At 63.4% G+C, this 57671-nt stretch carries 55 protein-coding genes, 1 tRNA gene and 1 pseudogene (1 of these 57 only partly in view); 25 read left to right on the top strand and 32 right to left on the bottom strand.

Features of this window, described 5'->3' with window-relative positions:
* Positions 1–266: 266 nt before the first annotated feature.
* Both C3E77_RS14190 and C3E77_RS14195 read right to left on the bottom strand, forming a co-directional pair.
* Entirely contained in the window at positions 267–1196 is a 930-nt protein-coding gene (locus C3E77_RS14190; RefSeq protein WP_108392520.1) for an aldose 1-epimerase family protein, read from the bottom strand.
* Positions 1197–1460: 264 nt separating this feature from the next.
* Positions 1461–2369 carry an alpha/beta hydrolase gene (locus C3E77_RS14195; protein ID WP_108392522.1) on the bottom strand — a complete coding sequence of 303 codons (909 nt, stop codon included), beginning with the start codon at positions 2367–2369 and terminating at the stop codon, positions 1461–1463.
* 384 nt (positions 2370–2753) lie between these two features.
* On the opposite strand from C3E77_RS14195, the gene C3E77_RS14200 reads away from it, so the two are divergent.
* The gene (locus C3E77_RS14200) at positions 2754–2993 is read left to right on the top strand and encodes a hypothetical protein (protein WP_108392524.1); all 240 of its coding nucleotides are present in this window, start codon (positions 2754–2756) and stop codon (positions 2991–2993) included.
* 12 nt (positions 2994–3005) lie between these two features.
* On the opposite strand, the gene C3E77_RS15690 is transcribed toward C3E77_RS14200, so the two are convergent.
* The 3 genes and pseudogenes from C3E77_RS15690 to C3E77_RS14215 all read right to left on the bottom strand — a co-directional run bounded on the left by C3E77_RS15690 (position 3006) and on the right by C3E77_RS14215 (position 5565).
* The gene (locus C3E77_RS15690) at positions 3006–3386 is read right to left on the bottom strand and encodes an SHOCT domain-containing protein (protein ID WP_108393404.1); all 381 of its coding nucleotides are present in this window, start codon (positions 3384–3386) and stop codon (positions 3006–3008) included.
* A 174-nt stretch (positions 3387–3560) separates the two neighbouring features.
* Positions 3561–3653: pseudogene (locus C3E77_RS15815) on the bottom strand (DUF2510 domain-containing protein); the annotation flags it as partial.
* A gap of 526 nt (positions 3654–4179) precedes the next feature.
* Complete coding sequence (locus tag C3E77_RS14215) at positions 4180–5565, bottom strand: DNA-methyltransferase (RefSeq protein WP_162925027.1); 1386 nt, start codon at positions 5563–5565, stop codon at positions 4180–4182.
* A 169-nt stretch (positions 5566–5734) separates the two neighbouring features.
* On the opposite strand from C3E77_RS14215, the gene C3E77_RS14220 reads away from it, so the two are divergent.
* From C3E77_RS14220 to C3E77_RS14235, 5 genes are all read left to right on the top strand, one after another.
* Positions 5735–7474 (top strand): DGQHR domain-containing protein, encoded by a 1740-nt coding sequence (locus tag C3E77_RS14220; protein WP_162925028.1) that lies wholly within the window; start codon positions 5735–5737, stop codon positions 7472–7474.
* 266 nt (positions 7475–7740) lie between these two features.
* Positions 7741–8061, top strand: coding sequence for a nucleotide pyrophosphohydrolase (locus C3E77_RS14225; RefSeq protein WP_108392530.1), 321 nt, complete (start codon positions 7741–7743; stop codon positions 8059–8061).
* Positions 8048–9844, top strand: a complete 1797-nt coding sequence (locus C3E77_RS14230; RefSeq protein WP_108392532.1) for a DUF2075 domain-containing protein — start codon at positions 8048–8050, stop codon at positions 9842–9844. Before C3E77_RS14225 ends, C3E77_RS14230 begins: the two co-directional genes overlap by 14 nt.
* 542 nt (positions 9845–10386) lie before the next feature.
* A complete protein-coding gene (locus C3E77_RS15475) occupies positions 10387–10707 on the top strand; it encodes a hypothetical protein (RefSeq protein ID WP_162925029.1) in 321 nt (106 codons plus the stop codon).
* Positions 10708–10949: 242 nt separating this feature from the next.
* Positions 10950–12122 carry a DNA-methyltransferase gene (locus tag C3E77_RS14235; protein ID WP_234031224.1) on the top strand — a complete coding sequence of 391 codons (1173 nt, stop codon included), beginning with the start codon at positions 10950–10952 and terminating at the stop codon, positions 12120–12122.
* Here C3E77_RS14235 and C3E77_RS14240 read toward each other — a convergent pair.
* From C3E77_RS14240 to C3E77_RS15480, 3 genes are all read right to left on the bottom strand, one after another.
* Positions 12112–13362, bottom strand: a complete 1251-nt coding sequence (locus C3E77_RS14240) for a 5-methylcytosine restriction system specificity protein McrC (RefSeq protein ID WP_162925030.1) — start codon at positions 13360–13362, stop codon at positions 12112–12114. The genes C3E77_RS14235 and C3E77_RS14240 overlap by 11 nt on opposite strands.
* Positions 13363–13481: 119 nt before the next feature.
* The gene (locus C3E77_RS14245) at positions 13482–14465 is read right to left on the bottom strand and encodes an AAA family ATPase (RefSeq protein ID WP_108392536.1); all 984 of its coding nucleotides are present in this window, start codon (positions 14463–14465) and stop codon (positions 13482–13484) included.
* A complete protein-coding gene (locus C3E77_RS15480; protein WP_162925031.1) occupies positions 14465–15082 on the bottom strand; it encodes a hypothetical protein in 618 nt (205 codons plus the stop codon). The genes C3E77_RS14245 and C3E77_RS15480 overlap by 1 nt, the downstream gene beginning before the upstream one ends.
* 219 nt (positions 15083–15301) lie before the next feature.
* On the opposite strand from C3E77_RS15480, the gene C3E77_RS14255 reads away from it, so the two are divergent.
* A complete protein-coding gene (locus tag C3E77_RS14255) occupies positions 15302–15904 on the top strand; it encodes a hypothetical protein (RefSeq protein WP_108392540.1) in 603 nt (200 codons plus the stop codon).
* 77 nt (positions 15905–15981) lie between these two features.
* Here C3E77_RS14255 and C3E77_RS14260 read toward each other — a convergent pair whose 3' ends face one another.
* The 14 genes from C3E77_RS14260 to C3E77_RS14325 form a co-directional block, all read right to left on the bottom strand.
* Positions 15982–17820, bottom strand: a complete 1839-nt coding sequence (locus C3E77_RS14260; RefSeq protein WP_108392542.1) for an alpha/beta hydrolase family protein — start codon at positions 17818–17820, stop codon at positions 15982–15984.
* 182 nt (positions 17821–18002) lie between these two features.
* A complete protein-coding gene (locus C3E77_RS14265; protein ID WP_108392544.1) occupies positions 18003–19208 on the bottom strand; it encodes an MFS transporter in 1206 nt (401 codons plus the stop codon).
* Between the two features lie 75 nt (positions 19209–19283).
* The gene (locus tag C3E77_RS14270; RefSeq protein ID WP_198412161.1) at positions 19284–20474 is read right to left on the bottom strand and encodes a DUF993 family protein; all 1191 of its coding nucleotides are present in this window, start codon (positions 20472–20474) and stop codon (positions 19284–19286) included.
* A gap of 55 nt (positions 20475–20529) precedes the next feature.
* Positions 20530–21768: a CaiB/BaiF CoA transferase family protein gene (locus tag C3E77_RS14275; protein ID WP_108392548.1), complete on the bottom strand. Its 1239-nt coding sequence runs from the start codon at positions 21766–21768 to the stop codon at positions 20530–20532.
* A gap of 4 nt (positions 21769–21772) precedes the next feature.
* Positions 21773–23407: an acyl CoA:acetate/3-ketoacid CoA transferase gene (locus C3E77_RS14280; protein ID WP_108392550.1), complete on the bottom strand. Its 1635-nt coding sequence runs from the start codon at positions 23405–23407 to the stop codon at positions 21773–21775.
* Positions 23404–24177 carry an enoyl-CoA hydratase/isomerase family protein gene (locus tag C3E77_RS14285; protein WP_108392552.1) on the bottom strand — a complete coding sequence of 258 codons (774 nt, stop codon included), beginning with the start codon at positions 24175–24177 and terminating at the stop codon, positions 23404–23406. Before C3E77_RS14285 ends, C3E77_RS14280 begins: the two co-directional genes overlap by 4 nt.
* The gene (locus tag C3E77_RS14290) at positions 24174–24968 is read right to left on the bottom strand and encodes an SDR family NAD(P)-dependent oxidoreductase (protein WP_257790999.1); all 795 of its coding nucleotides are present in this window, start codon (positions 24966–24968) and stop codon (positions 24174–24176) included. The genes C3E77_RS14285 and C3E77_RS14290 overlap by 4 nt, the downstream gene beginning before the upstream one ends.
* On the bottom strand, positions 24965–25798 hold the full coding sequence (locus C3E77_RS14295) for an ABC transporter ATP-binding protein (RefSeq protein ID WP_234031225.1): 834 nt from the start codon (positions 25796–25798) through the stop codon (positions 24965–24967). The genes C3E77_RS14290 and C3E77_RS14295 overlap by 4 nt, the downstream gene beginning before the upstream one ends.
* Positions 25795–26310: a MaoC/PaaZ C-terminal domain-containing protein gene (locus C3E77_RS14300; protein ID WP_108392556.1), complete on the bottom strand. Its 516-nt coding sequence runs from the start codon at positions 26308–26310 to the stop codon at positions 25795–25797. Before C3E77_RS14300 ends, C3E77_RS14295 begins: the two co-directional genes overlap by 4 nt.
* A 46-nt stretch (positions 26311–26356) precedes the next feature.
* Positions 26357–27400, bottom strand: coding sequence for an ABC transporter substrate-binding protein (locus tag C3E77_RS14305; RefSeq protein WP_108392558.1), 1044 nt, complete (start codon positions 27398–27400; stop codon positions 26357–26359).
* Positions 27401–27456: 56 nt separating this feature from the next.
* Positions 27457–28344 (bottom strand): ABC transporter permease, encoded by an 888-nt coding sequence (locus C3E77_RS14310; protein WP_108392560.1) that lies wholly within the window; start codon positions 28342–28344, stop codon positions 27457–27459.
* Positions 28345–28480: 136 nt separating this feature from the next.
* The gene (locus C3E77_RS14315; RefSeq protein ID WP_108392562.1) at positions 28481–29944 is read right to left on the bottom strand and encodes a four-carbon acid sugar kinase family protein; all 1464 of its coding nucleotides are present in this window, start codon (positions 29942–29944) and stop codon (positions 28481–28483) included.
* The gene (locus C3E77_RS14320) at positions 29941–30714 is read right to left on the bottom strand and encodes an SDR family NAD(P)-dependent oxidoreductase (RefSeq protein WP_108392564.1); all 774 of its coding nucleotides are present in this window, start codon (positions 30712–30714) and stop codon (positions 29941–29943) included. Before C3E77_RS14320 ends, C3E77_RS14315 begins: the two co-directional genes overlap by 4 nt.
* 168 nt (positions 30715–30882) lie before the next feature.
* Positions 30883–31650 (bottom strand): FadR/GntR family transcriptional regulator, encoded by a 768-nt coding sequence (locus tag C3E77_RS14325; RefSeq protein WP_234031226.1) that lies wholly within the window; start codon positions 31648–31650, stop codon positions 30883–30885.
* Positions 31651–31907: 257 nt separating this feature from the next.
* Between C3E77_RS14325 and C3E77_RS14330 the strand changes: the two genes are divergently transcribed.
* The 5 genes from C3E77_RS14330 to C3E77_RS14350 all read left to right on the top strand — a co-directional run bounded on the left by C3E77_RS14330 (position 31908) and on the right by C3E77_RS14350 (position 35417).
* Complete coding sequence (locus C3E77_RS14330; protein ID WP_108392568.1) at positions 31908–32279, top strand: hypothetical protein; 372 nt, start codon at positions 31908–31910, stop codon at positions 32277–32279.
* 21 nt (positions 32280–32300) lie between these two features.
* Positions 32301–33275 (top strand): NYN domain-containing protein, encoded by a 975-nt coding sequence (locus C3E77_RS14335; protein ID WP_108392570.1) that lies wholly within the window; start codon positions 32301–32303, stop codon positions 33273–33275.
* Between the two features lie 138 nt (positions 33276–33413).
* A tRNA-Met gene (locus C3E77_RS14340) sits at positions 33414–33488 on the top strand.
* A 122-nt stretch (positions 33489–33610) separates the two neighbouring features.
* Positions 33611–34525: a class A beta-lactamase gene (gene bla / locus C3E77_RS14345; RefSeq protein ID WP_108392572.1), complete on the top strand. Its 915-nt coding sequence runs from the start codon at positions 33611–33613 to the stop codon at positions 34523–34525.
* 55 nt (positions 34526–34580) lie between these two features.
* Positions 34581–35417 carry a hypothetical protein gene (locus tag C3E77_RS14350; RefSeq protein ID WP_108392574.1) on the top strand — a complete coding sequence of 279 codons (837 nt, stop codon included), beginning with the start codon at positions 34581–34583 and terminating at the stop codon, positions 35415–35417.
* 4 nt (positions 35418–35421) lie between these two features.
* On the opposite strand, the gene C3E77_RS14355 is transcribed toward C3E77_RS14350, so the two are convergent.
* Complete coding sequence (locus C3E77_RS14355) at positions 35422–36342, bottom strand: cation diffusion facilitator family transporter (protein WP_108392576.1); 921 nt, start codon at positions 36340–36342, stop codon at positions 35422–35424.
* Positions 36343–36534: 192 nt separating this feature from the next.
* Between C3E77_RS14355 and C3E77_RS14360 the strand changes: the two genes are divergently transcribed.
* Together C3E77_RS14360 and C3E77_RS14365 are read left to right on the top strand one after the other, a co-directional pair.
* The gene (locus tag C3E77_RS14360) at positions 36535–37446 is read left to right on the top strand and encodes a DUF4190 domain-containing protein (RefSeq protein ID WP_108392578.1); all 912 of its coding nucleotides are present in this window, start codon (positions 36535–36537) and stop codon (positions 37444–37446) included.
* 87 nt (positions 37447–37533) lie between these two features.
* Positions 37534–38322, top strand: coding sequence for a GNAT family N-acetyltransferase (locus tag C3E77_RS14365; RefSeq protein WP_162925033.1), 789 nt, complete (start codon positions 37534–37536; stop codon positions 38320–38322).
* A 189-nt stretch (positions 38323–38511) separates the two neighbouring features.
* Here C3E77_RS14365 and C3E77_RS14370 read toward each other — a convergent pair whose 3' ends face one another.
* Positions 38512–39354 (bottom strand): SDR family NAD(P)-dependent oxidoreductase, encoded by an 843-nt coding sequence (locus C3E77_RS14370; protein WP_108393410.1) that lies wholly within the window; start codon positions 39352–39354, stop codon positions 38512–38514.
* Positions 39355–39468: 114 nt separating this feature from the next.
* On the opposite strand from C3E77_RS14370, the gene C3E77_RS14375 reads away from it, so the two are divergent.
* Positions 39469–39936, top strand: coding sequence for a MarR family winged helix-turn-helix transcriptional regulator (locus C3E77_RS14375; protein ID WP_108392582.1), 468 nt, complete (start codon positions 39469–39471; stop codon positions 39934–39936).
* Between the two features lie 46 nt (positions 39937–39982).
* Here C3E77_RS14375 and C3E77_RS14380 read toward each other — a convergent pair whose 3' ends face one another.
* Positions 39983–41242 (bottom strand): MFS transporter, encoded by a 1260-nt coding sequence (locus tag C3E77_RS14380; RefSeq protein WP_108392584.1) that lies wholly within the window; start codon positions 41240–41242, stop codon positions 39983–39985.
* Between the two features lie 39 nt (positions 41243–41281).
* Positions 41282–41710 carry an organic hydroperoxide resistance protein gene (locus tag C3E77_RS14385; RefSeq protein ID WP_108392586.1) on the bottom strand — a complete coding sequence of 143 codons (429 nt, stop codon included), beginning with the start codon at positions 41708–41710 and terminating at the stop codon, positions 41282–41284.
* 204 nt (positions 41711–41914) lie between these two features.
* Here C3E77_RS14385 and C3E77_RS14390 point away from each other — a divergent pair, with 204 nt between their 5' ends.
* The 3 genes from C3E77_RS14390 (at position 41915) to C3E77_RS14400 (ending at position 44145) form a co-directional block, all read left to right on the top strand.
* Positions 41915–42490: an LURP-one-related family protein gene (locus C3E77_RS14390; protein ID WP_108392588.1), complete on the top strand. Its 576-nt coding sequence runs from the start codon at positions 41915–41917 to the stop codon at positions 42488–42490.
* A gap of 68 nt (positions 42491–42558) precedes the next feature.
* On the top strand, positions 42559–43170 hold the full coding sequence (locus tag C3E77_RS14395; protein WP_162925034.1) for a DUF308 domain-containing protein: 612 nt from the start codon (positions 42559–42561) through the stop codon (positions 43168–43170).
* Between the two features lie 51 nt (positions 43171–43221).
* Positions 43222–44145 carry a DUF308 domain-containing protein gene (locus C3E77_RS14400; RefSeq protein ID WP_108392592.1) on the top strand — a complete coding sequence of 308 codons (924 nt, stop codon included), beginning with the start codon at positions 43222–43224 and terminating at the stop codon, positions 44143–44145.
* Positions 44146–44147: 2 nt separating this feature from the next.
* Here C3E77_RS14400 and C3E77_RS14405 read toward each other — a convergent pair whose 3' ends face one another.
* The gene (locus C3E77_RS14405; RefSeq protein ID WP_108393412.1) at positions 44148–45071 is read right to left on the bottom strand and encodes a DMT family transporter; all 924 of its coding nucleotides are present in this window, start codon (positions 45069–45071) and stop codon (positions 44148–44150) included.
* Between the two features lie 192 nt (positions 45072–45263).
* On the opposite strand from C3E77_RS14405, the gene C3E77_RS14410 reads away from it, so the two are divergent.
* Positions 45264–46178, top strand: coding sequence for a nuclease-related domain-containing protein (locus tag C3E77_RS14410; RefSeq protein WP_108393414.1), 915 nt, complete (start codon positions 45264–45266; stop codon positions 46176–46178).
* A gap of 58 nt (positions 46179–46236) precedes the next feature.
* On the opposite strand, the gene C3E77_RS14415 is transcribed toward C3E77_RS14410, so the two are convergent.
* Both C3E77_RS14415 and C3E77_RS14420 read right to left on the bottom strand, forming a co-directional pair.
* A complete protein-coding gene (locus C3E77_RS14415; RefSeq protein ID WP_108392594.1) occupies positions 46237–46770 on the bottom strand; it encodes an adenylyl-sulfate kinase in 534 nt (177 codons plus the stop codon).
* Between the two features lie 25 nt (positions 46771–46795).
* Entirely contained in the window at positions 46796–47674 is an 879-nt protein-coding gene (locus C3E77_RS14420; protein WP_108392596.1) for an alpha/beta fold hydrolase, read from the bottom strand.
* 91 nt (positions 47675–47765) lie between these two features.
* Between C3E77_RS14420 and C3E77_RS14425 the strand changes: the two genes are divergently transcribed.
* The 3 genes from C3E77_RS14425 to C3E77_RS14435 all read left to right on the top strand — a co-directional run bounded on the left by C3E77_RS14425 (position 47766) and on the right by C3E77_RS14435 (position 51112).
* Positions 47766–49658 carry an AfsR/SARP family transcriptional regulator gene (locus C3E77_RS14425; RefSeq protein ID WP_108392598.1) on the top strand — a complete coding sequence of 631 codons (1893 nt, stop codon included), beginning with the start codon at positions 47766–47768 and terminating at the stop codon, positions 49656–49658.
* A gap of 70 nt (positions 49659–49728) precedes the next feature.
* The gene (locus C3E77_RS14430) at positions 49729–50547 is read left to right on the top strand and encodes an alpha/beta fold hydrolase (protein WP_108392600.1); all 819 of its coding nucleotides are present in this window, start codon (positions 49729–49731) and stop codon (positions 50545–50547) included.
* The gene (locus C3E77_RS14435; protein ID WP_108392602.1) at positions 50540–51112 is read left to right on the top strand and encodes a TetR/AcrR family transcriptional regulator; all 573 of its coding nucleotides are present in this window, start codon (positions 50540–50542) and stop codon (positions 51110–51112) included. The genes C3E77_RS14430 and C3E77_RS14435 overlap by 8 nt, the downstream gene beginning before the upstream one ends.
* 76 nt (positions 51113–51188) lie before the next feature.
* On the opposite strand, the gene C3E77_RS14440 is transcribed toward C3E77_RS14435, so the two are convergent.
* The gene (locus C3E77_RS14440) at positions 51189–52166 is read right to left on the bottom strand and encodes an NAD(P)H-quinone oxidoreductase (RefSeq protein ID WP_108393416.1); all 978 of its coding nucleotides are present in this window, start codon (positions 52164–52166) and stop codon (positions 51189–51191) included.
* A gap of 264 nt (positions 52167–52430) precedes the next feature.
* On the opposite strand from C3E77_RS14440, the gene C3E77_RS14445 reads away from it, so the two are divergent.
* Positions 52431–55142, top strand: a complete 2712-nt coding sequence (locus C3E77_RS14445) for a cation-translocating P-type ATPase (protein WP_108392604.1) — start codon at positions 52431–52433, stop codon at positions 55140–55142.
* A gap of 148 nt (positions 55143–55290) precedes the next feature.
* Entirely contained in the window at positions 55291–55461 is a 171-nt protein-coding gene (locus tag C3E77_RS14450; RefSeq protein ID WP_162925035.1) for a hypothetical protein, read from the top strand.
* Between the two features lie 3 nt (positions 55462–55464).
* Here the strand turns inward: C3E77_RS14450 and C3E77_RS14455 are convergent, their stop codons facing one another.
* A complete protein-coding gene (locus C3E77_RS14455; protein ID WP_108392608.1) occupies positions 55465–56472 on the bottom strand; it encodes a glycosyltransferase family 2 protein in 1008 nt (335 codons plus the stop codon).
* A gap of 81 nt (positions 56473–56553) precedes the next feature.
* Here C3E77_RS14455 and C3E77_RS14460 point away from each other — a divergent pair, with 81 nt between their 5' ends.
* Entirely contained in the window at positions 56554–57111 is a 558-nt protein-coding gene (locus tag C3E77_RS14460; protein WP_162925036.1) for a hypothetical protein, read from the top strand.
* A gap of 150 nt (positions 57112–57261) precedes the next feature.
* On the opposite strand, the gene C3E77_RS14465 is transcribed toward C3E77_RS14460, so the two are convergent.
* On the bottom strand, positions 57262–57671 hold the 3' portion of the coding sequence (locus C3E77_RS14465) for a hypothetical protein (protein WP_108392612.1). Its footprint extends 304 nt past the window's final position; 410 of the gene's 714 nt are visible here — the last part of the coding sequence; the start codon falls outside the window, past its right edge; the stop codon is at positions 57262–57264.

Consider the following 57671-nt stretch of genomic DNA (forward strand, 5'->3'; position numbering starts at 1 on the left):
GAAAGCTTTTCGCGAAGTGAATGCAGCATCAGGCTAGGACGAAAGGTCTGGTTTGTCCATGGAAATTGTTTTCACGCACGCCGGACGGCCCCGGGCCCGGAGCTTTCCGAGCGCGTCAGGCGCTGCTGCCGGGCCCCTGCCTCGAGCGCTACAGATCCATGTCCGCGCTGCAGAAGCATCTGTAGCGCACGACATGAATGTGGAGCGGTCGGCGAAGGACCGTCGGCTAACGGATGCCGCTGGCCGGCATCCGCAAAAACGCAAGACTAGATCGCGGCGATACTCCACGACGCGAAGGTGACGCCGCCGGGCTGAAGCACGAGGAGGTCCTCGCCGGAGTTGAACGCGTCAGGCGGGCAGGTCATCGGCTCGACCGCGAGGCCGATGCGGCTGGGCAGCCCGGTCTCCGGTTCCTGGTCGGCGGTGTGCACCTGGACCCACTTGCACGACGAGTCCCAGCGCATCTTCACGCCGGTGCCCGACGGTGCGGTGACGCGCACTTCCGCTGTGCGGTTTTCGTCGCGAATGATCGATGTGAACGCGTGGTCAATGAAGGTGTCGCCGATGACGCGGGGTTCACGGAAGTCGAAGATTCCGCCTGACTCGGTGGCGACATCCGCTTTGCCGATCGGGATGAGGCGGTCGTCGGTGACGGTGAGCACCTGTTCGGCGGGGAGGAGCAGGGTCCAGTCGTCGACGGTGCCCTCACCGGCGACGAGGTACGGGTGGGGGCCGGTGCCGAACGGGGCGGGTGCGTTGCCGGTGTTGCGAGCGGCGACGGTGGTGTGGAGGCCGTCGGCGTCGAGCATGAACTCGACGCGCACCTGGATGCGGAACGGGTAGCCGGTCTGCGCTTCGATGGTGGTGGCGAGCATGACGCGGTCGTCGGCCTCATCGAGGGCGATGAAGTCGTGCCAGACGACCAGTCCGTGCAGGGCGTGGTGACGCTCCGGTTCGCTGAGCGCGAGGAGGTAGTCGGTGCCTTCGAAGCTGTAGGTGCCGTCGACGACGCGGTTGGGCCATGGCGCGAGGGTGGCGCCCCGGTAGGCGGGGCGCACCTGGTCGGCGTCATAGGGAACGACGAGGTCGCGGCCGTTGTGCTTCAGTTCGCGCAGCGAGGCGCCGACGCTGGCGATGGTCGCGGTGTATGGGCCGCTGGTGAGCTCGAACTGCGTTCCGGAAAGAGGAAGGGTCATGGGTCAATTCTGCCGGGTGTTGGGGTTGCTCCGTGCCGTGCCGTTCGCGCGTGGTTCGGCGGCCGCTGCAGATCCATGCCCTGCTGGATCGGCGAGCACTGCAGATCCATGCCCACTGGTTTGGCGAGCGCTGCAGATCCATGCCCTGCGCGGCAGAAGCATCTGCAGCGCAACGCAGAAGATGCAGCGGTCGATTCTTCACCATGCGCCGCGACGTGCGCTACTCGCAAAACGGATGCCGTGGGTGGCGTGCGGGTCGGTTAATTAGGGCGCGGCAGTCGCTGATCGCAACCACGCCTGCGCGCGCTCGATCAATTCCCTCGCAACAGGTGTGTCGTTCGCCCAGTTCTCAAAGCCGTGCACGCCGCCCGGCACGACATCAGTGGTGACTGGCACGCCCGCAGCTCGAAGCGCGTCGGCGTATGCGCTGTCCTCGTCGGCGAACAGCTCGAGGTCTGTCCAGGTGAGGTACGCGGGCGGCAAACCCGTCAGGTCGAGGCGCCGCGCAGGAACTGAATACGGCGGGACCTCTGCCGAACCGGCCGGAGCACCGAGGTAGCCCGACCACGCCTCACGGTTCTGTCGGTTATTCCACACGAAATGCTCGCGAGCGTCGAGGTCACGGTGGGCGGCCGTGCGGTCGTCGAGCATGGGAGCGAACAGCCATTGCGCGCACGGCTGGGTTCTCCCGTCGTCGTGGATCCGTTGGGCGAGTGCCGCCGCGAGCCCGGCACCAGCGCTCTCCCCACCAACTGCTATCCGAGCGGACTCCACTCCAAGCCCTGTCGCATGCTGCAGGAACCAGCGCCATGCGGTCAGCACATCCTCGTGTGCGGCCGGGAACGGATGCTCCGGAGCGAAGCGGTAATTCGCTGACAAGATGACGATGCCCAACCGTTCCGCGGTGGACAGGCAGAGCGTTTCATCCTGCCTCGCGTCACCGAACAGCAGACCACCGCCGTGAATCCACAGAAGGCCCGCACCGCTCCGCGCGCCGACCGGCTCGTAGATCCGCAGTCGAACAGAGCCCGCCTTCGCGGCCCGCACGCGCACGGCTGATGACTTCGGGACGGGCATCCTCTTGACGAGGGGCCGGACCAGCCAGCGTGGGAGCGACACTTGCGCGCGCTTCATCGGTTTGCGCAGTTCGGGAAGGACGTGTTCGATCTCCATGGTGTGGGTCCTCCGCGACGCGCGCTGCTCGATCTGCCTGACTGCACCTTATCCGGACGAGGCATGGAGGCAGTGCACGGGTGCCGCCGTTCACCCGGCCTCGAGGTATCCGAGCAGATCCCGCGCTGGCAAGCGAAAACCGCGACCGCACGCCAGCCGCGTACCGCGGCGTAAAGCACTGCTCCGCCGAACGCGAGGGTGGGGAGAAGGGCGCTCGCCGAGTGATGTGATGCGATGCGATGCAACGCAACGCAACGCAACGCAACGCAACGCAACGCAACGCAATTCAGCGTAGGTGAGCTGATTCCAATTGCCGAACTAGTTGTGGCGATAGCATTCGATCCGAGCAGACATACGACCGAAGACTGACTAAGAGAGAGAAAAGTGCAATTCACCACTGATGGGCAGGCGTTTGATATCGATTCAGAGGATGTCGTGCAGCGACTCCGCGGCCACGAACCAGAACGGTTGCATCAGTACACCGTCACCATTGGCGGCCGAGTCTGGCCGGTCAAGCAGGCGTTCAGCGTTGCGACTGGGCTGCCGCACCACCGCTTCCGCTCGAACACCGCAAGGCGCCAGCTCACCAGGCTCGGCTTCAAGATCAACGAAGAGATCAATTAGTAGATAGACAATCTACATGCGGGCGAGCAGTTCAGCCTTCTTGGCGTCAAACTCAGCCGGAGTGAGAACCCCTGCGTCGCGCAGCTGACCAAGCTGAGTCAACTGTCCGAGCACGTCCGGGGCAGGCTGCTGAACCGCTGGGGCAGATTGCTGAACCGCTGGGGCAGATTGAAGAGGCCCGCGGAGGATGAGGTCGTTAAGGATTCCGCGGATCTGAGCCGCTTCAGCGTGAGAGACCCGGAAGTCGATGGTGTTGCCGGACGTGACAACCTGGACCACCGTGTTGAGCATGCCGTCGCGCTTCGTGGTGACCGAGGTGATGTTCTTGACCGGGATCATTTCGCTGCCGGTCTTGCCGTTCCTCACTCCAGTGGCGAGCGTCGAGAGCCCCATGGTTAAAACGCCGGCCGTCACTTTGCCCCCGGACACTCCGCGCGCCAAGTTCCACTCGATCCGGTCATTGAAAATGTGCACCCTCGCGTTCTTGCCAGCGATGTGGGACGTGAACTCGAATAGTGGTCCGTCCGCGGGTTGCGCGACAGCCTGCTGGGGTCGCGCGGACGGTTGGGTAGCCTGCGTATGCTCCGTCCACCCAACACCATCCCACCAACGCGACCCTGCGCCCTCGGGGTACCAACCGGCCGGCGGATTCATACTCATGCCGCCGACACTACCAACCCATTGGAGTCTTCGGCGGGCGCGACAGCGCCATGTCTCCGCCCCACCGCTGCAAAAATATGCGAGCAACTCGTCGGGACTGGGTCACCGGGCAGGACATCCGGGCGAGTGAGTCGCCAGTAAATGAGTTCAGGCGCTTATCTGCTGCTGCGCCTCGGTTCGCATCATTACAAAGGAACGTACTCTTCGACGTCCCGCCACGCCCGCGGATTTTCGAGGTCTTTAGGCACACAGCGGACGCGCTGGCACGGCGGATGACGCTCTGGTTCCTGGCACGTCGCGACGCGAGGTCAGTTGCCTACCTATCAAGGGCGCTGAACGCACAACGGGGTATGCACCCAGTAACTAACGACTGAGTATGCACCCAATTAACTAACTGATCTCCCGAGCGTCTCGCGCACCAGGCAAATCGTTGCATCAAATATGGCGTTCTCTCACCGCATAGCCCTCGAACACCGCCACAGCCGACGCCTTCTGCAATCAGGAAAGTCCTAACTGGTCACGCCTATCAGCTGCTCTCCTCGAGCGACTGACGTACATGAAGCGGCGAGATTACTGGAACGACCGTTGGGACTCCCGCTTCATGTATCCACCGTCCCACATCCGTGCCCGCAAGGGTGAAGTCTGCACTCCAGGCGCGGCCCTTCGTGTACACAGAAACATCGCCCTGCGGAAACTGAGCGGAAGCTTCGTCAACGGAGACAACTTCGCAGCGCACGTCAAGTCCATACTTCGACAGTGGCGCCCTGGCTGTCACCTCTGCAAGAATTTTCGACAGTCGAGCAGTTTCTAGTTCTGAGAGTTCATCCACAACAACTACGGAGCAACTTATCGTGCCGTAACCTGTGCGGGCGAACTCGTAATTCACGGACTCAACCACCATAAGGACGGCACGGACCTGGAGCGCGGTGAATCCTGATCGGAGAATCTGCCGCGCGAGCTCCTTCGGATACTTGAGCATCCTCAGTTCAAGAAGCCGCTGCGTCATCACGCTGACCGACTTAGCCTCCGAGCGTTCCCTCCGCAACGTGGGGGCACTCTTATGGAACAGCGAAACGTAGTCAGGGTTCAATTCGACGCCAAGACCACGGCGCCCCTCTTCGAGCGCGCCCGTCACGACCGACCCGCTACCCGCGAAGGGGTCGAATACTACGTCGCCTTCCTCTGAGGAAAGTGTCACCATTCGCCGGACCAGCTCGGGTGGGAATGGACAAGCATGCCGGAACGCTGAGTCATCCCAGCTGCCCTGAACCGGAATCGGTATTTCCCAAACGTTGTCCGGAGTCATTCCCCAAGGGTTGTGCCGCTCCGGATATTTGACCCACCATGACTTAAGACTCCCAGTATCACGAAGCCTGTCGACGTTGAATGTAAAGCTGTTCGATTTCACAAAAAAAAGAACGTACTCGAAACCGTTCCGGAGCTTTCCGTGATGTGACCAGGGTCGCGTTCTGTCCTTACGCCAGATGATTACTTCCCGCAGCGTCCAGCCGACCGATTTCGCCTGGGTAGCAAGGTCAAACGGCAATGGCACGAGCCGCGAGGGTTTGCCGTCACGGCGCCGCTCCATCAAACTGTCGGCAACGACCCACATGGAACCCGAATCAAGCGTCCACTGATGGACGCTCTCGAAAATCGACCTGCACGATTCGAGGTAGTCCTCGTAGGACTGACCAAACCCGATTTGATTGTCGCTGCCATAGTCAACCAAAGTTGCATACGGCGGAGACGTGATCGTGGTCTGAAGGAACGGCGCACCGTCACTCCCTGCCTCGTGTGCGGCACGCCGCAACCATGTCCCGATGTCTCGCGCATCACCCTGATGCACGGTCCAGAAATCAGGTTCGGCGGTCGCTGAGCTGTTCGCGCCCGGCACTGCGGCAGTGTCACTCACTCGTCTTCCTCCTCTGCCGACAATTCCCCGGCTTCCGCTTCACTCTAACGGGCACGGCCGACGTCACTTAGTCACCGCGCGCCAAAAGCGGATGACCATCGGCGGACCGCTATCCTGACGATTCGGAGCTAGCGGAAGTTGTCCGCTCGAATCAAGGGAGATATCGACGGTGGCAACTCTAAAGCCGAGGAAAAAAGCGAAGCGCAAACCGGTGGACCCAGCGGTACTCGAGCAACGCCGCTTTGCCCGGTCTATACGAACTCTGTTCAACAACATGGGTTTCACGTATATCCCCACTGAAGGCATGGAAGCGAAGTTCGGCAACAAAACCGGCGAACTCGACTCGGCCTTCCTGTTCGAGAACGTCCTTCTAATAGTCGAAGACACAACCACCTCGAAACCGTTCGAACATGCCAAAAATAAGCGACTTCTCGCTGAACAACTCCACGGGTCGAAGAGCGACTTCATAGAGTGGCTCCGCAGCACCTTCCCAGAACACGAAGAAGCACTCCGTGCGTACTCGCCAAAACGATTCCAGCTCTTCTTTCTCTATATCTCTAAGAAAGAAATGGATCTCGACGACGACGATCTTGCGCTCCTAAGGCCGATGAAAGTTGTATCCACTCGGGCGTTGAACTACTTCGACAAGCTTGCTAAAACCATCCGCCGTTCTGCAAAAACGGACTTATGGCGATTTCTCGAACTCAGCTCGAACGATATAGGGGCAACGAACGCGTCCAATGATGTGAAAACGATCGAGACAACGATTATCTCGCCTGATGACAGCACAGGATTTAGCAACGGCGTGAGGCTTGTGTCGTTCATGATTTCGGCCGACGTTCTACTTCGAAACGCATACGTGCTGCGCAAGGACAATTGGGGATATTCAACTGACCTTTATCAACGTCTGATAGACGTCGGCCGAATAAAGAAAATCCGTCAGTTTGTCGCCGACGACGACTCAGCGTTCCTGAACAACATCATCATTGGTCTTCCGGAGCACGTGACCTTTCAGACTGCCGACAAAGCCGTCGTCGACCTCGACGACGCACAGGACTATTCCTCGTATCGGATGACCATTCCTGACGAGTTCAACTCAATATGCATCATCGACGGCCAGCATAGGGTGTTCGCCCATTATGAGGGCACCGACGACCTCGAAAAGAAGGTAGCGGCTATCCGAAGCAAGGTTCATCTCTTGGCAACCGGTCTCGTATTTCCGCCAGGCATGAACGAACTCGAACGACTCAAGCTCCAGAGTGAGATCTTCTTGGACATTAACTCGAACAGCAAGCCTGTACCGGCCGACGTTCTACTCGCCATTCAGGCACTACAGGCGCCATACGCAGACGTGGCCGTTGCGCGCCGCGTGCTTGAGCTCCTAAATAAACGGTCCACTTTTCGTGGCATGTTCCAGCTGTCGCAGATGGATCAGGCGCCCATCAAGATTGCATCGATCGTCAAGTTCGCCCTCCGGTATTTGGTCGACATCAATTCCGAATCAGGGCTTTTCACGGAGTGGGTAAAAGAAGACGCCTCCCGAAAAACTCTGAAAGCAAAAGAAAGCCCGGAGCTACTTACTGATTACGTCAGATATTGCGCGACGACGCTCGATCAGTACTTTGGGGCTTTAAAAAGCCACCACGCCGCTGAGTGGCACGACCCTGACTCTAAAATAACGTCAACGACGGTAATCAACGCGATGATTATCGCGCTTCGTCGATCTCTACCTGCCATGGGGGTTCTCGCATATAGCGAGTATGCGGATCTGATGAAACCTTGGGTAGTCGACTTCTCCAAAGCGACATTTCCGTTCGCGTCGAGCCAATATGCACGATTTTCGCAGGAGGTGCTGCGGGAAATGTTCAGGCTCGTTGAGGACGACGGACGCTGGAATAGTGCGGCATAACTGCGCTAAACGGGAACGAGCCGAACCCACCCGGTGTCGAAAACACCACTTAACCTCGAACCTGCGCCATCGATATCCTTATCAAACCCGCAACGCTAACGGCAGCCCGTAAACGTCCGAATCGCCGCCGAGGAGGCAGTACTGATAGCCGAAGCTCCCTAGTCCTCCCCCCATCAGCGGGCTCCAGTCAGGGAACATTCGAGCAGGCGATGCACACGTCCTTCCTCGCCGTCCTCACTTGGACCGCGCACTGCTAGGTTGACGGGATGGTCGAAAAGTCAGTCCGCGACGAGATCGCAACGTTCATGGCCGAGCGCGACTGGGCTCAGTTCCACAGTCCCGAAAATCTCGCCAAGAGCATCGCCATTGAAGCTGGCGAGTTGCTTGAGTGCTTCCAATGGAATGCAGACGCTGATCCAGCCCGCATCCGTGAAGAGTTAGCTGACGTTCTCACGTACTGCATGCTTCTTGCCGACCGCATTGGCGCTGATCCCAGTCAGATCATCCTGGATAAACTCGCCATCACGCGCGCGAAATACCCGGTCGACAAAGCGCGGGGCCGAAGCACGAAATATGACGCCCTCTAGCATTGCTCGCCTCGATTTCACTAACGAGGCGGTCGCACAATGGGCACCGACCCACCCCCGGCACAGCAACTGGCCCGTCGTGTACGTGCTCGACGAATCAACTCGTGGTGCTTCCAAGGCGAACGACCGCCGACTCACCGACGTCTACGTCGGTGAGTCCAGAAATGCAGTAACGCGGATGCGGCAGCACTTCGATTCCCCCGACAAGCAACACCTCAACACCATTCGCGTGATCCTTGACGATCGCTTCAACAAGTCGGCCTGCCTCGACCTAGAGTCATCCCTCATCCGACTCCTCGCGGGCGACGGCGCCTATCGCGTACTGAACCGAAACGACGGAATTACCGAGGGTGATTATTACGACCGCGAGCTGTATCGAGAGACCTTCCGCGACGTCTTTGAGCAGCTTCGACGCGACGGGGTCTTCACCCGAAGTATCCCCGAGATCGAGAACAGCGACCTCTTCAAACTGTCCCCCTTCAAAGCACTGACTCCGGACCAGGCAATCGCAGTGGAGGACATCTTCGAGGGGCTCTTCAAAGACTTGAAGTCCGGTTCCAACAGCACGATCGTCATTCAGGGCGAGCCGGGCACCGGCAAGACCGTCGTCGCAATCTACATGCTGAAACTGCTCGTCGACATCGCCGGCACCGCACGCGCGGAGGATTTCGATAGTGACACGATGTTCGCTGATTTCTTCGTCCCAGAGAACCGCGAGCTTCTTACCGGCCTTCGGATCGGACTCGTTGTGCCGCAGCAGTCGCTGCGAGAGTCGATTAAAAAGGTCTTCCGGAAGACCCCGGGCCTGGACCCAGCGATGGTCATGACGGCGTTCGACGTCGGCAGCTCGGATGAGGACTTCGACCTCCTCATCGTCGACGAATCACACCGGCTCAACCAGCGCGCCAACCAGCCGTCCGGCGTTCAGAACAAGAACTTCTCCGACATCACCAAAAAGTTGTTCGAGGTCGATGACACGAGCAAGACACAGCTGGACTGGATCCGAGCCAAGAGCACACATCAGATCTACCTGCTTGACGCTGAACAGAGCGTCCGGCCCGCCGACATCCCATTTGAGGTGCTTCGCGCGCTCGCGGATGACGCGAAGAGCCGTCATCGTCACTACCCGTTGGCGACACAGATGCGGGTGCAGGCTGGAGCCGACTACGTTGCATACGTTCGGGGCATGCTTGCAGTGCCAGCCGTCGGGGACGCGCGTCGAGCGCCGGTCGCGGAGAAATTTGATGGTTACGACTTCCGAATGTTTGGCAGCGTTGCGGAAATGCGCGCGGAAGTTCTGCGGAAAGAAGAGGAGACGGGTTTGTCGCGTCTCCTTGCCGGGTTTGCTTGGCCTTGGAAGTCCAAGAACGACAAAACGGCGTTCGACATCGAGGTCGATGGACAGCAGTTCCGCTGGAACAGCACACAGAAGGACTGGATCGCATCCGCTAACAGCACCAACGAGGTCGGGTCGATTCACACGGTGCAGGGATACGACCTCAACTACGCAGGAGTAATCATCGGTCCCGATCTCCGATACGACACCGAGAAGCGCCGCCTGTACGTCGACCGGGATTCCTACTTCGACAAGAAGGGGAAGGAAAACAATGCGGTTCTCGGGAAGACCTACACCGACGACGACTTGCTTCGGTTCGTGCGCAACATTTATGCGGTCCTCCTGACCCGAGGCGTCCGGGGAACCTTCGTGTACGTGAGCGACCCCGCGCTTCGCGAATACCTGCGTAGTTACATCCCGGGGACAGCGGCGCCCGAATACCCCTAGGTAGCCCCGGCGCCCGCAACAATCCTGTCGACTTCTCGCACCTCAGACCAAGAGGGCTGCCGTCAAGAGCGTTCAGGTGCCGCTGGGATGCTATTCGTTGTCACAACGCGGAACTGGACGGCTTCCTCGTTGGAGGGGTGATCTTTGGGGGCAGCTGATTCAAGCTGGCGAACCGATACCGCTTGGGATTGCCGAGCGACACCTCATGCGCCAGCCTCCAGCTATGCGTCGGATAGGGGAGGGCGAGCTGACGCCGGACACGGATGCTCGCGTTGTGGATCCGAGCGGCCGACGGCCGCCTTGGTGGCGACCGGCTCGCTCAACTTGATGGCGGCGTGACCCGACTATCGCCGCCAATGGCATGGTTCCCCTTTGGAGACCGGGTCGGCACGGGCGCCCGTGCCGGCGTGCCTGCACACCGGCTCCACGGCAGCTGACCGGGTTGAGCCAATATCACCCATCACGAAGTCTCGCTTCGCGACCTCCTCGACTTCCGACACGCAAAGGCATGGAATGCCTTCCGCACGTAGGAGAATCGTGTGGTGAGCGATGCATTGTTTGTGTTCGGTGATCCGCAAGAACCGAGCCCACGTGGAGATAATCCACCCTTTCCGATGACGGACTCCCAACGAAAACTCATCCGAGCTGCATTTTCTCGGCTCGGAATAGCTGATGCCAAGACCCAATTATCAATGGTCAACGACCTGATCGGAGTTCCGATCAGAAGAGTCACCGATTTGACGGCACAATCGGCCAGCACACTTCTACCCCTACTAGCTGCGCGTGCGGACCGAAACGGTCGCCCATCCACCGGCAATGCCTGGGCCGACCGACCAGAAGATACCTGGCTCGACAAACTGTAGACCGCAAATCCCGGAGCGTCGGACCTTCCCGTCCGCGCCGGTCAGTGTCATCGTTTTCTCCTCTGCCAGCTTCGGAGGTATTTGTTTCCTACGAGACCGGTCTTGTACCAACCATCCCCGTCCCCAATCGATGCGCGCCGCAGCGACAGCAAATGTCGGACCCAGAGGGTTGAATAAGCTATCGCTAGTCCTCCGATTCGACGACCGGCGAAAGTTCGACTACCGTCAAAGGAACACACAGCATGATCAACAAAGAGGGAGCCAGCCAACAAATGGACGTAGCACAACCAGGTGCGTCTGACTCCGGCCGCACGAGAGCGACCCCGCTCGGAACCGCGAGCATCGGGTCGCTGGAGTCATGGGAAGTGGGCCTTGCTGCACCGAAAATCGACGTGGTCAACGGCGACGCACGCGATACGAAGTTGCCGAACAACCACGCCGATTTGATAGTGACATCGCCCCCGTACTGGAACAAGCGCGACTACGGCCACATCGACCAGATCGGTTTAGAGGCAACGCCCCAGGCATACGTATCTTCGATCATGGATTGCTTGGATGAGTGGAAGCGAGTCCTCAGGCCGAGCGGATCAATCTTTCTGAACGTCGGCGACACATACTATCGCCGTTCCTTGGTAGGGATTCCCTCACGAATTGAAGCGAAGGCTATCGATGCGGGATGGGCCGTGAGAAACAGAATCATCTGGGCGAAAGAGGGCGGCATGCCGGATCCCGCTCGCGATCGCCTCGCAAACCGTCACGAGTACATCATTCACCTCACTTACAAGCCGAACTATTACTACGATCTCGTGGGCTATTCGGCGGAGATGGGAAACGGCGCGAACCCGGGAGACGTTTGGACTATCAATCCTGAACGGAACATGGGGGCACACCTCGCCCCTTACCCTCAAGAACTCGTGCGGCGAGCCGTGCTTTTGGGTGCTCCACCGCAGGTGTGCGCAACTTGCGGAACCGCTCGACGCCGAGTCATCGAGCGCACGCGCTACCTAGATCCGAGCCGTCCGCAAGCCAAACGAGCGATGGAGCTTGCAGACGCAGCGGGACTTTCTGATGCCCACATTCGGGCAATCCAGGCGACCGGGGTATCCGACGTTGGCAAGGCCACAAAATTCCAAAGCGGTACTGGCCGCAATACTGCTGAGGTTCAGCGGTTGGCATTGGAGGCAAAGGAAGTTCTTGGCGGATACTTCCGCGAATTTACGTTCTCAAAAAAGCAGACGGTTGGATGGACTGACTGCGGACACGAGACCCCCGCGCGGGGTGTTGTATTGGACCCCTTCATGGGCACAGGAACCACTTTGAAAACAGCGGCATCGATGGGACGTGACGCCGTAGGAGTGGACCTGGTTCCACTCATGGACGCGCCAGATTCGGCGAAATGGACTTCTAAGACTTGAGCCCAAGAAGCGCAGACACCTGAGTGGCGAAAAGCTCATCTTCGATGTCTAGGTCGTCGGCCGAAAGATCGTATCGATAGTCAAAAACAGACACGTCGCCGATGCGTCCGAGGAGCTGTAGTCCACCTAAATTATCGAGTCCTTTTGGATGCACTAGTAGTACAGCGGACGTCCCGTAGCGAACTGCGTAGGTTACGGCCTGTTCTACTTCTGAACGAGACGGTAAATCCTTCATCAGAGTGTTCTTCAGTTCGGCAATGAGGGCGATCGAACCATCCGGGCGTTGAAAGACAATGTCAGGCGTGACGCGCGGGGGATTGGAAACGCCTTCGATCAACGGCGTATAGGAAACGCCGCCCACTTCTGTCCGAGGAATCGGACTCGAATAAAGGGGCAAATGCCCGTCGACATTGCCGTCAAGCACCGCGACGGGCCACCCGGCATCGGCCGCCTTGGATTGCAAGGTTGTACGCACATAGGTTTCGAACAGCTCTCCCATGTTAAGCAACATTGACGACAGAGCCAGGTCTCCGCTCTCATCGTCTAGGGAAACACCCCGGTCGGAGATGATCGCGACGGCAAGGCGGAGTGGTGTGCGATAGTAACTGCGAGTCATGGGCGGCGCTGTCAGACCGGCAACGATCGGGTCAGATAAAAAGGCCCGAGAGGGGTCAACAGAAACGTCCGCGAATAGTTGGAGGAGGCTAGAAAGTTGGCGCACGCGCGTCCGACTTCCCAAGAGCCCTTTCTGCGGGTCAACGTAGCGCCGATACAGTTTCACCAGTGCAGCTTTCAAGCATCGATTCAACGCATTATCGATGGTTCGTTCGTACCAGGAAAACGCTGCCGTATTGTTGATACCTCGGGCAGCGAATCTTCGAATGGTCGCTGGAATCTCCAAATGACCGCGCGGTCGACTCCCAAAGTCAGTCTCGCGACGGTAGACCCTGTAAAGACCGCTGTTGACGACCTCAAAACAATGTCGAATTAAAGCGTCCGCGTAAATATCGAGGAGCCAGTCGCCAATCGAAGCTGATGTGGCGTACGTGCGAAGCGCATCGATTGGGAGAGCTTGATGTCCACTTCGTTCGACCATTCGAGTGAGGTTCGAAATTGGGGTTCGCGGCGTGACGCGCAGCACCAGCTGGTCGTTGATGGGAAGGACACCCACGAAACCGCCGGCCCGCAACCTCAGCTCAGTGCCCTTGAAATCGATCGAGAAGGCGTTGAGATTTTGCACCGCGGGACTCATTCGGAGCGTCCCATCCGAATTCATAATCTCGCCGCGGTCGACGCGTACATGACCATATTCGTGACATTCTCGAAACCGTACCGGGGGGCGGCCCGTCCAGCCAGTCATCAGTCAGCGTCTTTTTCGGGCGGGTCCGCAGCGGAAGCAGACTGCTTCCCGTCCCAGCCCCCTGGGACGTCTATGAAAAGGTTTTTCCAGCCCGTTTCAACAGACTGCCGGTTTTGAGGGTCCAAGCGGAATGCTCGATCCACAGCGAATTGGAGTTGGTGTTCCCAGACGTCCCGCATCGCATCAATACCATCGACATTAACAAAGTAAGCGTGGCCAATAGCCGCAGAAGGATTGTCTCGCGCGAACTTGTTGACCATCGAGAACCACCCCATGACTCGGTTCCGGACTTGCTCCTCCAACCCGCTGTTCTCGAGCACCCTACCGAGAACGTTGCGGTCTGGATCCATCTTGATTTTTGCAAAGCGGCGCTCGAACGCAGCATCAACTTCATCGACACCACGGTCGACCGGGTTCATTGTTGCCAATATCTCTAGATTGTTCGGCACAGTTAAGGGGTTGCCGGATGCAAGAGTGACTTCGAGACCGCGCTTGCTTCGCTCCACATATGTGAGGGCTTCCCCAAAAACGCGAGCAGCATCGGCGCGGCTCAATTCGTCCACTACGAGAACGTAGGTGTTATCAGGGTCGGCCTGCGCGCGTCGGCACATCTTCAAGAAAGCCCCATCGCGACGCACGAATCCACTCGCAGTGGGGACGAAGCCTTCCATAAACTCGTCGTATTGGTAGGACGCGTGGAACTGCACGTATTGCACTCGGCCTTGGTCCCCGGCAATCGCTTCGGCGATTTGCGCGGCCACGTATGTCTTACCGGTCCCGGGGGGCCCGCTAAAGATCACACCCCCGAAGCTTGAAAGTAGATGCTTAACTTTCGCCAACAAAGGGTCTGCCGAAGAGAGTCGTGGGGCATCGGGCGCGTTGGACGCGTGTGTCGCGTGCACCGTGGCTTCGAATCCAATGTCGAGATCTTCAGCCGTCAGGAGACGGCGTCCGGGGATCAGGCGCAGAGCCGAATCTGTCATCACTTGTTAGCCTCAACGACTTCTGGCCCAAACCACTGAAAGGCAACCGCCGGTTCGCCAAGCTCAAAGAGAAGTGCGAACTCGTCGTCGTCATCGAATCTGAACCACTGGCGGAAGCCAAGGATGATGTCCGCCGCGACAGGAACAGAATCTGTGCGGTTGAAGCCATAGTTACGAAGGAAATAGGCGCCCATAGCGATTGCTGGCACTGGACGCCCGTAAAGGAGCACTTCGAGCGCCTGACCTGCGTGATCCGCTGGCAACCGATATTCCTTCCCTTCCACTAAGAAGCCGGCAGTATTGCGGATTGAGCTCGGAGCGAAGCTTCCCGCGAGGTTCTCGTTGAACCAGTAAGTGGAGCGATCGCTGTTAACATTCCACCGCAGTGGCCGATAGTTGGGCTTCTTTGGGGGCCCACCTGGCAATTCGATAAGTGGCCGGAGCTCCGACCAGCGTGGATCGAGTTTTTCTCCTGGACCGATCGACGCTCGGCGGTGCAGTTGTAGGTATGCCAAGAAATGCGGATGAATACGACGGCTGCTAAGTGCGTCTATCGACCACTTCACCGCATCGGTTGTGAGAAGGTAGGTCCCCGAGGTGTCAACTGCGTCATCCATTAGGGCTTACTATGCCAGATCGGGCGCACCGTTGCTGCCTACCGAGACGTCAATCGTTTTTTCGACCGGCAGGGTGCCCAATAGGTTGAGAAGCCGACCACACCGGCTGATAGTCAAGCTTCCGCAGAGGGTCAAGGGAACACTTCAGCGAAGTGTTTCGGGTCACTCGGTTTAAGCGATCAGGATAACGATCTACTTGTAACTCATTCAGTACAGGCAGTGCAGCTCGTCCATATGGCCACCGAACCGATGCTCGATCTGCGCGCGCCAGAGGGAAAGCTTCGTCGGCTACGACGTCATCCAGTCCCCCGCCCGCTCACCCTCGCCTACGGGCTAAGCGACTCCCCCATCGGCCCCGTCGCCTGGCTGATCGACCACTTCGAGCGCTACTCCACCACCCGCAACCCACCCCATGACCTGCTCACCAATGTGATGCTCTACTGGCTGCGCAACAGCATCCGTTCGTCGATCCGCTACTACAACGAGAGCATGGGCGGCTGGTCAGCGGCGAAGCAATTGTGGGGCGATGAGACCTCCGACGATCAGGCGACGGATGCAGCGCCCAGCGAAGCTGAATGGTCAGCGGAAGCCGGTGGCTGGTCGATGAAGATCGAGGTTCTGACCGCGATTGCGGTGTTCCCGGACGACATCACCGACCCGCCGAAGGGCCACGCGGAGCGGTTCTTCGATGCGCGCCGGTTCAGGAAGATGCCGGCCGGAGGACGCTTCGCGGCGCTCGAGGTGCCGGACCTGGTCGCGGCGGACATTCGGGAGTTTGTTTCGGAGCTCACTGTGACGGGGCATCCGTCCAGCCCCCGTTAGCGTGATCGAGCGGTTAGAGACGACGTTTCGAGGAGACGCTGTAACCCACCGCGCCGTCCTCAGGCGACCGCCGGATCTCAGAGCGCCGCTCCTGCCCGGCGATCGCGGATCCAGTCCGACTTGCTGCGTGTGGGTGCATCGACGCCCGGTTCGAGCCCGTTGTCGGTCAGGTACTTCATCGCACGCTCGATGGCGTCGATCTTCCGTTTCAGCTCTTTGAGCGCTGGGGCCGATTCATCGGAAAATTCGTCTAGCCGTTCGTGTTCGCGCCGAACCTCGATCTCCGTCACGGCCAGGACTCCCCACACATCCGGGTCCGGGTCGAGGTGCTGCCGTTGACGCAGAATCTCCGCGGCAAGCCTCCGGCCGACGACCGATTCGAGGGTCTCTGCGGAGGTTCCGGGGCTGGCGAGGCTGAATGCGATACCGCCACCGCCCGCAGTTACGAGCGTCCCGGCGGTGAGCAACCCGCCAATCATGCCGCCGGGCCCGAAACTCGCAAGCGCGCTGGTGATCACCGCGGCGCCTGCAAGCCCGGCGCCGGCGGCGAGCGCCAGCCCGCCCGTCGCCACCACTATTGCAGCCGCGCCCGCGCCTAGAGCTCCCCACTTCATCCAATTGGCTCCGAGGCCGCCGCCGAGTGCATCCTGCGCGCGTTTGGCTGCAGCGAACACATCGGTGCCGAACTTGCTGCCCAATCCCATCTCAGCGGTGAGACCTTCCATCGCTCGCTGTCGTTTTTCCCGCGGAACAACGATCTCGAACGGGCGAATAACGTTCTCTGCCGCGAGGACCGTCAAGAGAACCACTGCCTCGTCCTTCGAGACATGGCTGCTCGGAAGCGGTTCCGGTGCAACCGCGTGTGGGTCGGAGTGGTCGAAAGCGAGGCGCGCGATTGGAGACGGCAACCCGCGGCCCTCCCGCTCGTTCCGCACCCGGATGCCTTCGACTGCGGCCGCTTGCACCTTGCGGAGTGCACCGGCCCACCGATCCTGGAGGTCGCCAGCCAACTGCATCTTGGTGAGGTACGCGTACCTCAGGGCCAGCAAAGCGAGCTGTTCGGCCGCGTCGAGGGGAATGTCCATGCCGTGCTCGACGCCCACCAACGCCGTGGATTTGGATCCGAACAGCGCGAAGCCAATTGCCTCAACTACCGCCGCATCACCGAGATAGTCCTCAGCGTCATGCGCATGGAGCAGGGTGGTTCCCGTGGTGATTCGGAAATCGATCATCCAGGGGAATGCGGACGACACACCCCTGTGGGCGGCCACTGGGTCCAGAGCATTCCAGTAGTTCACCCACCACGCCAAATTGGCGGGCGGCTCTTTCAGCGTCTCTCGCAGTTTGTCGACATCGAAGCTCCCATGGGCCAGAGGGCTTCCAATGGTCACCATCCCGACGACGTCAAGGCCGACGGGAAGGCGTCGCACAAGGTCGGCGGCGATCACCGAGCCGAGGCTATGGCCGACGATGACGATCCGACCTGCCTCTGGGAGTTTTGAGAGGATGCGCTTCAGCACTTGCGCGCGGACGCGTTCGTTCTCGAGGTAGTTGCGCGCCTGCAGAAATTTGGAATGCCGCAGGGACAGACCGGTGATTACATCACCTCCGGGGGAGCCATTGCCGCGATTGTGCCGACCCAGCCGGGACTCGATCGCTCCCATGCGCCGCTCGAAGTCTCGGCGGTTCTGTTTCGCCGACTCACGCGGGGGCTGCTTGATTTTCAGGGGCGGCAGCGACTCGGCCTCATCCCAGTCCTTCAACGCGTGCGCGTACTTCGGCGCAATAACCCGGATGGACGTCAAATCGGGATAGCCGAGTCGGTCCAGAGTGTCTTGGAGGCGAACCATCCACCGATCGTCTTTGTCGCCTTCGCCCACACCGTGCAGAAAGAGCAGGATCGGATCGTTAGACATGCAGACTCCGTTCGTGGCCGCCAGTGGCCCTGAGATCGAGCGCCCTAGAGTTCCGGGCAAGGGACGCTATTGATCCCGGACCTATTGTGGCGGACGCGACTGGCCCCGCGTGAGCGCGCCACCCGCGATTAATGTTGGGCTGCGACGATCACCGTTGGGCACCCAAAGTCGCTGGCGGCGCCCTATGACTCGGTTACGGCCCGCGGCACCACCCGGTCAAGGACCAGTGCCGCGGCTATTGCCACGACACCAGTCGACGCGAGGAACAGGAGGGAGAAGGTCCAGCCACCGGTTGCAGTAAACCCGATTCCCACGACGGACGGGCCGAGCGCGCCCACCGCGTATCCGATAGCCTGCGCGAAGCCGCCGAGACGACTCGCCTCACCCTCATCGCGAGATAGCCGCATAACCAGGGTGATACACAACGGGAACAACACGGGTCCGAGACCAGCGATGATCACCCAGATCATCGTTCCCGTGGTGGGCGAGATTGCGAGCATCGTATTTCCGATGACCAACGACACCCCCGCTATTGCGGCGATCAGAGCTGGGCGACGCATCTTCATCGTCAGGCCTGGGACCAAAAGAGCAAACGGAAGAGCAAGCGCCGCGTACAGCGCCAGTGCGGCACCCGCATCGGCTTCGGAGAAACCGGCTGTGTCGATGAGGATCGCGGGCAGCCAGCCAAAGAGCGCGTAGGCATTGAGCGTTGAGACACCAAACGCCGCCGCGAGCGCCCACCCGGCCGCTCGTTGCGCACGGGTTGGTGCACTCACCGCGCCGGTTCGCAGCCGGAGAGGCCGGCGCCCACCGGACAGGGCAAGTGCAATCCACGGGATGACGGCAACCGCGTTCAGGATCGCCCAGGCCGCGAGCGACCATCGCCACGACCCAAGATCGGCCAAAGGCACCGCGGCAAGCGGCGGCACAAAGGTACTCACCGCAAGCACGGTGATGTAAACGGTGGATATCTGTGCGATTCGGAGCGGGAAATACCGCTTGACGATCGGCGGCAGAATGACGTTCCCCACCCCCATCCCGATGAAGATCGCGATGCTCGCCGTCAGAAACACAGCAAAATCAGGCGCAAGGGAACGCGTGGTGTGCCCGATGAGCATGATCGCCAGACAGCCCAACGCCGTCCCACGGAGCCCGAAGTAGCGAGTTATCCGCGACGTGATGAGACCACCAAACGCGAAGCACAGGGGTGGGATGGTGCTCAAGACGCTGTAGTCGGCCGCGGAAAGGTGCAGGTCCTCAGATATTCGATCCAGAACCGGAGCGGTCGCGGCCACCGCGGTCCGCAGCGTCAGCGCAAAGAAGACAACCCCGACGAAAGCCAGGAGTGCCGTGCGGTTTGCATCTCCGCGCGAGCCGTCAGGATCCACGCGTCACCATGGTCGGAACCACGCCACCGTTCGCGAGGGGGACGCGTCCGGTGGCGTGGAGCCTGGCCGCGGCGGTCACTCCACGCCGTTTACCGCGAGGAAGTTGCGCATGCGGTGCGCGGAAAGCTCAGGATCCGGGAAGAGCCCGAGCGCGTCGGTGCCGACGAAAAGGTCGGTGAGGTGTTGCAGGGAGCGCATGCCCTCGCGACCAGTCACCATCCGGTAGTGGTCCTGGTGCCCCGACAACCATGCGATGAACACAACACCCACCTTGTAACTCGCGGCCGGCTTTTCGAACATCTTCACCGCGAGCGGGATGGTGGAGTCGAGTTCGGCTTTGAAGGTGGCGCGGTCGCCGGAGTCAAGAGCCGCGAATCCCACCGAGGCGATAGGAGCGATCGGGTCCAGAACACCCAGCAGGCCGTGGCTATGGTGAAAGCCGGGGCCTTCCCCATCGCCCAACAGGAGGTCGGTGTATCCGTAGTCATCGCCCGTGAACACACGGATGGACTGGGGTACCTGGCGGCGGAAGTGCTGTTCGAGTTCGTCATCGAGAAGGCTGAACTTGATGCCTCGCAGCTTTGACTCGTTGTCGCGAGCCATGCGAAGAACAACCTCCATCGCGGCCGGAATGTCGGTGTGGCCCCAGTATCCCTCGAGAGTTGGGTCAAAGACGGTTCCGAGCCAGTGCACGATGACCGGGTTCTTCGCCTGGCTCAGGACCTGTCCGTAAACCCAGAGGTAGTCGTCCTCGTTGGACGCAGCAGCCACGAGAGCGTGGCTCGCGCGGATCACCGCGGACCCGCCTTGCGACTCAACGTGATCGAGTTGCTCCAGGTACGCATCAACAACAGCCTGTAGCGATGGGTTCGGGTCGGTCAGCTGGTCTGTGCCCGCTCCACTGACAATTTGCGCCCCGGCATCCTTCGCCGCCTGGGAACCCAGGGTGATCAGCTGCTTCGCCTGCGACCAGTCAAGGCCACCGGGCCCCCGCTCAGAGGTGTCCATGGCCTCCGCGACGCCGATGCCGTAGCTGAACAGGTGCTGCCGGAACCGAATGGTCGCGTCCCAGTCAACCGGGGGCTGAGCGCCGGGGGTGTATTCCTTGCGAATGTCAGCCGTCACGTGCGGGGCTGCGAACACCGAACGGGAGGTAAAGGGGGCAGGATGCTTCGGAAAATCACGGGCTTCGTGCATCGAGTGGGACACCAGCGTTCCGTCGGCGCGCGGGATGGTCAGTTGCGTGGCAGTCATTGCAGTAGTCATTTCTCGTCCTTGAAATTGATGTGTGTAGAGGTCTGGGGCGCTGGTTCGCGAGTGGTCACCAGACTCGCGGAGTTCGGGTGGCTTCCGATCCGATCACCCCACCTGACCGCAGCTGCGCAATCGCCTCCGGTGACAGCCCGAGCTCGGCCAGAACTTCGTCGGTGTGCTCACCTAAGGAAGGGGGCGCCATCCGGAGAGCACCTGGCGTATCCGAAAGCTTGACCGGGATACCGACGAACTTCATGTCCCCGAGGCCCGGCACGGATTTGGTGAGAACCATTTCGTTGTGGAGCACCTGCGGGTCCGCGAACACGTCGTCGTAGTCGTTCACCGGAGCAGTCAGAACGTCTTCAGCCTCAAACCGGGCCATCAGGTCGTCGCGGTCGAATGTGAGCGCGGCAGTGCGAATGATCTCCGTGGTCTCCGCGGTGTGTTCGCGGAGGCCCTCCGTCGTCTGAAAACGTTCGTCGTTGACCACGTCGTCCGGCAGTCCGAGAGCACGAGCCGCTCGCTTCCACGGCTCCGAAATGTAGAACTCGCCGATCAAAACGAACCACGAGCCGTCTTTGGTCTCGTAATAGCCGTACAGGGCAGTGTTGTGTGCGTGGGCGATTCCTGCTTCGGGGCGCGGATACTCCTGGCCCGTGTTGAGGTAGGTCGTCCCCTCCTGCAAGTGGCTGGCGATCGCCGCGTTCAGCAGGCACGAATCGACCACCTGACCACGACCGGTACGCTCACGCGCCGCCAGCGCGACCATCATTCCCTGCGCAAACTGCATCGACGCCAGGTAATCGATCATGAACGTACCGGATGGGGTGGGCGGCCCATCCGCGCTGCCCGTGAGAGCCATAAGGCCGCTGATAGCCTGCGCGGCAAGATCTTGTCCGCGCCGGTGAGCGTATGGCCCGGTCTGGCCGTAGCCCGAAGCGTAAGCAACAATGATGCGCGGATTCACGGCGCTGAGGTCGTCGTAGCCCAGGCCAAGCCTGTCCATAACCCCTGGCCGAAAGTTGCTCGCAACAATGTCTGCATCTTTGACGAGGTCGAGAATTAATCGGATGCCCTCGGGGTTCTTGACGTCGACGGAGAGGGACCGCTTGTTTCGGTTCGTCGCGGACCAGTGGGGGCTATAGCCGTCAATCGTTGGGCACTGTCCCCGGCCGATCTCGCCGCTGTCGATGCGTTCAATCTTGATGACGTCGGCGCCGAAATCTGCGAGCACCTGGGTGCCACTCGGACCTTGCTCGAGCTGAGTGAAGTCGAGAATCCGGATGCCGTCAAAAGCGGAGGTCATATGCTCACCGTGTTTCTGTGTTGGAGCGAGAAGGGGTGTGAGGGAGACGGGATGGGGCGGGCCTGAGGCGAATCCCCATCGGCTCAGGCTGGAATATCCTCGGGTCCATCGACTTCAGATTCGCCGCAACGGGCATCCGAAAATCAAGGAGATCGAGAATGTCCCGATAGAGGGAGATACCGGGCGCGACCTCCGTGAGAACGAGCCCACCGTCGCGGAGTTCGAAGACGGCCCGCTCGGTCACATAGACAGCCCGGCGACCCTCACGGCGCGCCTTCTCGGCTGAGAACGCGACCTCGTCGACGGCGTCGACGAACTTCACGTATCGGCCTTCACGCTCGATGACGACCTTGCCATCGTCAATACGAACGAGAAGACCGCCGCCGGTGAAGGTGCCGCAAAAGACCACTGTGTCGGCCTTCTGGGAGATATCGATGAATCCGCCTGGCCCGATCGGGACCGGCCCTACTCGAGCGACATTGACGTCGCCGGAGCGCCCGACCTCTGCGAAACCGAGCCCGGCAATGTCGAGACCGCCTCCGTCGTAGAAGTCGAACTGTGCAGACATGTCGATCAGTGCGGAAGGGTTCGTCGCAGTGCCACTGTCGAAGCCGATCCCCGGGAGCCCGCCGAAGAGCCCCTGCTCAACGGTCAGGGTGACCTCGTCAAGCACGCCTTCTTCCAGGGCGACATACGAGATCCCGTTTGCCGCGCCGACCCCGAGATTCACGACCGCGCCCGGGTGAAGTTCAGCGACGGCTCGCCGCGCGATGGTCTTGAGGTGGGTCAGCGGAAGCGGCTCCACGACAACGTCTGTGGCCGGCCCGGCGCCGGTGCGCGCAGGATCGAAAACGGTGACGGGCGTTTGCATCGGGTACGTGGTCTCGACGACATGATCGACGAGGACGCCTGGAACCCGTACGCGTGCGGCCGGGATTTCTCCGCGAGGCACGACGCGTTTGACTTCGGCGATGACGATGCCACCGGTGTTGCGGGCAGCCTGGGCGATGGCGAGGTTGTCACTCAGGGCTGCCTCTTCATCCATGCTGAGGTTGCCGTCCTCATCCGCAACCGAGGCCCGGATAATTGCAACGTCGATGGGGAAGGTCGGGTAGAAGAGCCATTCGCGGCCTCCGACGGTGACGAGTTCGCTCATCCCCTCCGTCGTGCACGCGTTCATTCGTCCCCACGAAAGGCGAGGGTCCACGAAAGTTTCCAGCCCGATGTCGGTGAAGAGTCCGGGGCGGCCCGCAGCAATTTCGCGGTACAACAGTGAAATCGTGCCGGCGGGAAGACCAATCGCTTCGACCTCGTTCGCCGCAATCATCCTTTGCTCAGCCGGGCTGAGAACGAAGTGCGAGCCAATGAACCGACGGGTGAGTCCCGGTTTCGCGAGATGGTCGATTCCGCGCCCCTGACGGTCGCCAAGTCCCATCACGTGGACAACGTCCAGCGCCAACGGAGATCCGGATTTCGCGAAACGCGCGCCGATTGCCTCGAGGATGCTTTCGGGCACCTGGAGCAGCGACCCGCTTCCGCCCACCGCGATCGTGCCGGCGGACGGAACGAGTTCGGCCGCTTGCTCAGGGCTCAGCCGGAGGGATTCCCGCCTGGAAGGCTGCGATGACGCGGCAATCATGCGCCGCTGAATTCGGGTCGTCGCTTCTCAAAGAAAGAGGCTGTTCCCTCACGCAGATCGCTGCTGCGAAATACTAGCTCCTGTGCGCGCACTCCCTGCGACAGGGCGGCATCGAGAGGGAGATCCACTGCCGCGTTGACCAGCTGCTTCGCAAGACGGTTCGACAACGGACCGCGTGCGGCGATCTCAGCGGCCAGCACACGTGCGGTCTCAAGCGCTGTCGCGGTTTCGCTCACCTGGTTGACCACTCCCCACCGTTCAGCGTCACGCGCGGAAAGGACGCGCCCCGTGACCAGAAGCTCCAGGGCCCGGGAAGGACCGATGAGCGTGGTGAGTCGCACCGCGCCCGAAGCCGCGAGGCCACCAATTCTCGTTTCCGTCAGCCCAAGCGTCGCCGTCGAATGAGCGACCCGGATGTCACAGGCAAGCGCCAGTTCCAGACCTCCGCCGAGGGCGGGGCCATCGATCGCCGCGATGGTGGGCATCGGCAGTGACGCCAGCAGCCGGAGGGCATGGTCTTCAGGAAGAATCTTCCGCTCGGCCGCGCGCTCGGCCACCGATGCGAACTCGGTCATGTCGCTTCCGGCGCAGAACGCCCTGCCGTCACCCCCGTGCACGATCAAGGCCAGGATGTCGTGACGTTGCGTGATCGTTGAGACCACGTCGAGCAGCTCTCCCAGCATCTCAGTTGTGACGAGGTTCAGTGGTGGGTTCGCGAGTTCGAGCTCCGCTACCGGTCCGTCGCATGTGAAGCGGAGAAACTTTGTCACAGCATCACATCCCCTCCACTGACGTGGATGCACTCCCCTGTGATGTACGAGGCGTCGGACGACGCGAGGAAGGACGTGGATGCGGCAACGTCCTCTGGCGTCCCCATCCGGCCCAGGGGCACCGCAGCGATTCGTGATTCGCGCGCACTGCCGGGCGCCACTCCCTTTAATGCAGAGATCTTCTCATCGGCAACAGCCCACAACGGCGTATCGATGACGCCGGGCGCGACGGCGTTCACGCGGATTCCGCGCGGAGCCAGCGTCACCGCGAAGGATCGAACGAGGCTCAGCACCGCGGCCTTTGACGCTGAATAGTGGGGGTAGTACGGAGAGCCAAGTCGCGCCTGGATCGATGCCATAGCGACGATCGCCGGGAACGAGGTCGGATCTGTGTTGATAGCCCTGGCGGCCATTTGCATGGAAAACAGCGTTCCCCGAGCGTTGACATCCAGCACCCTGTCCCACTCTTCCGCGCTGACATCAACCGCGTGTTGGAACGTCTGCACTCCTGCGTTACACACAAGGAGGTCAAACGGTGCACCGAATGCGTCCTCAACCTGAGACGGTATTTCGTCGACGCTCGACTTGTCCGCGACGTCTACCCGGGCAGCTGCCGCGCTCGCCCCTGCCGCATTCAGCTCATCGGCCAACGCTGCCGCACGGTCGTACTGCAGGTCAGCGATCAGCACCCGCGCGCCGTCGGCAACAAGTCGACGCACGATGCCTTCACCGATCCCCTGTGCGCCACCTGTCACTACGGCGATTCTGTCCTGGAGACGACGATCGGTCACGCCGCACCGTTTGTTGTCGGCAATGTGATGCCGTGCAGAACGCCCATGCGCTCGAAGTGCGCGTAAATGCGATCCACATACGCACCGAACTCTGGCGCGTCGCCAAGCACGATCGGCCGTGGTCGGGGGAGGTCAACCTTGATTTCCTCGACGACCTCGCCGGGGCTGGGGCTCATCACGAAGATCCTGTCCGACAACCCGACGGCTTCTTCGACGCTGTGGGTAATGAAAACAACGGTCGGTCGGCGGGCCAGCCACAACTGCTCAAGATCCGTTCGGACCTGAAGTCGGGTAAGAGCATCGAGCGCACCGAAAGGCTCGTCCATCAAAATGAGCGACGGGTCGTGCACGAGGGTGCGGATCAGTGAGACGCGCTGCCGCATTCCTCCGGAAAGCTGCCGCGGGTATTTACCCATCGCGTGCTCCAAACGAAGCTGAGCGAAGAGTTCCTTTGCGCGACCCTCGACCTTCTTCTTCGGCAACCCCCGGATGTCGGCCTGGAGCATGACATTCTGAAGCGCGGTCCGGAAGTCGAGCAGGAGATGATCCTGAAAAGCGATGCCGACGTCCGTGATCGGCTTCTCGACAGCCTTACCGCCGATTCGGATTTCTCCTGCGGACTTGTCGAGGAGTCCGGCAATCAGCAACATGAGTGTGCTCTTGCCGCACCCCGAAGGACCAACGATAGAGACAAACTCTCCTGCCTCGATTGATATGTCGATCTGCTTCAGAGCCTGAAACGGTTTCGCCGTCTCTGCACCAAAAATCTTCGTCACCCCGTCGATCTCTACCGGGGATCCAGCGTGCTGATTCATTGTTGCAGTTGTCATGATGCGTCCTTTCCGGATGCCGCCAAGGACGGCGCAGCCGCGACAGCGGCGAGGGGAGTTTTAGAAACTAAGAGAGCCTTCGTGCCCTGCTGGACAACCTCGCCGGCCTGGTTGACGACCTTCACTTCAAACGTCGCGATGGCCTGATCGGGCTTCGACCTGCTATCCCGGATCTCCTTGATCACGTAGTCAACGAAGATGGTGTCGCCGACGAAGATCGGTGCGACGAAACGCCAATCCCCAATACCAAGGAAGGCGATGGCAGTCTGCCTGAGCTCACCTGTGCGCGCCCACATGAGGCCGTGCGCATAGGCGAGCCCAAGCATCCCGTGGGCTACGCGCCGACCGAACTGGCTCGCCTCCGCATAAACATCGCTGGTGTGCAGCTCGGAGAAATCACCCGTGAGGCCGGCGAATCCAACCAGGTCGGCGTCGGTTATTGTGCGACCCGGACTCCGGAACGCCAGTCCCTCGTGCAAGTCGTCGTAGGTGTAGCCCTGCAGGTGTGCCATCGTCTTCCTTTAGTTATGTGTCGTCGTCAGTCGGCTGGCCGAAGGGTCAGCACGACCTCATGTCGGACTCGTCAGGCAGGTACTCATTGGTGTAGTACGTGGTCGGGTCGGTGCCGGCCGGCAACAGTTCAACCTCGCTGAGCATCTCCTGCGTCAGTTCCCACTGCGCGGCCTCGGCGCGCCCAACGACAACCGCGTCGCCGCTGCAGAAGAGGGGCGTGATGTTCTCGAGTTCCTGCGTCGCGAGGTCAGTGTCGACGGTCGAGAAGATCTCCTTCAGAGCCGCGACAGCAGTCTCGGGCTCATCCAGCGCCACGTCCCAGCCCTCAAGGCTTGCAGCGATGAAGGCCTTGACGATGTCCGGGTTCTCCTCCATGTAGTCGTTGCTCGCGAAGATCGAGGTGCTGACTGTGGGCACCCCGTTGTCGGCGAAGGTGAACGTGTCGAGTTCAGCCCCCTGCGCTTCCAGCTGGATTCGGTACGAGTCAATCGAACCAAGAATCGCGTCGACCTCGCCCTGCAGCAGCGCAGGAACCATCGACGTGTTAGGCATGTTGACCAGGTTGACGTCCGATTCGCTCAGACCGTTTGCCTTCAGGAACAAAGGGAGCATCGTGGTCTGTGAGGAGCCGGACGGCACTCCAACCTTGAGGCCCTTGAGGTCCTCAAGCGAGTCGACGCCTGTCTCCTTCAACGCTTCGACTTCGTTCGGGTTCGACTGATAGATCGTGGAGAGCACCTTCATCGGCGCACCTTGCGCAATGAGCTGGCTCACGGCGACAGCGTCGGCATACGCAATGTCAGCCTGGCCGCTTGAGACGAGCTGCGCAGTGTTTCCTGAACCGTTGCCTTCGACAAGAGTGACGTCGAGGCCGTATTCCTCGTAGATGCCTTCCGAAACGGCAGCGGCGAAGCCGGCGTTGGCGCCGCCTGCCGTCCAGTTCATTTGGAAAGTCACCGGGGTGAGTTCGGCGGGAGCTTTGCCGCCCCCTTCACCTTCGCTGGAGCCAGAAGCTGAACAACCGGTGAGCGCGAGGGTTATGACGGCGAGGGAGCCGACCCACGCGACGTTGCGTGATGAACGGAACATGATTTCCTTTCTTGTGCCCGGAGGGCGAGGTTGGGTGCTGCGGGTGTAGTTGGTGATCAGCCGAGCTTGGTGCGCTGCCATGGAGTCATGAGCCACTCAGCGAACTCGACGATGTAGTTGATGGCCACGCCGATGACAGTGAGTACGACGAGGACGGCGAAAATGAGTTCGGTGTCGAGGGTGCTGGTCCCGCGGAGCAGGACATACCCGAGCCCGTTGTTCGATCCGACGAATTCCGCGACGATGGCCGCGGTCGCTGCGATTGTCGCGGATGTCTTGATTCCCGAGAAGATGATCGGCAGTGCGGCCGGGAACCTGAGGTATCGGAACGTCTGGAAGGTGCTCGCTCCCATGGACTTCGTGAGGTACAGCAGCCGCTCATCGAGAATTTGGAAACCGCTGATGCTGGCGAGCAGCAGTGGGAAGAACGTCATCAGGACGGTGAGCAGAATCTTCGACTCGATGCCAAATCCCAGCCACACCAGGAACAGCGGAGCGACAGCGATCTTCGGCACCAGCTGAAGGAGCATGATCGGTGGGTAAAGCGCCTGCTTCGCCCACTTGGACAGAGCAATAAGCAGGCCGAGCGGGATAGCGAGAACGACGGTCAACGCGAAGCCCACGATGATCTCTGTCAGGGTGACCTGCGCGTTTTCCCAGAGCAACGCGGCATCATCGACGATCCTGACGAAGACGTCAAGCGGGGCAGGCAACAGGTACGGCGGGATCTTGAAGATGGGGATGATGAGGGCCCAGATAAGGACGATTGCCACGAAGGTCAGGGGCGGAACGGCCACCCACGCGGCCCTGCGAATCTTCTTCGACAACGGCGCCTGGAACCCTGGTGGTGGAATCTCCTCTGAGGCACCGCTCTTCACGAGATCCGCCGGGGCAATCGCGCCGGCCTCGGCCGCTTGCTGAACCGCGTTCTTTTTCGATGCCATCAAAGCCATTCGTCTGCCCTCTTCATTGCGGGACGCACAACGGTCATCGTGCGTAATCTGATCAAAACATTTGCATATAGTGCGCAATTTGCCAACTTGGCCGTGATGCGACTACTCGATCTGGATGAAACGCGCATCATGCCCTCGCTCCTTCGTCGGCGCTGAGCACCTTTATAACCGAAGCCAGGGCGTCGTCGTCCCCGACGTTTCCAGCGAAGACGACGAAGGGGATGCCGTCCGCCGGCCCTCCCACTGGCCGCCAGGCCGAGATGATTCCGGGCAGTAATGGACCCAGAACAATCGCTCGGGCAATCTCAAGGCCGTGCGCCGCCACATCCGAAGACGTAATGCCGCCCTTAGCGATGACATATCGGGGACGCCCCGCCTTCATGATTCCTTGCACGATTGCCACGATGGCCGCGGACACAGACCGCGCAATAGCGAGGCTGTCCTGGCCGGATTCAGTTCGCACAAGAACCCTGCTGGTGTGGACGACCACTTCGTGTTCCCGGAGTGCCGATGTCGCCGAGGAAATCGCCGCTGCTATTTCATCGGATCGGCGTTCCGGGTCGAGCAGCGCGCCGACATCGATTTGTACAACGCTGGCGTGACCGTCCTGAAGGAGCCGCTCGAGCTGGGAAGTTGTCTGGGCGACGTGTGAGCCTACGACCACCAATCCGTGGCTGGCCGGGGCCTCATTCCCGCCATACAACTCTGACGAAGAGAGCGGCGCTCGCTCAGCCTGCCCGATCCGAGCTCGTACGAATGGCGGTCCAACCCGATAGAGGAAGCGCTTCCCGCGCTCCTCAGCCAGTGCGAGACCCAGCGAAAGCGCGCGCAGGTCGCTTTCCACAACCGCGTCGGCAACGATGAGTGCCCGTTCAGAGGCGTTTTCGAGTTGGCTGGCGATGGCCTCCGCACCTGACCGCATAAGGCCGAGATCGAGCACGATGACCGAGTCGGCTGGTATCTGGCCGAGGGACTTCTCTTCGATATAGCCGGGCAGGTCTGACCGACTGAACCCGAACGTTGCATCCGACGCGAACTCCGTCTGAGCTACGGGGGTGAGTTCGTCGCTTCCGCTGCTTACATAGTGGACACCGTTGATCGTGACGCGGCCGGCATCAGGAAATGCCGGCACGACAACAATGCCGTCGGTGTGGGAACCGGCCTTCTCAAGTTCGTCCGCAATGACCGACGGCTCAAGAGGAAAGTGACCGCGCAAAGTCGAATCGCTCCGACTTACGAACGCGATTTCGCGTTCCCCGCGCGCTGCCAGCGCGTTGGCAACCACTTCGCGGTTGCGCGCTGCCGCTTCCAAAGGTCCGAGGCTCCGTGTGTTCGTCAGCACATAGACCGCGCGCGACTCAAGCGCGAATGCCCACCTGAAGTCGGCTTCTTCCCAACGAGTCAGAACCGGGAGCTGGGATACCGACTGCGTACCGGTCGGGTCGTCGTCGAGGACGACCAATACGCGCTCAGGCCTCCACGACGCGGCCACGGCCGCGGCAGACACGTCCGTCTCCGCCGGGAACGCGGAAAGCGCCACCGATCGGGACACGACCTGGTCGCTGGGACGGGATGCTGACTCGATAGTCATGAGATCTGGAGGCCGCCGTTGATGTCATACGTTGCAGCGGTGATGTATGAGGCGTCATCGCTGACGAGGAAATCGATAAGGGCTGCGACGTCGTCACGTGTTCCTACGCGACCGATGAGCGTGTCCGCTGACATTGCCGCTTTCCGCTCTTCCGTCAGCGTGCCCCCCATGATGTCTGTGTCAATCGGCCCGGGCGCGACGGCGTTGACGGTGATGTTGTGCTCGCCCATCTCACGAGCCAATGCGCGGGTGAAGCCAATGACCGCAGCCTTGGAGGCACTGTAGGCGACCTTTGAATAGGTGCCGCCGCCTCGCTGTGCTGAGATGGACGACGCGCTTACGATGCGGCCGTATTTGCGCTCAATCATTCCGCGAAGCACTCGCTGGCTCACGATGAATGTGCCGCGCGTGTTCACGGCGAACACCTGGTCCCAGGCCTCCACTGTCTCCTCCATGAATGGAGTAGGAGAACTGATTCCGGCGAGATTCACGAGCGCGCCGATCGCGGGCAACTGCTGCTCAACCTCGTCGATGGCAGCTGCAACCGAAGCCTCATCCGAAATGTCGACACCCACACCGAGCGCTTCCGCGCCGGTTGTCTCCGCTACCCAGGCGGCACTGGCAATGGCGGCAGCTTTATCGATGTCGAGGAGAGCGACGGACCAACCGCTCTTGGCCAGACGGGCAGCTGTTGCACGTCCGATACCGCGCTCTGATCCCGCTCCCGTGATAACGGCGGTGCGAGCTGTGGGGAACTGAGATTCAGTCATTGAATTCCTTCGATCGTCTCCAAACGAGAGTCGATCGAGGGATCCACGGCGATCTCGTTCCAAGGGCCTGTGGCCCCGATTTAGTCTGACATCAGATGTCTGATTTGACTATCAAAACACACCGGTCTTTCGCTGTCAACCATGGCGGGCGCCCGAGGGCGTGTGAAGCTATGAGCCTTCTGCGACGTGTTCTCGAGAACCAATGAATCGCTCATAGTCCTCGAAGGTCTGGTTGATGTGCGCCTCCATCACCTGCCGGGCTGAGGACGGTTCGCCGGTTTGAATCGCTTCCAATACGTACTCGTGATACTCGATCGCGTGGCGTTGCACTTCGCCGAACGCCGACGTTGCGCGGCGCATTGAATACAGCAGATCTCCAAGTTGCCCCATGATTGCCGGAACGAACGGGTTCCTGGAGGCAGAGAAGATCGCGTCGTGGAAGTCCAGATCCCACCGGGTAAACGATTCGACATCGTCGGCATCGTAGGCTCGCTTCATCCCATCGATCGCAGAGCGCATCCGACTGAGGTCGCTATCGGTTCGATTGGAAGCTGCCAACTCGGCGGACCCCGTCTCGACCATTCGACGAACCTCGAGAAGGCGGAGAGCGATTTCGTCCTCCCCCACCCCCCTGGCGGCGGCCCGCAGGATCGCACTCAGGCCGGTCCATTGGTCGAGCGGGTTCACGAAGGTCCCAAGTCCGCGTTTCACGGTCACGATGTTCTGGGCCCTGAGAACGTTGATTGCTTCGCGAGCCGTAAGGCGACTCACGCTCGACCGCTCGGCGATGCCTGCCTCAGGGGGCAGAGTGCTGCCGGGTGCAACTTCCCCACTAAGAATTCGGTCAAGAATGTCGTCCACCACGACGTCAACAAGTGATTTGCGCTGCAATTTGATCTCCGTTCCACCGCAACGCCCGCGGCGCCGATCCGACACTACTAGAAACATCTGATGTCTCCCAGTGCCAGACCGCTCGCGGTAAGCATCGGGACCGGAGCCAACAAAACCATCTCAAATGCGCGGCCGCATCGAGGACACACCACTGACTTGAGTTCTTCACCTAAGAGATTTCCGGGCACGACACCGCTATCGCGTACCAACTCCAAGAGAGAGTTGCCCTGAAGAGACGCGGGCCTTCTGCCGCCCCAAACTGGTGCTGCCGCTCCGGGCGCAGCGCTGACAGGCTGAGGCGGGTGAGCATCCCGAACCCTGATCCCTCTGCCCAGCAGCAGGTCATCGACCAGCCCGTGATGACGGAACAAGCGAACAAACCAGCGGTAATCGCCCTCGTGCTTGGCATCGTGACGGTGATTCTTGGGATGTGGATCCCCCTCTCGCCCTACGGGTTGATCATGATTCCCGTCGCGTTCCTGCCCGCTGTACTCGCCATCGTTTTCGGCCACGTCGGAAGTCGGAAGGCAATGCGCGTCGGCGTCGGCCGAGGCGCTGCGCGGATCGGGCTCACCACCGGCTATCTCATCATCGCCGTGTCGATCGGAACCGTGATCTGGTGGATGAGCGCGCTCCAGAACATGTCTGGGACCGCAGGGGCCATCGGCGTCTGAGGCGCGGACGACAACACGACCATGCCCAAGCCCTCCCGCGACCGCGTCGCCGTCTACATCGATTTCGACAACATCGTCATCTCCCGCTACAACCAGCTGCACGGCGACGGCCAGTTCAACAAGGACAAGGTGCGGTCGTTTCCTCCCACCTACGGCAAGCCCGACCCGGCGATCGCAGCCCGCATTCGTGAAGCCACCGTCGACGTCGCCGCGATCCTCGACTACGCCTCGTCGTTCGGAGCGATCGTGGTCAGCCGCGCCTACTCGGACTGGTCCGCCCCCGCCAATGCCGGCTACCAGAAGCAGCTCATCGGCCGTGCGGTCGACCTGACCCAGCTGTTTCCGACAACCCAGGCACTCAAGAACGGCGCCGATATTCGCCTCGCCGTTGATGTGATGGAGGATGTGTTCCGTCTCAAGGGACTCACCCACGTGGTGATCGTCGCCGGTGACTCCGACTACATTCCCCTTGCGCAGCGCTGCAAACGCCTCGACCGCTACGTCATCGGGATCGGAGTGTCCGGATCGACGAGCCAGTCACTCGCGGCCGCGTGCGACGAGTTCGCCGACTACGACACACTCCCGGGAGTTCAACCGCCCGCGCCGGCGGAGCTCGCGCCAACCACCACGGTGCCGCCCGCCGCAGCGCGCAAGACCACCACACCTCCGGCCAGCGCCTCGGCCTCGGGCACCACCTCAGTTCCGGCCGATTCACCCGTCGGCGCACGAAATGTTCAGAAGGCGGCTAGCGCTGCGCTCCGGCGGGCGATGGAACTGCTCGAGAAGAACGACCTCGAGTGGCAGCACGCGTCCGCGGTGAAAACCCAGATGAAGCGAATCGACCCCTCATTCCAGGAGAAGCAGCTCGGTCACAACCAGTTCTCCGACTTTCTCCGCTCGCGGTTGAACATCATCGAGATCGACAAGAGCAGCGCAACACCGGTGCGATTGAGGCTCCGGCCGGAATTCGCCACCTCCATAACGGATGCCGACTAGCGGCACCACGCGAGGCACTCACGAACGCGCTACGCGGCATCCATTCGTGATCTTGGCTGCTTGCATGACGACATCCGGCGTAAGACGGCGACACATCGATTGCACGCTGCAGGTCATCTCCGTACCGTGGCTGACTACCGCGGCGTACCCAAGTGGTCAAAGGGAACGGTCTCATAGCCCGTCAATTCGCAAGTTCGAATCTTGCCGTCGCGTCTGAGAAGAAGCTCGCGCCCGGCGCGCCAAAGCATGTGCGATCCGCGCATCGATAGGCCTGTCGCAGCCCCACTACGATGACTTGGGCACCCACGTTCGATGATCCACCCGAGAGAATTTTGATGCCCCACACGATTCGCCTCGCCGCCGCCGCATTCACCACCCTCGCCATGAGTGTCCTCGTCGGGTGCGCAGCCGAACCTGCCGCCACAGAAACACCATCGGCAACGGCAACCCCGGCTCCAACCGCACCCTCGGCAGACGCAGAGTTCGACGAGCTCGAGCAGAAGTTCGACGCCCGCCTCGGCGTCTACGCGCTCGACACCGGAACCGGCCTGGCGCTGGAGTACCGAAGCGACGAGCGGTTCGCCTACGCCTCGACCATCAAGGTGGTCGCGTCGGCCGTGCTGCTCGACCAGACCAGCGACGACGAACTCGACACCCTCGTCACCTACGACGAGTCCGACCTGCTCGACTACGCGCCCATCACCGAGCAGCACGTCGACACCGGAATGACGCTCCGCGAACTGGGTGACGCCGCCGTAAGATACAGCGACAACACGGCAGCGAACCTCATCTTCGAGCAGATCGGCGGGCCGGCCGGACTCGCGGCCGCGCTCACAGCGATGGGCGACGACGTCACCCAGGTGGATCGCATCGAACCGGACCTCAACGAAGCCACGCCCGGCGACCCGCGTGACACGACCACCCCTGAAGCGTTCGCGACCACGCTCGAGGCGCTCGTCCTCGGCGACGCCCTCGAAGCATCCGATCGAGAGCTCCTGACCGAATGGCTCGTGGGCAACACCACCGGCGACAAGCTGATTCGAGCGGGCGTGCCGACGGAGTGGACAGTCGGCGACAAGACCGGCTCTGCGGGCTACGGAACCCGCAACGATGTCGCGGTGATCTGGCCCAGGGAGGGCGATCCGATCGTGCTCACCGTTCTGTCGAGCCGCTCAGAAGCCGACGCCGACTACGACGACGCGCTGATCGCCGAGGCGACCGCGGTTGCGATCGAGGCGCTGCAGCGCTGAGGTTTTCGTTCAGCAATGCTCGTCTCAACGGCCGAGATACGACAGACTGCGCAGCATGACAACCCCGAGCCCCTACCGGGCCGCCGACCAGGCACCGCAAGGTCCCCCGCCGCGCGCCGCGCAAGTTCGGCGCACCAACCGGCTCGGCATCGCCGCCCTCGCGCTCGGCATCGCGTCGATCCCGTTCGCGTTCCTCCCGGTCCGGGACGCACACGCCCTCGGTGCCATCGGCCTCATCGTGGGCCTGATCGGCCTTGCCCAGGTCAGCAACCCACGCCGCCACTCGCTGCTGGGAACGGTGCTGTCCAGCCTGTCACTTCTCATCGCCTTCTTGATGGGGTCCGCCTACTCGTCAGGGTTCACCTATGGCGCGCGCGGCACGCCCTGGATCGGCGGCCTCCCGGGCCAGCCGACTACTGAGTACGTACCGCCACCCGACGTGCCCGTCGGAGGTCCGCGGCCGCTCGGCAGCGAGGTGGAGTTGACGGATGCCGACGGATCGTCGCTCTTTACGGCATCCATTACCGAGTCGGTTCTGAACGCGGACGACCTGGTTCTCGCGGTCGATGGCAACTCGCCGGCGCCCGCCGGCATGCAGTGGGCACTCGTCACAATCGACCTCACGTTGCTCGCCGTCTCCACGCTCCCGCCGGACAGCATCAATATCTTCTATGTCTCGGGAGGGAACGAGGTCTATCCCGCGTCCGACCCAGCCGCGATCGCACCGGGAATCGACCTGACGACCACCCAGTACGGTCTCGGTCTGGGCGAGAGCGGCACCGCGCAGGTCGCAATCGCAATTCCCGCGGATAGCTCCGGCGATGGTTACTGGTCGCTTCAATACGGCCAGGGCACCACCGGAGGTAACCTGTTCTACTTCGAAACCGAGTGATGGTCTATGGCGCTGCCGCAAACTCCAGCGACGGCTCATCGTCGACCGAGAGCGACAGGAAGGCCGTCTCGATCACGTCGTGCTCCTCGATCGACCGCTCGATCCGACGCAACCGTCCGGCGACTGACGACTCCGCCGCATCACCGGTCAGGTCCACCGCCGCGACGAGGTAGAGCCGCTCCGGCCCGACAAACTCGAGGTGCAGGTAAGTCACCCGCTCGATATCCGGCGAGTCGAGGAGCGCACGACCAGCCGTATTGCGGAGCGCCAGCGACGAATTCGCACCGACCAGGAACCGTCGGTTCCGATCTATCAGGATGATCGCGACCACTCCGAGAAGCACACCGATCAGGATCGACCCGATCGCGTCGAAGATCGCGTCACCCGTCACCTGGTGAACAATGATGCTCACCGCGGCGATCACCAGTCCGGTCAGGGCGGCAAAGTCCTCGAGAAAAACCCCGCGCAACGTCGCATTCGAACTCGTCAGCACGAACCGCACCGTCGGCATCCCGTTCTTTCGGGCGTCTCGCCTCGACTGCATCACCGACTGCGTGAACGACACTCCCTCGAGCACAAACGAGACAGCCAGCACAATGTAGGCGATCTCCGGGCTGTCGACCGGTTCAGGGTTCGTCAGCTCCGAGATACCGTGTGTTACCGAGACGACAGCGCCGGCAGTGAAAATCCCGACGGCCGCGAACAGCGACCAGACCCACGCTTCGCGTCCATACCCAAGCGGATGCGTGGCGTCTTTCTTCCGAGCCGACCTCCGGTCCGCGATCAGCAGGAAGATCTCGTTGCCGGCGTCTGCCCAGGAGTGTGCGGCTTCCGCGACCATGGACGCAGACCCGGTCAGAACAGCAGCAACCGTCTTCGCGACAGCGACGAGGATGTTCATGAGGAACGCGATGATGACGGTCACGGAGGAACTCCCCTCGGATGGTTGACGGAAGACTACGCCCGGCGTTCATCAGCGGTAGAGCCTGACGACGGGGTTGCGACATGCTCGCGCCAGGGACCGGACTCGCCCAGTGAGGGGTCCGAGCCGAGGAACAACGCCCGGTGGGCACCTCTCCCCTCGCCGATCGCGCCCGCGGTGGGGCAGACTCTCGGTATGACGAACCTCCCGCCGAGTCCGTACCATCCCGCGGATTCCGCGCCGCAGAACGCACCGCAGAACCCGCCGGCGTACGGCGCTGCACCGGATGCCGGGCAGGGGCAAAGCCCGTACGGATACCCCGAACCAGCAACGGGAGCGCCAGCACCCAATCGGGGCAAACCGGGACTCGCCGCCCTGGTGCTCGGAATCGCCTCGGTGGTGACCGCGTTCATCCCGATCGTCAACTTCCTGTCGTTCCTGCTCGGCATCGCCGGCATCATCTGCGGAATCGTCGGGCTCCGGCGCGCCCAACCCGAACGGCGCCAGGCCGTGTGGGGGACGGTGCTCTCGGCCGTGTCGATCGCCCTCGCGGTTCTCATGATCGTTGTGTACACGTTCGGGTTCATCGCCTATGTCGGCAGCGAACTGGACAAGTCGTACAACAACGATTCGAGCTCGAGCAGCGAGCCAACACCGCCGCCGGCCGAGTCACTCGCGCTCGGCACCCCGATCGAACTCATCGACCTCGCGGGTCAGCCGGCCTACGAGGCGACGCTGTCGGCATCCGTTCTCAACGCGAACGACCAGGTGCTCGCGGTCGCGAGCAACACCGAACCGCCCGCGGGGATGAAGTGGGCGATGGTGACCGTCGATGTGACAGCGCTGTCGAGCGTGCACGTCTCCCCCGCGATGGATATCGCTGTCGGGTACGTCACGTCGAACGGTTACGAATTCAGCCCGCTTGACCTGTATGCGCTCGCCCCCGAGCCGAGGATCGAGCTGCTCACTGACCTCGCCGAGGGCGAGAGCGGAACCGGGAACGTCGTGATCGCCATCCCGGACGACAATTCTCTGGGCGGATACTGGACGCTGTCGTACACCTACGACGACGCCGAAACCGATCCGTTCTACTTCGCGGTCGAGTAGCCCGCCCGGGCTTCACGGTGCGCCGTTTACAGGCCGCCGAAATAAAACGATGGCGGATGCCGCCACCCGCTGCCTATGATCGACCGGATGAATAATCCTCAATCGCCATCGGCCGCTCCGGTGACCGAACAGGACATCGGCAACCTCGCACCACAGCTCGCCAACTACCGCTCGTACTGGCTCGGCTGGGGTGCCGAAAGCACGCGCGACGACTCCGTCACCTGGACCCGCAGCGGCATTGCGCACCCGCGGCTCAACGCCGTGCTTCGCGTTCAGGACAGCGACCCCGAGTCCACCCTCGCCGCGGCCACGGAACACTTCGCCGGCGTGCCCTGGCTCTGGGAGCTCGGCGACGACACCGACCCGGCGATCGAGAAGCACCTGCAGGAGCGTGGCATCCGACAGGTCGGTACAACCCCGGTGATGGCCTTGGGGCTCGGCCGCTTCGCCCTCGGCGACATCCCCGCCGACCTCACGATCGAACCGGTCAGCCCGAACGGCGACCTGGGCGCATGGGTCGACGGGTACGCCGCCTCCATGGGTGTCTCTGCCACCGCACGCGAGAGCGCGATTGAAGCGGAAGGACTGAGGCCGTCCGACGGTTCGCTCGAACGTTTCATCGGCATCATCGACGGACGCATCGTCGGCACCGCCGAACTCCTGGTCAGCGACGGCGTCGCCGGCATCTACCTCGTGGCAACGGATGCCGCCTTCCGCGGCCGCGGAATCGCCACGGCCCTCACCGGATGGGCGCTAAACGTCGCACAGGAGAAGGGACTCCGGGTCGCGACCCTGCAGGCGAGCACCCTCGGGCAGCCGGTCTACGAACGCATGGGCTTCACGGTTATCAGCCACCTGCGTTCGTTCAAGGTGTGATCAGGAATGGTTCTCTTCGCCCTGGCGATTCCGTAAGCGCCGGACGGTCCTGAAGCGACTGATCCGAGAATTCGCGAGAGCCTGTTCGACCCGCTGCCCGCGTGCGGGGCGCACACCGCGGCATCCGTTCGCTGAATTCTGTAAACGGATGCCACGGCGGCGACCTGCTCGCGCCTGAGACGGCGCTGGTTAAACCGCGAAGTTCAGCTTGGGAACCGCCCGACCGGCGATCATCTCGGCCCGCGGAACGATTCCACCGTCGATGGCTTCAGGCTGCGGAGTGACCCAGTACTGGCCGTCAGCGACCTGCTCGAAAACGCGACGCGCGTGCTCCACAGCGGTGATGCCCTGGGTTTCGGCACGCTGCTGCAGGCCGTCGTTGAATGCCTGTGCCTCGGGGAGGGTGCCGCCATCCTTGGCCGAGACGAAGATGTCGCTCTTCACCGAATCGGGCATCACGACCGAGACCTGGATCGGCGCTTTCATCATCTGGAGTTCGTAGTGCAGCGACTCGGTCAGCGCCAGCGTGCCGAACTTGGTCACTGAGTATGGCGACATCAGCGGGCTCGGGAACAGCCCACCGATCGAAGAGACCTGGAGGATCCACCCGGGGGTACCCTGCGCGAGCATCCGCGGCACGAACGCGCGGAGAGCGTTGACGTAACCTCCGATATTGATCCGCAGCATGGCGTCCCAGCGCTCGGCCGGGATCTCCCAGGTCCACCCCATCGCCATGATGCCGGCGTTGTTGATCAGCATGTCGACGTTGCCGAATCGCTCAACCGCGCGCACGGCGAGAGCCTCGACTGATTCGTCGCTCGACACATCGGTGACAACCGCTTCGACCTCAACCCCGGTGGCGGTCAGCTCGTCGGCCAGCGCCAGAAGGCCCTTCTCCGAGATATCCGCGAGAACGAGACGCATCCCCAGGCTGGCGGCATGGCGAGCGAAACCCTCGCCGATTCCCGCAGACGCGCCAGTGATGACGGCGACCTTGCCGTTGAACGATTCTGCTTCTGGTGTCGAACTCATGAGAAACCTCTTTCCGGCCACAGAACCCTGCGGCGACATTTGTGACGATTGGGCGCCTCCCGAAGGAACGTGGCCCAGATGGTTGCCTGAGGCAACCATTATTAGACTGAGTCTATGAGCACAGACGACGAAACCGAATTACTGTCGTCGTTGATCGCGTTCATCACCGCCTGGACGTCGGTGCGGACCCAGGGCCGGATCGCGGCAGAGGTGGGCGTGGCCATTCCTGAGAGCGATGTTCGGGCGCTCTTCACGCTCGGAATGTTCGGAAAGCCGGTTCGTCCGGCCCAGCTCGCTGACGAACTTCAGATCACCCGGCCGACGATGAGCAAGATGATCGGCCGGCTGGAAGAATCAGGTCTCGTCACACGGTCGGCCTCAACGGATGACGCGCGCGGCACGCTCGTTTCACTCACGCGGGCAGGCTCGGACGCATACGCCCGCATCGCCGAAGCCGCGGAGTCATACGTGCATGCTGCGCTCGACGGTGTTCCGCCGGGAACGGCACAGACGATCAGCGGCGTGATGCGGCACCTGATCGACGAGCTCCCCGGCCAGACGGACACCGCGCGCGGTCGCTAATCGCCCGCGGACGCCGCTCCTCGGCGGAGTAGCCGACGGCCCCGGGTCACCCCGTCGCGCGACGCTTCTCCAGCGCACCCGCGAACAGGATCGCGACGATGCCGGCGGCCGGGGCAATAAGCAGCCCTGCCCTGAGGCTCTCGTTCTCGGCGATGAATCCGACGAACGGCGGCGAGAGCAGGAAGCCGATCCGTAACAGCCACGACACGATCGTGAGGGCCATGCCCGCACGGATGCCGGGGAGTTCGTCAGCGGCGTGCATCGCCGCGGGGATCAACGTGGCGGTCCCGAACCCAGCGGCGGCGAAACCGAGGATGGTGCCGGGCACACTCGGGAACGCGAGAGCCAGGCCCATGCCGACCGCGGTGATCAGCCCGCCGGTGCGGGCGACGGCGCGCTGACCGAACCTGTCCACCATCCCGTCGCCGATGATCCGTCCGATGAACTGCGCACCGACGAGTGCGATGAAGCCGAGCGGGGCAACCGCCGCGGCCGCACCGAGGGAGTCGGCGAGGTACAGAGTCGCCCAGGTGTTGCCCGCATCTTCGGCGACGGCCCCGGCCATTGCGACAAGAGTCAGCATGGCGAGCATGGCGACGGTGCGGCCAGAGACACCTCGGCGCCCGGCGGCCGGCGCAGCCGGCCTTTCGGCGGACCCTGCCTCGTCCAGCTCGTCGAGTTCGTCGTCGCGACCGGGGAGGCAGAACCGGCGTGCGGTGAGTGCGACGGCCGCGAACAACGCCGTGGAGATGCTGAGGTGAACGCCCACGGGGATGCCGAACGCAATAGCCGCTGCGGCCATGCACCCACCGAGTACCGCGCCGATCGACCAGATCGCGTGGAACGCATTGATGATCGAGCGGCCGTACCGACGCTGGACACGCAGTCCGTGAGCGTTCTGCGCGACGTCGGTGATGGCATCCGATGCCCCACCGACGAACAGCGCCAGGCCGAACAGAATGACCGTCGGCGACAGCCCGGCCAGCAGCAGGGCGATGCCGGTGAGAACCGTGCCCGCCACGGCGATTTGGGCGGAGCCGAGCCGGCGGATGAGCACGCCCGCTGCGAGACCGGCAGCGATCGCCCCGGCGGGGTACGCCGCGACGGCGATCCCGTAGGCGGCATTGTCGAGCCCGAGGGCCGCCTTGATTTCGGGATACCGCGGCAGGATGTTGGCGAAGAGCGCGCCGTTGGTGAGAAAGAGCGCTGACACAGCCCGCCGTGCACGGCGCGCAGCGACGCCGGGGTCGCGGCGAGCGTCAGGGTTGGGGTCGGGGTCGCGGCTCGCGTCGGTCGTGGATGTCATCGGCACGGTCGCAGCCCGCGCAGCGCCGGGCAGGCCCGGTCAGTCAACGGTGGCGTCGAGGGTGACGGGGATGTTGCCGCGGGTCGCGTTGGAGTAGGGGCAGATGGCGTGCGCCGCCTCGACGAGGGAGTCTGCCGTGGCCTGATCGACACCGCCGAGCTCGATGTGAAGCGCGGCCGAGAGGCTGAACCCGCCGCCGTCCGTGGGCTGCAGTCCCACTTCGGCGATAACTGCCGAGTCGGTGAACGTGATCTTCCGGGCCGCCGCTGCGGACTTCAGCGCGGAGTGGAAGCACGACGCCCAACCGGCGGCGAAGAGCTGCTCGGGGTTCGTTGCCCCGCCAGGTCCACCCATTTCGGCGGGGATGGCCAGGGTCACGTCGAGGAGTCCGTCGCTCGAGACCGTGTGCCCTCCGGCGCGGCCGTCTCCGGTCGAGGTAGCGACTGCGGTGTAGATGGGGTCTGCCATAGGGATGCTCTCCTTCGGTGGTTCAAGAGTGTGACCAGTATTCCGTATCCACCCGAGCGACTGATGCGCTGAGGCCGCCGGCCGCGATGATCCGCGCCGCTGCGGTCGCAGAGCTGCGGCCATCGATAGGATCTTCAGCGTCTGCACCTGCTCGGTGAGCTTATTCCCGAGCAGCCCCCTGCCTTACTGCCCCGAAGGACAACGATGACCACCTCCACGTTCCAGTACGCGCCCCGTTTTTTCGTCAAGCAGCGCCTCACCATGATGGTGAACCGCTACGAGATAGTGGAGGCCAACCCCGACGGGTCCGAGGGCCGGATCTTCGCGATCGCACAGCAGAAGCGGATGGCGATGAAGGAGCAGGTCACGTTCTACGCCGATGAGGCCAAGACGATGCCGCTGTTCGGCTTCAAGGCACGCCAGGCGATCGACGTTGCCGCGTCGTACGACGTCACCGCCGCTGACGGCACGATCATCGGATCGTTCCAGAAGGACTTCGCCCAGAGCCTCCTGCGGACGTCGTTCCACCTGCGCGGAGCGGGCATTGAGGCATACGGCCAGGAACGCAACCAGACCCTCGCGATCCTTCGCCGGTTCATCAACCTCCCGCTCGCGCTGCACTTCGACTTCATCGACCGCGCCACCGGCGCACCGGTCATGACGAGTGAGCGCCAGTTCAGCATGCGCGACAAGTACACGGTCACCGTTCCCGACCAGCGGGTCGACTTCCGTCTGGCCGCGGCGATGGCCGTTGGTCTTGACGCCCTGATGCAGCGCTAGCTTTCGTGCCGCTCTGCCGCAGCATCCGTTTTCTCCACAGAATCCGGATGATGCGGCAGACTCGACGCATGACGAACCTCCCGCCGAGTTCTGACGGTCCTGCGGACTCCGGTCCGCCCAGCCCCTATCGCGCCGCCGATTCTGTGCCGACCGACCCGACCGCGCCGGTGCGGTCAGCCGTGCCCGAGGACCCAGCCGGGTACCGGCCGTACGCGGGCGGGAGCTCAAACCAGCCGGCTCAGCAACCCGTATATCCCTCGTCCCCGCAACTGCCGCCGTACCCTCAGACATTCCAGCCCCAGCAGCCGCAGTTCAACCAGGCGCCGCAGCAACAGCAGCCGCACAACCAGGCGCACTACAGCTACCCCCAGCAGCAACCGAACCCGTACGGCCCGGCCCAGCCCGCGGCGTACACCAGCAACGGACCCGGCCTCACCTCGTTCATCATCGGCATCGCCGCCATGCTCATCGCGATCCTGCCCGGGATGACCTTCGGCGCGACCCTGCCCGGCGTGATCGGCATCGTCTTCGGAATCATCGGGTTGGTGTTGCCCGGGCGTCCGAGGCGGCAGGCGCTGTGGGGCCTTGTGCTCTCGGGGACGTCGATCATCCTCGGCATCATTCTGGCCTTCGTCTACGCGTTCGGTTCCGTTCTCACGTTCAACGGCTCCCCCTTCTAGGTAGGTCTTAGTACCCTCACTGCGGCGCTCTGCGAGGGTCACACTCGCGGTATGACAAATCCACCGCCGAGTCCGTACGGTTCCGCGGGCGAAGGAAACAACCAGCAACCGCCGTACCCGCCGCAGCCGCCGTACAACGCGTCGCAGTTTTACCCCCAGGATCAGCCGCACTATGGGTACGTCCCGGTAGGGGGCCAGGGATCACCGAAACCCGGAAACGGCCCGGGGCTTGCCTCGCTGATCATCGGCATCGTGTCGATCGGAGTGGCGTTCATCCCGTTCGCGAACTTCCTGTCGTTCCTGCTCGGCGTGACGGGCATCGTGCTCGGCATCATTGGCCTCGTGCTTGCCGACCGGCCACGCGGACAGGCGATCTGGGGAACAGTGCTCTCCTTTGTGTCACTGGTCTTGGCGGCGGTGATGATCGTCGCGTACACCTTCGGCTTCATCTTCGCCATCGGTGAGGCCGTCGACGAAACACCGCGCGCCCGCCCCGGGATCACGGCAACGCCCGAACCGCGTGCCACCGTAGAGTCGCTCACCCTCGGCTCCCCCGTCGAGTTCGTGGACACCGACGGTGAGACCGTTTATCTGGCGACAGTCACGGCATACGACCTCGACGCCACCGACCTCGTGCTCGCCGTCGAAGGCAACCCGGTACCGCCAGAGGGTATGAACTGGGCCATGGTTTCCGTCGCAGCGGCACCGCGCGCGCAGGCTGGTACCGACCCCGGCGAGGAGATAACCGTCGAGTACCTTGCTGCCGACGGCAACGAGGTCTACAGCGCCACCGACGACCTCAATGCCGCACCCGACCCGGACTTCACGGATTTCACCGACGTCGCCCTCAACGAGACGGTCGTTGGCAACATCGTGATCCCGATTCCGAGCGACGATCCCGGCGGGGGTCTGATCGCGCTGAGTTACTCCGGCGCTGAGGGCACCGACGGGCCGTACTACTTCGTGGTCGACTGACGTCAACCGGCGGCTGGGCGAACCTTCACCGGCGAGCGGCGGCGGGTCAGCGCCACTCCGACGAGACACAGGATGCCGCCGACGATTGCAAGCGGCACCGGGAGTTCGCCGAGGAAGATGACCCCCATCAGAATGGCGAGCGGCGGCACGATGTACGTCGAGATCGTGAGCTGGCCAGCGGGCACCCGCGACAACGCGTACGCCCAGGTGCTGAACGCGATGGCGGTGGGCACGGCACCGAGGTAGACAACGCCGAGGATTGAGCTGGTCGGCGCCTGCTGCAGGTCGGCGAGAAGCTGGCCGCTGAACGGCAGACATGCGATCGTACCGATGGCGCAGCCGAGCCAGGTCACCTGGCCGGCGGGCAGTCGCTTGAGCGCGGGCTTTTGAAACAGCACACCCGCCGCGTAGGTGACGGCGGCGAGGAGCGCCCAGAGCACCGCGATGCCGTCGATCCCGCCGTTGGCATTGCCCGCACCGACCCCGATCAGGATCACGCCGATGAAGGCAACGCCCGCGCCGATGGCGAGCCACTTCTGCAACCCTTCGCGGAGAAAAAGGCCGGCGCCCAGAGCGACAAGGATTGGCGCAAGATTGACGATCATCGCTGTCGTGCCGGCGTCAAGAGTCTCCTCGGCCGTGTTGAGCGCAATGTTGTACGCGCCGAACCAGGCGACGCCGAAACCGAGGATGAGCAGCCACTCCCGACGGGTGGGCGCCACCCATCGGCGTCCGATCAGCAGGAAGCCGAGAAGCACTGTGCCGACCACCAGTCGCAGCAGCGACATCCCGCCCGGGGTGAAGTCCGGTCCAACGCCGCGGATGACGATGAACGCGCTCGCCCATGCGACAAGCGTCACCGAAATGGCGATGAGCACGAGCGGACTCAAGCGTGTCGGGCGAATGGCTGTGGGAGGCGTGGTCACGCCCCCAGCGTAGGTGCGGGGGTCGGGGCGCGCAGCCGCCACAGGAAGATCTGGCAGAGACCCGTCGGAGGTTGGCCGAGTCCGGGACCGAGCGATGCGTCACCCAAGGTCGACGCTGGCACGCCACCCCTGTCCGAGGCCGACCCTGTTGCGGGTCTACCCGAGCCGATGCCGTTCTGCCACGCTGACGCGATGACCTCGCTGTTCCCCGATGAATCCATCGCCCTTGGACCCGCAGCGCATCCTCGCATCACCGAGACGAAGCCAGAGGCGGCCGTAGGGCCGGCGGCGAGTACCCCGGACCTCCGGCACCGCGCACCTGCGCAGTCACTCATTCTCGAACTCGCGGAGCGACGTGCGACCGCAGCGACCACCGGTCCGCCCAAGCGAGGCCGGAAACGCCCGCCGATCACCGAGGACGAACGATCCTGGTTTCTTGGCGCCCTCGGCGAGCGCAAGGTAGCCGCTCTTCTCAGCGCGCTCGGCCCGGAGTTCACCGTGCTTCATTCCGTCCCCGTTGGCAAAGGCGACAGTGACATCGATCACGTCGTGATCGGGCCGAGTGGGGTCTTCACCATCAACACGAAGAACCACACAGGTAAGAAGGTCTGGGTCGGCGGGCGCGCCATGCTCATCAATGGCCATAAGGTCCCGCACATCCGAAACGCAGCGTTCGAAGCGCGCCGCGCTGGAAAGCTCCTCTCCGCCGCATCCGGTCTCACTGTTCCTGTCACCGCGGTTATCGTCGTGGTGAATGTTGCGTCGCTCACCATCCGCCACGAGCCCGAAGCGGACGGAGTCCGTCTGCTCGTGATTCGCGATTCTCAGCTGCTCGGTGCCGTTGCGACCCGTCCGGAGTTCAGTGCCGCGCAAGTCCAGCAAATCGTGGATGCGGCCATCCAGCCGAAGACGTGGCACAAGTCACCGGTCGATGATGGCGACATGTCTGAACACCTTGCTGCATTCGACGGCCTGGTGGAGGACTTCACGCGCCGTGAGAAATCCTTGAGTCGACGAAAACTGCTGTGGAGACTGGCCGCAGCTTTCATGCCCTTCGTGGCGATCTATGCGGGTCTCAACCTCCTGCTCAACGTCCTCGCGGGCTAGCCAGCCGCTGATCGGTCCGACAGTACGTCGACCTCACTCCGAGACGCCGGTCCCGGGCCTACCGCCGGCCCCACCCGGTGAGATCGAGCAGCCGAGTGGCAACCTCCGGAGCCGTAAGACCGTCCGTGTCGATTCGGTAGACATCAGCGGACGCTTCGGCATCGAGTCGCAGCGCGGCTGCGGCGCTCCGCTCGAGGTGTCGACTCAGCGAGTCGCCCTGCTCCCGCATCCCCAACCGGACCTCGACCGACCCGGTGCCCGCCCGCAACAGCACACCGGTGGCGTCAACGTCTCCCCCGAGCGCTGCGCTCAGCTGCGGCAGCTGGAGCACGGAGACCGTGTTCGTGTAGATCAGCCGCCGGTAACCGAGGGCACGGTAGTTGGCCCACATTGCGCCGAGGTTGGCCTCGGCGAGCTGGGCATCGGGATGGGTTCGCCACGCTTCGGGGTGCGCGAGGTCGAGGTTATCGCCCTCGATCAGCGCGTGCTGGATGTCACGCTCAACCAGCAGGTCGTGGAGCGCCAGGGCCACCGTCGACTTGCCGACACCCGAGCGACCGCCGAGAAAGAGAGCAAAGGTGGGTGACGTCATCCGTGAATGATGGCAGCAGTCGCGGTCAGCGCGCGAGCAACTCGCGCAATGCGGCGATGATCTCGGCCGGCGCCTCTTCGGGCATGAAGTGGCCCGCCGACAGGGTGCGGTGCTCGAGGTCCGGCGCCCATGCTTGCCACAGTCCGGCGGCGTCATAGCCCAGGGCAGTGCCCCAGTCCTGCTGGATGGCGGTCACCGGCATGGCGAGGGTGTGCCCGGATGCCCGGTCCGCTTGGTCGTGCAGCACGTCGATTCCAGCGGATGCCCGGTAGTCGGCGACGATCGACGGCACGGCCTCACGGGAGGCACGAAGGTACTCGGCGCGGTACTCGGCCGGGATTGCGTCGGGTGTGGAGACCCAGTCGTCGATGAACGACGCGAAGAAGGTGTCGGCAACCGCCGAGATCATCGGTTCGGCCACGCCTACCGGCTGCGCCATGAGGTAGAGGTGCCAGGCCACCTTTGCGTCGACTCCGTGCAGGATGTCCCACATATCGAGGGTCGGCAGCACATCGAGTGTCAGAAGGTGGGTCACGACCCCGGGGTGGTCGAGACCCGCTCGGATCGCGACGAGTGCTCCACGGTCATGCCCGGCGAGAGTGAACGTCGCGTGGCCGAGAACGCGCGCGACCTCGACGACATCCGCCGCCATCGTTCGCTTGGAGTAGGTGTCTTCGTCGACTTCGGCCGGCTTGTCGCTCGCGCCGTAGCCACGAAGGTCAGGGCAGATCACCGTGTGATCCATCGCGAGGTCAGCGGCGACGTGTCGCCACATCACGTGCGTCTGCGGAAAACCGTGGAGGAGCACAACGGCGGGGCCCGAACCGGCCACCGCGACGTTGAGTTCGACGCCGTCCGCGGTCGGGATCCGGTGGTAGTCAAAGCCGGGGAGTGAGAGTGTCATGGCACGTCCTTCTGATTGGTGACGGTTCTACGATGAGCCGTCCCGATCAGCGCTCGATCAGCCGCCGTCAGGGATGGCATAGAGTGACCGGGTGAGTGAGCCGCGCATCAGTGTCTTCGGACCGGTGGCGGCCGAGATCGACGGCACCCCGCTCCGACTGTCCAAGTCGCGGCACCGCGAGATTCTCGGCATCTTCATCACCGCACGCGGTCACAGCGTGTCGACGGCCGCGATCATCGACGACCTATGGGATGAGCCGGGCACGAACGCGGTGGGCGCCGTCCGCACCTTTATCGGTGAGCTGCGCCAGTTGCTCGAACCGCAGCGCCAGCCACGAACCGCGCCGCGTGTGCTCGTAACCGTCGGCGATGGTTACGCGCTCCGGTTGAGCCCCGAATCCGTCGACGTCTGGCGGGCAGAGCGTGCCATGGCCGAGGCGGCAACTGCCGAACCCCAGCGGGCCGACGCGCTGCTGACGCACGCGCTGCAGGAATGGCACGACGAACCGTTCGCGGAGTTCGCGTCCCGACCGTGGGCACAGGCCGAACGGGCACGGCTCTCCGCTCTCCGCGCCGACGCGGTCGAGCGGCTGGGCGACGCCCGCCTTGCTCTCGGTCGCGCTGAGGAGGTGGTCCGCCTCCTCGATTCGCATGTCGTCGCCTACCCCTGGCGTGAGGCCGGCTGGCGGATGCTTGCCCTCGCCCTCTATCGGACCGAGCGTCAGGCTGAAGCGCTGGCCACCATCCGGCGAGCGCGCGAGCATCTGGCCGATGGCCTGGGTCTCGACCCTGGAGCGTCGCTCGCCACCCTCGAGCGGCAGATCCTGCGCAACGATCCGGCCCTGGAACTGCCCGACCGCAACCGGTCCCTGCTGTTGCGCACGGCATCCGCCCACTCACGAACCGGCAGCCGCGCCCAGCTCGAGAGCGCGAGCACCCTGCTGCCAGGACTGGCGGTTTCGGGCGGGCTCGATGTCGCCGCGCAGGAGCGCATGGCGGCCATTGCGGCGGCGGAACAGTTCGGCGACTCCGACCTGACCGCCCGAATCGTGGGAGGGTACGACGTTCCGGGCAGCTGGACCCGGTCCGATGACCCTGCGCAATCGGCGCTGATCGTCGAGGCGGCATTGCGGATGCTTTCACAGCTGCCGGAAAGCGCGTCAGGTCGATCACGCGCGCGGCTGCTCGCAACCGTGGCGATGGAGTCGCGCGGAACCGCCGACCGGGGTGCCGAGGCGCGCGAAGCCGAACGACTCGCCCGGCGAATCGGTGACCCCTCCCTGCTGTGTTTTGCCCTCGCCGCCCGCTACATGCAGAGCTTCGAGACGGCCGGTCTCGCGGGTGTGCGCGAGCGCATCGGCGCGGAGATCATCGAGATCGCGCGCGACGCCGAGCTGCCGACGTTCGAGATCCACGGGCGCATCATCCGCATGCAGGCGCTGTGCGCCCTCAACGACCTGAGCGCCGCATCGGCGGAAGCTCGGGCGATCGACACCCTTGCCGCCCGTCATGAGCGCCCGCTGGCGAGGGTCTTTCCGGCGTGGTTCCGGTGGACCTTCGCCGCGGCATCCGAGTTGCCGCCCTCCGGCGAGGAGATGCCCGGTTTCTCCCGCGGGCTCCCGGCACTGGCCGCTGTGACCGCGGTGCTGCGGCGCGATCGGTCTGCCAGCGAGCTTCCCGACGGTGATTTCGGTCCGTACGAACCCTGGATTCGGCCCCTCCTGCTCGCGAGAGCTGGGCAGCAAGCCGAGGCCGCAACCGCTCTCGATGCCGTGCCGGACCCGCCACTCGATTTGATGCTCGAGGTGTCGTGGTCGCTGGTGGGGCTGGCCGCAATCGAGGTCGGGCATGCCCCCGCGGCCGAGCGCGCCCACAGCGCGCTGCTTCCGGCGGCGAACGAGCACGCCGCTGGCAGCGGAGTGGTCAGTCTCGGACCGGTCGCGGACATCCTCGGTGAGCTCTCGGCGATGCTCCGCTCCGCCTGAGGCGACAGGAATGAGCCTTGGACCTGACCTGCCTATTGCGCTTAGCTTAAAAGCTAAGTAGTTTAGCTACATGACACATCAACTCATAACGCGCTTCCTCCAGCGCGGCACTCAGGGGAGGATTGCCTACGACGTTCGGGGCAACGGGCCGCGGGTCATACTCGTACCCGGCATGGGCGAGCTTCGATCCACCTACCGGTTCCTAGCCCCCGCACTCACCGACGCGGGCTACACGGTTGTCACCACAGACCTGCGTGGGCACGGCGAGAGCGACGCGTCATTCTCGAGTTACGGTGACGTCGACACGGCCGGTGACATCGCCGCCCTGCTTCGCGAACTCGGTCCGGCAATCGTTGTCGGCAGCTCGATGGCGGCGGGTGCCGCGGTCATCGTGGCGGCGGAGCATCCTGAGCTCGTCAACGGCCTCGTGCTGATTGGCCCGTTCGTGCGGCAACCGGTCGCCAACCCGCTGCAGACTCTCCTCTTCCGGCTCCTGATGGCCCGCCCGTGGGCAGCGGCGGCATGGAAGGCATACATGCCCACCCTCTACGCCGGTGCCAAGCCGTCGGACTTCGCCGAATACCAGCGCACGGCAATCGCGAGCATCAAGCGCCCAGGCTACGCACGCGCGTTCAGCCTCACCACCCGCACCGACCACGTGCGCGCTGGCAAGAGTCTCGCGGCGGTGTCGACGCCAACCCTGGTTGTCATGGGCGAGAAGGACCCGGACTTTAAGAACCCACGGGTCGAAGCGGAGTGGATCGCGCACACGTTGAAGGGAACGTCCGTTATGGTTCCCGAAGCCGGTCACTACCCGCACTCGCAGCAGCCCGACCTGGTTTCGGCCAGCATCCTGGACTTCCTCCGGACGGTGACCACCCGTGCCTAGGGCTGGACTGGATGAGGCCACGGTCATCGACCGTGCCGCCCAGATCATCGATGACCCTGCAGCCGACGGCCTGAATCTCGCCGTCCTGGCCGAGAGTCTCGGCGTGCGGGCACCTTCCCTCTACAAACACGTCGACGGGATGCCCGGTCTCTACCGGGGCATCACGTTGCGCGCGAAGACGGATCTCGCGCGCGCGCTCGGGCAGGCTGCGATCGGACGCTCACGGGACGACGCCATCCGGGCGCTCTCCCTCGCCTACCGGAAATGGGCGGTTGAGCATCCCGGGCAGTACCCGCTGACGGTGCGATCGGCGCCAGCGTCCGAGGATCCGGAAGATTCGCGCGTGTCGTCGGTTCTCGTTGAGGTGATCTACGACGTCCTTGCCGGTTACGACCTCCAAGGAGACGATGCGGTGGATGCCACCCGGTTCCTTCGGTCGGCACTCCACGGTTTCGTCGACCTCGAAACGCGGGGCGGTTTCCAGCTGCCGGTAGACAAGGAGCGGAGTTTTGCTCGGCTCGTTGAGAGCGTCGTTACGGCGCTGGCCTCCTGGTCGGACGCGTAAGCGCCCGCCGAGTCGCGCCTTGCCGACGCGACCGGCGGCATCCGCTCGTCACATCGTAACCGGCGGCATCCGCTCGTCACATCGTGAGCAGGATCTTGCCCGTGTGCCGGCCCGAATCGAAGTGCTCGTGGGCCTCCGCGACCCGGTCGAGCGGGTAGCGCGCCTCGACGGCGGTGCGCACGGTGCCCGTCTCAACGAGCGGCCAGACGTGCGCGGCGACCTCGGCGACGACCCGCGCCTTCTCCTCGATCGGCCGGGAACGGAGGGTCGTGCCAGCGACGCTCGCGCGGCGTGACATCAGCAGGCCAAGGTCGAGTTCGGCCTTCGCTCCACCCTGCAACCCGATTACGACCAGGCGCCCGCCGAACGCGAGCGCGCGCACGTTGCGGTCGAGGTATTTCGCGCCAACGACGTCAAGAATAACGTCGGCTCCGTGCCCGCCGGAGATGTCCAGCATCCGCCGGGCGAAGTCCTCATCGCGGTAGTTGATGCCCGCTTCGGCACCGAAGGTACGGCAATAGGCGAGCTTTTCGGCGCTGCCGGCGGTGACCACCGGCCGGGCGCCGAACGCTGCGACCAACTGGGTCGCCATCGTCCCGATGCCACCGGCACCGCCGTGAATCAGCACCCAGTCACCCGCCGTGACGTGCGCAGTCATGAAGAGGTTCGACCAGACGGTGCACGCCACCTCGGGCAGTGCTGCAGCGTCGACGAGCGGGATCGCAGCGGGCACCGGCAGCACCTGGCCGGCGGGCACCGCCACATACTCGGCGTAGCCACCCCCGGCGAGTAGGGCACAGACCTCGGCGCCGACCCCGAACGCGTCAACGCCGTCACCGAGTTCGGCGATCGTTCCGCTGACCTCAAGGCCCGGGATAACGGATGCCCCTGGCGGCGGCGGATAGACGCCACGTCGCTGCTGCACGTCGGCACGATTGAGCCCGGCGGCTGCAACGCGAATGAGCACCTCACCCGGCCCGGCGACCGGGCGTGGACGGTCGACGACGCGGATCACCTCGGGTCCGCCTGCGCCCTGGTACTCGACGGCTTTCATCAGTTCCGGCATGGCTGCTCCCGTTCGTGTGTGCGCACGTTGGGCCCTCGCCACCCGGCGAGCGCTCTCTCCATCGTGTCACGCGGGCCGCCGGCATCGGACAGGCCAACCGCCTCTGTCGCGCGGCGATCGGAGCCGAGCACAGTTGGGTCGGGGCCGAAGCTGAGCCCCCGAGACCCGCCGTCAGTGCCGAGACGTTTGTCCCGGCATCCGCGACCGTCAACGCACCACCCCCACACGACCTGACCAACGCGAAAGCCGAGCATGACCCTCGACACACCGACAAGTGCTCCGGCACCAGCGGCGCATGCCCAGGAGTCGGACGCCGTCCTGGCGCAGCTCGGATCAACGCCGAACGGACTCTCGACCGCCGAAGCCGCCGCGCGGCTGAACCAGTACGGACCCAACCGTCTGGCCGAGGGCAAACCTCGACCCGCACTGCTTCGACTGCTCCGGCACTTCCGCAACATCCTCATCTACATCCTGCTCGGCGCCGCCGTCATCAAGGCGGTGTACCGGGACTGGCTCGACTTCTGGGTCATCGCCACCGTCGCCGTTGTCACAGCCCTGATCGGATTCATCCAGGAGGGGCAGGCGGAACGCGCGCTCGCCGGCATCCGGAACCTGCTCTCGCTCTCGGCACACGTCCGTCGCGACGGGAGCTGGATCGAGGTCGCCGCAGACACCCTCGTTCCCGGTGACATCGTGCGGATCCGGGCGGGCGACAAGATTCCCGCCGACCTCCGCCTGATCTCTGCGAACCAGCTCGAGGTCGACGAATCAGCGCTCACCGGTGAATCCGTCGCCGCCGCGAAGTCGACGGATTCATCTCCCCACGACGCCGGAGTCGGCGATCGAGAAGGCATGGCGTTCTCCGGCACGGCGGTCACGGGCGGTGCGGGGGTTGGAGTGGTCACGGCGACCGGTCCGAACACCGAGATCGGGCACATCCAGAGCCTCATCTCCGAGGCGCAGCCGCTCGCGACGCCGCTGACGCTGCAACTGGATGCCCTGAGCAAACGAATGGCGTTGGTCATCTTCGTGGCCGCGGCCGCGATGACGGTGGCGGGACGGCTCCTGCACGACGACTCGCCCCGTGACCTGCTGACAGCTGCCATTACCTTCGCCGTCGCCGCCGTGCCCGAGGGCCTTCCCGCGATTGTGACGATCACTCTCGCGCTCGGGGTGCAACAGATGGCCAAAGAGCAGGCGATCACCCGCAAGCTCACCGCGGTGGAGACGCTCGGCTCCGTCACCACGATCTGCTCGGACAAGACCGGCACGCTGACGCTCAACGAGATGACGGTGCGCGAGATCGTCACACCGGCTGAGCGTTTCGGCGTGACCGGTGAGGGCTATCGGCCGGTGGGTGAGGTTCATCGCGCATCGGACGGGTCGGCCGCGTCGCTGTCGGACTTCAGCCTCGCCGCACTGGTCGCGACGGTGGCGCGGTGCAACGATGCCGCGCTGGCACAGGATGGCGACGAGTGGTCGATCGTGGGCGCGCCGACCGAGGGCAGCCTGGTCGTGCTCGCCCGGAAGCTCGGCTTCGACCCCGCCGGGCACACCCGTCTCGCTGAGCTGCCGTTCGATTCGGCGACGAAGTTCATGGCGGTGCTCGACCGTGATCCGGCGGGTGTCATCCGCTTGATGGTGAAGGGCGCGCCCGACCGTCTCCTCGAGCGGTGCACCACCGAGCTCGCTCCTGACGGGTCGACGCAACCCCTCGATAGTACCCGGTGGCACGCCGCCGTCGACGAGCTCGGCGCGACCGGGCTCCGCGTCCTCGCTGCCGCCTGGACCCGGAGGGACACCCTCTCGGATGTCGCCGTCGAGTCGGTGCGCGACCTCACCTTTCTGGGACTCGTCGGTATCGCTGACCCGCCCCGCCCCGAGGCCATCGAGGCGGTCCGCCTGTGCCATAGCGCCGGCATCCGAGTCGCAATGATCACCGGCGATCATGCCGCCACCGCGGCCGCGATCAGCTCAGAGCTGGGCCTCGCCGACGACGACGCCACCCGGGTGGTGACCGGCGCTGAGCTGCAGCGGATGTCGGACAGCGAACTGTCGGCCATCGCTCCGGAGGTCACCGTGTTCGCGCGCACGAGTCCCGAGCACAAGATCCGGATCGTGCGGGCGCTTCAGTCGCGTGGGCAGGTCGTCGCGATGACCGGCGACGGAGTCAACGATGCACCGGCGTTGCGGCGGGCCGACATCGGCATCGCGATGGGCATCAACGGCACCGAGGTGACCAAGGAGGCTGCCGACATTGTGCTCGCCGATGACGACTTCGCCACTATCGAACGAGCTGTCGCTGAGGGTCGGCGAATCTTCGACAACATCCAGAAATCACTGATGTTCCTCCTGCCGACCACTTTTGCGCAGGCGCTCGTCGTGTTGACGGCCGTGCTCGGCGGGTTCGTGCCCCCGCTTCAGCCGACGCAGGTGCTGTGGGTCAACCTCGTGACCGGCGTCACGCTGTCGATTGCCCTCGCTTACGAGCGAGAGGAGCCGGGCGTGATGAATCGCCCGCCGCGAGACAGGAGCACACCGGTCATCGACCGAATCCTGCTGCCCCGCATCATCCTGGTGTCGATTCTGATTACCGCCGCGACGATCGGCATTTTCTTCTTTGTGCTGGGCACCGGCAGCGACTTCGCCGTGGCCCAGACGAGCGCGGTCACCATGCTCGTTCTTGGGCAGGCCACCTACCTGTTCAACTGTCGCTTCCTGCGGAGCACCAGCGTGACGCCGCGGGTGCTGGTCGGAAACCGTGTGGTCTGGTACTCCATCGGAATTCTCTTCGCGATACAACTGACCTTCATCTACGCGCCGTTCATGCAGGCCTGGTTCGACACCGTCCCGCTCGGCCCGAGGGAGTGGGGCATCGCACTCGGGTTCGGGGTGGCCATCTTCCTCATCGTCGAGGTCGAGAAGGCGATCGTCGGGGCGGTGGAACGGCGGCGGAGCGCGTGAATGCGTGACGGATGCCGCCGGTTGAGAGATTCCGGTTTCGCGGGCAGGGTTGCAGGGTCAGGACCGTGACGGTCAGTGTTGTGACGGCGAGTGTTGTGATGGCGGCCAGTGTGGCGGCGGCAGACCGGAGGAATCGATGTATCGCACGATGGAGATTGTCGGTTTCATCGCTGGCTTCGGCGGACTAATCGCGTGGCTGATCACCGAGCATTCGGTTCTTCTTCTCGTGACCATGCTCGGGTTCCTGACCCTCATCCTCGGAATTCAGCTGCGGTTACGAGCGCGCCGGGCGCTCAGACGGGATACAACCGCGCGCTGAGCGTCACACGCCGAGCTTCTGCCGCAGTGCCGCTGGGGAGTTCGCTGCTTTCTTCAGTCGCGAGCTTCCGTATTTCGCGCCGCCGAGCATCCGCGCACCGACAGCGAGCCAGGCGCAGACCGCCCGTTCGACCAGCCAGGCCGGTGCCCACAGCGCGCTCGTCGCCGGAAAGACGCGCGTGCCGCCGTGTCGGCGCCGGCCGAATTCCGCGAGTCCCATGGCGGCTGCGGTTATGCAGGCGAGGCGCACGGGGCGACGGGTGCTCCACACGAGCAGCGGGAGAAGGCCCAGCTCGAGCACGAGCCTGACGGGCTGCGCGGAACTGTCGTACGCCTGGCGCAGTCGCTGCCTGATGAAGTGAGCGGCACTCGGCGGGTTCCGGCCGACGAAGAGATCACCGACGCGGCGCTCCCGCCCGCCGCCCGCCGTGATCGTGCGGATGAGTTCGAGGTTCTCGAACAGGACATCGCCGTCGTACCCGCCGAGTTCGAGGAGCAGGTCGCGGTTCACGCCGAGGGTGCCCGGGTAATCGGATGCCGCGGCGCGGTTAATCAGGGTGCGAGCCGTGTCCCAGCGCGCGTGCCATGGCAGTGCCGTGAAGTGGTTCTGCGGGCGAATGACGTCTGCGCTCTCCAGCTCGGCGACCATCCGCTCGAGTCCACGCCGGTCGTAGCGCACGTCGTCGTCGGCGACGATCACCCTGCGGTGGCGCGCCAGGCGGATGCCGGTAAGCACGCCGGCCACCTTCCCGTTGCCCGTGGTCGGACCGGCGGGTGCCACATGGCGAACGACATCTCCCCAGAGCGCGTGGTGCGTGGCGAACACGGCGGCGGGCGATCCGTCGACGACCGTGACGTCGAGGTGTGCACTCAGGGTGCGCAGGTATTCGGTGAGTTCGCTGACATCGGCGGCGGCACGGCGGTCGGCCCAGCGGAGCGGCAGTACATATTCGGCGGCGAGGCGGGTCGACTGCGGGCCGGCAGGCGAAGTTGTGGCGGCGCTCGAACTCATCCGCCCACTCTCGGCGGGGGCTCAGCCGGGGTCAACCCCTTGTCAGTACAGGATGTCGGTGGCGCGCGCGACACTGTGCGCATGGAGAAGCCTCTTCCCACCATGGATGACGTTCTGCTGGCGCACTTCGGCACGGAGTACGACAACAGCACAGGAGTGCAGCGCAAACGGATCGTTCGCGTCGACAAGCTCCTTCGCCGGTATCTCGAGTCTGAACCGGAGACCTTCCTCGGCCCGTACGGCCGGGCCATTCTCGATGCCGAGCGCGAGTTCGCGCCCAAAGGTGCGGTGTGCCGAATCATGCGGGCCGACACTCTGCTGTTTGCGTTGCAGCGGTTCATTGAGCCGCCTCATCTCGACCCGGATCCGCTCGTTCAGCGGGTGCAGTTGCGCTGCGTCGAACGGCTCATCGCGCGACTGGTGAGAATCGAGCTCGCTGAGTACGACACAACCTGTGTGCAGTGGGATCTCAATGGCGCGCTCCGCCGCGCGAAGTGGGAGCTCAATCGCGATCGCCGTGAGGCAGCTCGCGCGCGCAGGCAGGCGCAGCGCGACGCCGAGCTGCGCGCGAGTGACGAACAGTATCCGGGAGTGTTTGGAGTGGGCCGTTCCCCCTGGGGACAGCCCCCATCTCCATGACTCCGACACCGCGTCCACTTCGGATGCCAGCACCCACTTTGCTCGGACGAATTCGGTTGTCTATCTCGCGAAAGTGGAGCCGAATCTGGCCGAGCAGCAACGCCAACAGCCTTTCCTGGCCGAGCAGTGGCGGGATACAGCAATTCCTGGCTAAGCAGCGCCCCGCAGCAGCAATGCATCCACCGCGACGAAGAACAGCGCGGCGGCGACGAGGATCCAGTTCGGCAGGACCGACACAAAGCGGCTCCACCCGGTCGCCACAACCGGTGCTTCCATCGGCGCGCGCACCGGATCGGACTCACCACGCTCGCGGATTGTCTCCCAGAGCGCTACCCCGAGGAGAACGCCACCGCCAACCAGCGCGACCGGCAGACCGGGCAGTTCGAACAGCACAATGTGCCGCAGGGTCAGGTCGAGCGCGACCTGCAGACCGAACAGCAGCATCCCGGCGACCACGAGCTTCCACGTTCCAACCCGTGCGATCAGCTGAAACAGACGCGGCGCGAGCGACAGCAGCACCAGCGCGAGCGCCACCAGGGTCAGCTGAGACAGCCGAACTT

This window comes from Mycetocola zhujimingii, assembly GCF_003065425.1.
Lineage (GTDB): Bacteria > Actinomycetota > Actinomycetes > Actinomycetales > Microbacteriaceae > Mycetocola_A > Mycetocola_A zhujimingii.

Coding starts and splice junctions, on each gene's coding strand:
- C3E77_RS14395 (WP_162925034.1), top strand. CDS start 42,559: ATGACGAACCTCCCGCCGAGTTCTGACGGTCCTGCGGACTCCGGTCCG.
- C3E77_RS14235 (WP_234031224.1), top strand. CDS start 10,950: ATGATCAACAAAGAGGGAGCCAGCCAACAAATGGACGTAGCACAACCA.
- C3E77_RS14455 (WP_108392608.1), bottom strand. CDS start 56,472: ATGAGTTCGAGCGCCGCCACAACTTCGCCTGCCGGCCCGCAGTCGACC.
- C3E77_RS14375 (WP_108392582.1), top strand. CDS start 39,469: ATGAGCACAGACGACGAAACCGAATTACTGTCGTCGTTGATCGCGTTC.
- bla (WP_108392572.1), top strand. CDS start 33,611: ATGCCCCACACGATTCGCCTCGCCGCCGCCGCATTCACCACCCTCGCC.
- C3E77_RS14380 (WP_108392584.1), bottom strand. CDS start 41,242: ATGACATCCACGACCGACGCGAGCCGCGACCCCGACCCCAACCCTGAC.
- C3E77_RS14305 (WP_108392558.1), bottom strand. CDS start 27,400: ATGTTCCGTTCATCACGCAACGTCGCGTGGGTCGGCTCCCTCGCCGTC.
- C3E77_RS14295 (WP_234031225.1), bottom strand. CDS start 25,798: ATGACAACTGCAACAATGAATCAGCACGCTGGATCCCCGGTAGAGATC.
- C3E77_RS14360 (WP_108392578.1), top strand. CDS start 36,535: ATGACGAACCTCCCGCCGAGTCCGTACCATCCCGCGGATTCCGCGCCG.
- C3E77_RS14370 (WP_108393410.1), bottom strand. CDS start 39,354: ATGAGTTCGACACCAGAAGCAGAATCGTTCAACGGCAAGGTCGCCGTC.
- C3E77_RS14280 (WP_108392550.1), bottom strand. CDS start 23,407: ATGATTGCCGCGTCATCGCAGCCTTCCAGGCGGGAATCCCTCCGGCTG.
- C3E77_RS14225 (WP_108392530.1), top strand. CDS start 7,741: ATGGTCGAAAAGTCAGTCCGCGACGAGATCGCAACGTTCATGGCCGAG.
- C3E77_RS14245 (WP_108392536.1), bottom strand. CDS start 14,465: ATGACAGATTCGGCTCTGCGCCTGATCCCCGGACGCCGTCTCCTGACG.
- C3E77_RS14420 (WP_108392596.1), bottom strand. CDS start 47,674: ATGACACTCTCACTCCCCGGCTTTGACTACCACCGGATCCCGACCGCG.
- C3E77_RS14230 (WP_108392532.1), top strand. CDS start 8,048: ATGACGCCCTCTAGCATTGCTCGCCTCGATTTCACTAACGAGGCGGTC.
- C3E77_RS14320 (WP_108392564.1), bottom strand. CDS start 30,714: ATGACTGAATCTCAGTTCCCCACAGCTCGCACCGCCGTTATCACGGGA.
- C3E77_RS14310 (WP_108392560.1), bottom strand. CDS start 28,344: ATGGCATCGAAAAAGAACGCGGTTCAGCAAGCGGCCGAGGCCGGCGCG.
- C3E77_RS14445 (WP_108392604.1), top strand. CDS start 52,431: ATGACCCTCGACACACCGACAAGTGCTCCGGCACCAGCGGCGCATGCC.
- C3E77_RS14460 (WP_162925036.1), top strand. CDS start 56,554: ATGGAGAAGCCTCTTCCCACCATGGATGACGTTCTGCTGGCGCACTTC.
- C3E77_RS14390 (WP_108392588.1), top strand. CDS start 41,915: ATGACCACCTCCACGTTCCAGTACGCGCCCCGTTTTTTCGTCAAGCAG.
- C3E77_RS15480 (WP_162925031.1), bottom strand. CDS start 15,082: ATGGATGACGCAGTTGACACCTCGGGGACCTACCTTCTCACAACCGAT.
- C3E77_RS14450 (WP_162925035.1), top strand. CDS start 55,291: ATGGAGATTGTCGGTTTCATCGCTGGCTTCGGCGGACTAATCGCGTGG.
- C3E77_RS14275 (WP_108392548.1), bottom strand. CDS start 21,768: ATGACCTCCGCTTTTGACGGCATCCGGATTCTCGACTTCACTCAGCTC.
- C3E77_RS14400 (WP_108392592.1), top strand. CDS start 43,222: ATGACAAATCCACCGCCGAGTCCGTACGGTTCCGCGGGCGAAGGAAAC.
- C3E77_RS14365 (WP_162925033.1), top strand. CDS start 37,534: ATGAATAATCCTCAATCGCCATCGGCCGCTCCGGTGACCGAACAGGAC.
- C3E77_RS14415 (WP_108392594.1), bottom strand. CDS start 46,770: ATGACGTCACCCACCTTTGCTCTCTTTCTCGGCGGTCGCTCGGGTGTC.
- C3E77_RS14300 (WP_108392556.1), bottom strand. CDS start 26,310: ATGGCACACCTGCAGGGCTACACCTACGACGACTTGCACGAGGGACTG.
- C3E77_RS14335 (WP_108392570.1), top strand. CDS start 32,301: ATGCCCAAGCCCTCCCGCGACCGCGTCGCCGTCTACATCGATTTCGAC.
- C3E77_RS14260 (WP_108392542.1), bottom strand. CDS start 17,820: ATGTCTAACGATCCGATCCTGCTCTTTCTGCACGGTGTGGGCGAAGGC.
- C3E77_RS14190 (WP_108392520.1), bottom strand. CDS start 1,196: ATGACCCTTCCTCTTTCCGGAACGCAGTTCGAGCTCACCAGCGGCCCA.
- C3E77_RS14440 (WP_108393416.1), bottom strand. CDS start 52,166: ATGAAAGCCGTCGAGTACCAGGGCGCAGGCGGACCCGAGGTGATCCGC.
- C3E77_RS14270 (WP_198412161.1), bottom strand. CDS start 20,474: ATGACTACTGCAATGACTGCCACGCAACTGACCATCCCGCGCGCCGAC.
- C3E77_RS14350 (WP_108392574.1), top strand. CDS start 34,581: ATGACAACCCCGAGCCCCTACCGGGCCGCCGACCAGGCACCGCAAGGT.
- C3E77_RS14410 (WP_108393414.1), top strand. CDS start 45,264: ATGACCTCGCTGTTCCCCGATGAATCCATCGCCCTTGGACCCGCAGCG.
- C3E77_RS15690 (WP_108393404.1), bottom strand. CDS start 3,386: ATGGGGCTCTCGACGCTCGCCACTGGAGTGAGGAACGGCAAGACCGGC.
- C3E77_RS14385 (WP_108392586.1), bottom strand. CDS start 41,710: ATGGCAGACCCCATCTACACCGCAGTCGCTACCTCGACCGGAGACGGC.
- C3E77_RS14195 (WP_108392522.1), bottom strand. CDS start 2,369: ATGGAGATCGAACACGTCCTTCCCGAACTGCGCAAACCGATGAAGCGC.
- C3E77_RS14430 (WP_108392600.1), top strand. CDS start 49,729: ATGACACATCAACTCATAACGCGCTTCCTCCAGCGCGGCACTCAGGGG.
- C3E77_RS14315 (WP_108392562.1), bottom strand. CDS start 29,944: ATGACTATCGAGTCAGCATCCCGTCCCAGCGACCAGGTCGTGTCCCGA.